Raw genomic sequence first — 43903 nt, forward strand, 5'->3', positions numbered from 1 at the left:
CCCAGACAGAGATAAAAAAAGAGGTAGATTGCAATATGGTTTGCACGCGGTTACCTCTTAATGTCCAACCTATGAATTAATATTAGTTAAATCAACATTAATAAAGTATATAATAGATAATTAATTTATACTTTAACTTAGTATTTAGGTTGACCCATTTTAACGTTAGATCGTTAATATTATTGACCTGTAGAGCTTTTATTTAACGTTTATTTGTTTGTTAACAAATTAATGAAACTTTTTAGTGAAAAATAAGTCAATTAGTTAATGATAAATGGTTGTTGTTAATTCGAGAGAGAAAATGAAAATATTTAATGTTTTATTAGTGAGTTTTTTGTTTGTTGCTACACCATGGCTAAGTGCGAATAATTTACCAGACAAAGCACATGTATCAGTTTCAGGTACTGCAAAAATTCAAGTAAAACCAGACACGGTGAGAATAGAGTTCCAATCAATTGCTGTAGAAAACGACAGTGATGATGCAAAGCGAGAAGTTGATAAACAAGTACAACAAATTCTTTCTAAGTTACAAAAGGGTGGCTTTGACCAAGCATTATTAAAGCGATCTGATCTTCAAATGCGTCCTGAATATGAATATATTGAGAAAAAACGTACACCGGTCGGTGTTAAAGCAACCCGTAATTTAAGTTATCAATTGGGTGATGTGACTAAGGTAAATGAATTCTTACAAATTTTGGTTAAGAGTGATATTTCGAATATTGGTCAAATTAACTATGCATTAAAAGAGCCTGTTCAATGGCAATTAAAAGCCCGTGATTTAGCAGTAAAAGACTCTATCAATAAAGCAAAAGGACTAGCTAAAAGTTATCATGCCTCTTTAGGTGAGGTGTATTCTATTCATTATCAAACTAATAATGCACAGCCTGTTTTAATGCGTATGGTTGAGAGTGACCAGATGGTGCCAAACTATCAAAATAATGAAATAACGATTACTGAAAAAGTGGACGCAGTATTTCTATTAGGCCATTAAAAAACACTGATATTTAACTGTTTATTATCGGACTTGAAATGTAATTGCTTAAGATCATTAGGTAAAAAAAGCTGTTTTAAATAGCCAATGAAATCAGCACACTGCTCTATAGAAAAGCTGGTTTCAATACTTAAATAAGTACTTAGCTGTTCAGGCGTTAGATGAATAGCTAAGTAATCTTCACCGCAAATCGCATTTAATGAATAGCCTTTTGGTTCAAAGCTAAAATGGTCGATTATTAAATCGTCAAAAAAGGCGTTTAGCTTTAACTTTTCTAGGATTTCGTGTTTATCTAACGTCTCCGTTTGTAACTGCGTCGCTAGCTGACCATTTAATCCATGCAGCATATAAATACTTTGTGTTGTAATATTCTTTTCTGATATTTCTCCAAACACAAACAAATCACCTTGGTAACCATCTCTCCAGTGCTGCTGTTGCCCTTTAAACTGTTTTTCTAGCAGTGAGCTGTCTTGCTGAAAGTTAGAGCTCTGTAGTTGTGGTTTAAGCGCTTGATGGCGTTGGAAAATAAGTGTGCTTATTTGTTGCTTAGTCAATTGTTGTTGAAGAAACAAAGCGGCTTTCACTAATTGCGTATTACCACAGGTGATCAATAACAATTTATCTTGCCAAACAAACAAGCTCGATTCTGATAACAAGTAAGCTTTGAGCTGGGTATTTTGAATGCTTGATAATATTTCAGCGCCGCAGTTTACAACTAACTGTTGCCAAAACTGATCATCAAAATCAAATAAGTTAAGGCTGTGAGTGCAGATTAATAAACGTTTTTCAGTTCCTTCGTAAAACATCTAATTAACCTTTTTTGCTGCGTTAACCATAGGGTTAAATTGAAATTGGTAAGCCATTGTTTATCTGCATAAGAAAATGATGAGACGCGCAGTCTAACGTATTCTATGGCTTTGTTAAAATAGTTAAAGCACACGAGTTATTGCCTGCGTTTTATCTTGTTTATAAAATACTTTTAGGCACCACTATGCGAGACTTAACTTTTAAGCGTTTAGTTAAATCCACTTGATGGTCAGGGTTCCAATCTAGTGTCACTTCCCAAGCATTCTCTGGCTGCATTTCAACGACCATCGCCCCTTTCACTTTCTTCGCAATCGCTATTGAAGGGATAACGACGACACTTTCTGTATTTAAATTAGCGCTACGGGGATCTAAGTTAAAGGTGCCAATCACCGTTAAATTATCATCAATCACCATTGATTTAGCATGTAAACCAAATATAGGCGCCTGTTCTAATTGTATGGACATCTCTTGCGACATTACTTTTTGTCTTATTTGGGCATCAGGTTTAAATTCATAAATGTTAACGCCTGTTTTCAATAATGCATCACGATCTCTTTGGTAGCCACTAAACGCCTCTAAGTTATCGTTTGAAGCGAGGCTATTGGTTAGTATTTTTATCTCAACACCGTTGTCGACCAATGTCTTGAAAATATCTCTACTTAAGTCTGTCGTTATTAAGTAAGGTGTCTGAATGACGACCGATTTCTTTGCTTGTTTAAGTAGAGTAATTAAACGCTCGGTCGTAATACCGCTCCCGCCTAAAAACACTGTTCCATCGTTCTTGCCTGGCGCATCTGAAACGTATTCAATATTATCTAACCAATGCACATCACCATCATCAACTGCTTTTTTAAAGGCGACTGGCATTGCTTCTATTTGTGCTCTAACTTCAGGTAGAAAGTTTTTGGGGTTACAAGCGTACTGATGGAGCTTTTGAAAGTTAGGGGCTTGTTTTTGGAGTGTTTCTTCAGTTGCTTTATCTGCTAATAAATTGGTAACAGGGACACTTAAACTATGTTGCCAAAATTCATTAAATGATTGCTCAATATTATTAGCTGTTGGGCCTATTAATAATGTGTCTCTGTCCCTGAAATTATATTCATGGTCATAACCAAAATACTCATCTGCAACATTCCGTCCGCCTGTTATGGAAACGGCACTATCAACAGTGAAGGTTTTATTATGCATACGTTGGTTAAAAGCATGAAAATCAGTCACTAAGTTAGTGAGTTTTTGTACAATATTTTTACCCGTGTTGACGAGGGGATTATAGATTTTAATCGCAATGTTTGGATGCGCATTAAGTGTTAACAGTTCATCACCTTTAGCATCTAGCATTATGTCATCCACTAAAATTCGTACTTTAACACCTCGGTCGGCAGCTCTAACTAAATAATCAATCGCCAATAAACCAATGTTGTCCGTAGAAAATATAAAATATTGCACATCAATTTTTTTCTCTGCATGTTCACTTAACCAAGCTCGTGTGAACATCGCCTCTGTACCTTGTTCTAAGACATAAACGCCGGTTTTTCCATCTTTGATATAGTGAGAGTAGGGCGCGAGCTGCTCAGTTATTGTAGTGCTCTTCTGGAAGCTAATATCTTTACAGTAATCTTGGTTATCATCAGAAAACCTTTCTGGCGCAGGCGTACATGCGGAAAGTAATAATAGACAGAGTGTTAAACTGACTATTTTAAGAGTATTAATATTGCAATGTTGTGTTAACTGATTCAATTGCTTTCCTTGCTCGATGATAATCATAATGTATTTGATAAGGCTGATATAAATCTCGTTAGTTGCCAATATAAATGACAAATAAATACACTAACCGTTTCTTATTCAGAATTGAAATAATAACAAAACTAACGCCTGGCGATCGACTTTTATTCATGAACTCAAATTATCTATTGTTATCACTTTAATTTTTAATCATTTCACTGCTTTGTTGATGTCGCAGGGGAAACCCATTATAGGCGATTCACCTGCGATTTTAAGTGACAAGGGAGATCAAAAGCTTTTCATTTAGAGACAAAAAATCTTAGTAGAAAATGAATAAAGCTTTAAATGATGGCGTTTCGTCTCGCTGGTTTTCAATAAAGAGCTAACCAATAACATTTCCGTATGGATACAAAAAAGCCACAATTAAATTAATAATTGTGACTTGAATGATGGTGCTTGGTCTCGCTGACTTTCAACAAAGAGTTAAACCAAGGACATTTCTGTATGGATACAAAAAAGCCACAACTAAATTAATCATTGTGCCTTAAATGATGGTGCTTGGTCTCGCTTACTTTCAACAAAAAGTTAAACCAAGGACTTTCCGTGCAGATACAAAAAAGCCGCTAAAGTTTTCACTTTAACGGCTTGAATGATAGTGCTTGGTCTCGCTGACTTTCAACAAAGAGTTAAACCAAGGACTTTCCGTGCAGATACAAAAAAGCCCATAGTAATAAATTACTATGGGCTTGAATGATGGAGTTTCGTCTCGCTGATTTTAAACAAAGAGTTAAACCAAGGACTTTCCGTGCAGATACAAAAAAGCCACAATTAAATTAATAATTGTGGCTTGAATGATGGTGCTTCGTCTCGGAATTGAACCAAGGACACGAGGATTTTCAATCCTCTGCTCTACCGACTGAGCTAACGAAGCAAAACTTCTTATTTATCAACTTAGTTAATAAATTTTATCATCTTACGATGATTTGTAAATGGTGCCGACTACCGGAGTCGAACTGGTGACCTACTGATTACAAGTCAGTTGCTCTACCTACTGAGCTAAGTCGGCACATAAACCGTTCTGAGCTTTCGCTCTTGTTTTACCGAATAATCAGTAAAAACTAAATAATGGTGCTTCGTCTCGGAATTGAACCAAGGACACGAGGATTTTCAATCCTCTGCTCTACCGACTGAGCTAACGAAGCATTTTGTTTTTGCTTTTAAATTCAGACTGAAACTAATCAACTGAGCTAACTAAGCAGGAACGAGGCGTATTAAATAGATTTTAGAGTCTATCGTCAACCTATTTTTACAGATTTATTCAGTTTTTAACGTGTTTGCTTGTGCTTTGAACGTTAAATGCTTTAAATCTGAACACCTCGTTTAAATTTAGTTAATCTTTAGGTGTGAAGCCTTCAATCTCTACATTTTTATCTTCAAACAAATAACCGATCATAGCTTCTTGAATAAGCGTACGATCTTCAGCTTTCATTAGATTTAATTTCTTCTCATTAATCAGCATTGTTTGTTTATGCTGCCATTTTGTCCATGCTTCTTGGCTAATGTTATCAAAAATACGTTTGCCCGTTTCACCTGGAATTAATTGAAATGCTAAACCTGGCGCTTCTTTTTTTAAATAAGTACAAAATACAGTACGAGACATTATTTATTCCTTGTGGGTGATTTTAGTAACGGTGTTTAATATTTTTTTCGTCGCCGCCGCTAATCCAACTTTTTGTGGTTGTTGTAAGTTATACCAAAGCTGACCATTATGTTCCATAATTTGTTCAGTTTCTTGTTGGCTAAATTCAACTAATATTGGCGATATATCAAAATGATAGTGGCTAAATGTATGACGGAAAGTCGCAAGCTCTGTTGCTTGATAATCAGTAATTCCGATTGCTTCTAAGCTCTTTAAGGCTGACTCATTATCGATAAATTCAGGGAAGCACCAAAGGCCACCCCAAATCCCTGTCGGAGGACGTTGAATAAGCTGTATAGACTGCTGTTTATTTCTTAATACCAACATCACTGCCGTTTTTGTAGGGATTTTTTTCTTAGACTTAGGGGTTGGATATGCCGTCATGCAATCATCAGCTAATGCTAAACAATCAGTGGAGACAGGGCACTGGTCGCATTTAGGTTTACTGCGAGTGCAAATCATTGCCCCCATATCCATCATCGCTTGGTTAAATATTTTTGTGTCTTTTTTAGGCGTGAGTTTATCGGCTAATGTCCACAGTTGATTTTCAACTTTCTTTTCACCTGTCCAACCTTCAATTTTTTGATGGCGAGTTAATACACGTTTAACGTTACCATCTAAAATTGAAAAGTGTTTATTAAGCGTTAACGATAATACCGCGCCAGCAGTAGAGCGGCCGATACCTGGCAAGGCAATCACATCATCAAATTCTTCAGGGAACTTTCCATCAAACTGATCGCGAACAATTTGCGCTGCTTTATGTAAGTTACGAGCGCGAGCGTAATAACCTAAACCTGTCCAATGATGTAATACTTCATCGATAGGGGCATTCGCTAAATATGAAATAGAAGGAAATGAGCGCATGAATTTATTAAAATAAGGGATCACGGTCGCCACTTGAGTCTGTTGTAACATGACTTCACTAACCCATGTTTTGTACAAACTTTTATCTAACTGCCATGGTAAGGTTTTACGGCCATGTTGTTGGTGCCAATCATTGATTCTTTGGCTAAAATGCAACTCACTCACTAGAAACTCTTCTATAATAAAAGGGCTGGACAGTTTAGCAGAGTTGCACAATTAATATAACATTGCATAATGCACTGCTAATTAGCCCAATTACAGTTATAGCCGATCAATTTAAAGGTAAAAAAATGACAGAGCATGACCAGTCTGCGACAGATAATGGAACAGAAGAAAACAACATTGAAAACACGAAAGAGAAATATATTCGTAGAATTCGTTCTTTTGTTAAACGTGAAGGGCGCATGACTAAACGTCAGCAAACTGCAATTGATGATCTATGGCCAACAATGGGCGTTGATTACCAAGAAAAACAAATCGATTTTAGTGAGTTATTTGGTAATGATAACCCTGTGGTATTAGAAATTGGTTTTGGTATGGGCAAGTCATTAATTGAAATGGCACAAAGTGCACCAGAGAAAAATTTCTTAGGCATTGAAGTACATGGTCCAGGTGTTGGTGCTTGTTTAGCGGATGCTGGTGAAGCCGGCGTAACTAACTTACGTGTAATGAACCATGATGCGGTTGAAGTATTAGAATTCATGATCCCAGATAAAAGCTTATCTACATTCCAATTATATTTCCCGGATCCGTGGCATAAAGCGCGTCATCATAAACGTCGTATTGTACAACCAGCTTTTATTGAAAATATGCGTCCTAAATTAGCGATTGGTGGTGTTATCCACATGGCGACAGATTGGGAAAACTACGCAGAACACATGTTAGAAGTGTTAAAAGCAGCAACAAACTTTAAAAATGCCAGCTCTGAAGGTGACTATGCACCTCGTCCTGATTGGCGCCCACTGACTAAATTCGAGTCTCGTGGCCACCGTTTAGGTCATGGCGTATGGGATTTACTGTTTGAGCGTGTTAGCTAAGCTATACATTAAAGTAATACCTATTTTAATTCAGCGTCTACCTAAAAGTTGACAAGTTAAGCGAGTATTGTTCATTATCAATGCTCGCTTTTTTTATTGTTTACTTTTAGGTTGTTGAAAATGACGATGAATCATCATATTGAAAACCCGTTAATTTGGCCCTTGTTAACGTTAATTAAAGAGGCTCAAGAACGTTGTCAAATTCATCATTTAGCAACCGAGTTACAAAAGAAAGGGTTACTAAACGATTTAGATAATGACCCGAATAAAAACTTATTCAAAAGAAATTTCTTGTTGATGAATGCTTTATATCAACTGCAAGAAATGCTATTACCTGCACAATGGTTGCAAGTTGAAATAATGAACATCCAGCTACTTGATCATCCCCCTACTAATATCGCTATTGTATTAGATAAAGAAAGTGCATTACGTCATTATTATTTAGATTGGCAGAATTTTGAAACAAACACTGATGAGATAGAAGCTATGTTGACTGGCTTTTGGGAGCGTTATCATCAAACCATTACTCCCTCTATCAACTCAATTGATAAAGCGAATGCATTTAAGATATTTGGATTAAATCATGATGCCTCATCGCAACAGATACGCCAACAATGGCGACGATTAGCGCTTGAATTACATCCTGATAGAACGAGCGGAAACAAAGAAAAGTTCCTGAAAGCTTGTGAAGCATGGCAAGTGTTAAAAGAATAGTTTAGTTAGGCATTGCCGTAAGTAATCACTTAGCTTAAGAAGCTGTGCTTGAGATATCGTTAACTGCTAATTTTTTGAAATAACGAGTTCCATTCCACATACTGGATAAGTGAAAGGGTGAACATCGTTGTTGTGTAAAGCTCTATTTAACCATAACAAGCGTATTGATTGTTTGTAACTAATTTTATTGCTGCTCTTTTTATTACTACTTTTTATCAAAAGGTAGCTGCTTAATATTTTTCACTTATTTTTAAAACTTCCTTTTTTTTTGCACAATTTGGGGTTTTCTTAGTGCTATGCTTTGCGTCTGTATAATTCGAGCTAATAAGTTTTAATCGTTAGCATTTCCATAGAATGCTTCATATCAAACTATCTATACAATAAGCAAAATGACAATGAGTTTCATCACCAAAACTTATTCACTTATTACGATTGCGATGACCGTATATGAGCATAAGCTTTTCCTTTTATTATTAGATTAGTGGTTTACTCGATATGGTAAAGGTATCTGTATTACCTGAGCGAGAGAAACATTTTATTTAATAAAGATTCAGTTAAGCTCAAAGAATATGCATAAAGAAGTAAACAATAGCAATCAGCTATTAACCGAGAGGAGGATTAAACTTAATAAGTTCGTTTTTACTAACATAAGCTTTATTAATAACGACTTATTGATTGATTAAAGGTAATTAAATGTGTCATTTGTCATGATGAGTTAGACTCTTTTATCATCCTTATATTAAACATCACATACAACGAGTAATACTACTATGACGTTACCCACTAAAATATATTCGTTTTTTACCTGTTTATTCAGTTTGTTCTTCATATTTTCATCTCCATCTTTTGCTGAAGATGATTATCAGAGTTATTCATTAAGGTTTTCTACTGAAGTTGATAGTACAGCAGATACTGATAGCAGTAGTTATTCAACGAGTATCTCCACTTATATCGTTGGCGGTGATGATGCTCAACGAGAATACCCTTGGATGGTAGCGCTTTATAAATCGGGTGATTTTATTTGTGGTGGCGTGTTAATTAGCTCCGACTGGGTGGCGACAGCTGCACATTGTGTTTATGAAAGTGATGATGAAAATGGCGATGCTACTGCTTACGACGCATCTTATTATAGCCTTATTATTGGCGAGTCAACGCATTACTCATCAACAAGTTTAGCGGAGTCTGCGGGTGTTACCGTTCATAGTTTGAGTCGTGTAGTGATTCAACCTAATTACGATGAAGATACGGTTGATTATGATGTGGCATTACTTGAATTAGATACTTCTTATTACCAACCTGGGCCAGCGCTTACGATAGCATCTCAATTTGATGAGATGGAAGAAGGAGATTTACTGACTACGATTGGTTACGGTGTTTTGTCGGCAGATGATGATGCATCGCCAGCAGAAAAAATTCCAACTACTTTACAAGAAGCAGATTTGCCTTATGTACCTGAAAATCAATGTTATTGGAGTGGTTATGGCAAAACGACTGATAATATGTTTTGTGCCGGTTATTCAGACGGTACGAATATTGATAGCTGTTCTGGTGATAGTGGTGGCCCTGTTTTTAGAACGCTTGATGGGCAATTAAGTTTAGTGGGGTTAGTTAGCTGGGGGGCATCAACTTGTTCAGATTATCCTGGTGTTTATACCAATATTAGTAATTTACGTAGTTGGATTTTAGAGAATATTGACGGCCTGCAAGTCGTTGAGGAAGGTGTTGCTAGCTACGATAGTGAGCAAGGTAGTTTTTCTGAAGGTTTGATCAGCGTTTATCAATATGGTTCAGACTTAGATAGTTACCTCGCTATTGGTGATTTAACATTTGATGATGAAACTTATAGTGATAGTTTAAGCGTTAGCGACCACTGTAGTAATACCTACTTATATTCCACTGCGGATAATGAAGCAAGCTGCAAAATGACATTCGATTTAACAGATGTGATTGATGAAGATACCTTGTTTACAGCAACTTTACTCGTGAACGACGATAGTGAAATAATAGTAGAAGATGATTCAAGTGATGATGAGATTATCGTTGTAGACGACAGTTCAGACGACAGTTCAGACGACAGTTCAGACGACAGTTCAGACGACAGTTCAGACGACAGTTCAGACGACAATTCAGATGATAGTTCAGACGACAGTTCAGATGATAGTTCAGATGACAGTTCAGATGATAGTTCAGATGACAGTTCAGATGACAGTTCAGACGACAATTCAGATGACAGTTCAGATGACAGTTCAGATGACAGTTCAGGTGATAGTTCAGATGACAGCTCAGATGATAGTTCAGACGAAGGTTCAACTGATATTGACGAGTCCGATGATACAGCTGACAGTGATGCAACGGAAGAGGTAACTACAACGTCATCGAGTAGTTCTAGTGGTGGTAGCTTAGGTTTTATCTCTTTATTTATATTGGGTCTTATAAGTTGTCTACGCAGAAAAACTTATCGTTTTTCTATTTAGATCTGTCATTAAATAATAGGCAAATATAAAAAATGACAATACAAACCATATTGTCATTCTTCAAGGATTTTCCTGATTAAATATATTTATTCTATTAATACCATTAATGGATAATATCCACATTTTATTTTCTTTCCTCAGTACTTTTATCTTTTTTTGTTGCTATTTATAAGTGTTTTTTAGCAAAAAATAATGTTGAAACTGTATCTATTTAACTCCTAATGCCATTCGTTTGATTTATTACGACGATCTTTGTTGTTGCTTACTTTTGCTTAATTAAAAACGTAATAATTTGGTCATGTTTATGTAAAGAATATTCATTAGCATCCTTGTTATCACATCACTTTTAGGGAAGCATTATTATGGAAAATATCGAAACAATGCATGAAAAAAGAAGTAAATCTCAAAATACAAATTATGTGCAATGGATAGTAGTTGCGCTATTAGTTTATTTATTAATTTGTGCAGTTGGCATGATTGGTGGTGGCTTTAAAATGTCAGTGGGAGAGCACGCCAAAGAATTGTTTGCGTTTGCGAGTAATCCTTTTGCCGGGCTTGTTGTCGGTATTGTTGCAACAGCATTAATTCAATCCTCTTCTACTGTAACGTCAATTATCGTTGGGCTAGTGGCTGGTGGATTACCGGTAGAGTTAGCCGTACCCATGGTGATGGGAGCTAACGTTGGCACTTCAATTACTAACACTATTGTATCTCTAGGGCATGTTCGTGCGAAAGAAGAGTTTAAACGTGCATTTTCTGCTGCAACGGTGCATGATTTTTTCAACTTATTATCCGTTGTTATTTTCTTGCCGTTAGAAATTACATTTGGTTTCTTAGAAAAAATAGGAGGGTCATTATCTAGTTTATTTTATGGTGCTGGAGATACATCGATTAAAGGTCTTAACTTTGTAAAAGCAGCGACTGCCCCAGTGGTAAATACTGTTAAAGATGCTGCCAATACATTAGGTAATGAAGTCGGTGGTGTCGCGCTTATTATTTTTGGCATCGTGTTAATTTTTGTTTCTATCACTATGGTTGGTAAGTTATTGAAGAAGTTGATGGTGGGTAAAGCCAAAGATATTATGCATACCGCTATTGGACGTGGTCCAATGTCTGGTATTGCTTCTGGTACGTTAGTGACGGTGTTAGTGCAATCTTCATCTACAACAACATCTTTAATGATCCCACTAGCGGGTTCTGGTGCCTTTAAATTAAAAGAAATTTACCCATTCACCTTAGGTGCAAATATCGGTACTTGTGTGACGGCAGTATTAGCCGCGACTGCGGTAACCGGTAATGCACAGGCTGCATTACAAATCGCTTTTATACATTTGGTTTATAACATTTTAGGTGTCGTAGTGATTTACGGTATTCCTGCATTACGTAACTTACCTGTGAAAGCGGCAGAAGCATTAGGTGCGAAAGCAGCGGAAAACAAGTTTGCTGCATTGGCTTACATTTTAGGTGTTTTCTTTATCATACCTGCAGTGTGTTTGACGGTAAGTAGCATACTTTAAACGCACCATCCCATTATAAAAATAGAATAATCAAAGAGATAACTAAGCACTAAGGAAATCTTATGAGTAATTTACAAGTACTAACAACTGAAAGATTAAATAAACTAATCGATGAAACACAGCAAACATTAATAGAATTAAAAGATGAAGTTGTTCGCAGAGAGCATCTAAAGCAAGAGCATGAAATCAGTGATTTAGACCATCATATGATGAGTGCAGAGCTTAATTTAACAAGTATTAAAAACTTTATTGCTTACCTTCGCGAACAGTCTAAAAAGAAGTCATAGTGAATAATGTCTGCGGTTAGTTTAAAAGAAGCGAACGTAATACGTTCGCTTCTTTGATCTTATTGGTGCTTTTATTTTTTAGTTTTATTTTACAGTTAAATCAATGTTATAAACTGCAAAGCCTAACGCATCTTTTTCATTACGTTTAGTTAATGTACGTTGTGCATTTTCGGTAATAAAGCGGCTTGCCATTTCACTATCTTGCGTTTCAAAGCGTATATCCAATACCGTCGACGTATTAATATCTAAGAAACCCCAGTTATTATCAGCAGAGGGATCAACCGCACCTTTAGCTTTGGTTTGAGCTGTAATATAAGCAGCTAAGACATCACGGTTAGTATCTGGTTGCTCCATCACAACATACTCAGAACCTGTTCCTGCGAACTTGCCCCCAAATGCTCTGTAGTTATTAGTAGCAACAATAAAGTCTTGTTTCATTAACGCATCACCAGTAAGAGTGATATTTTTACCATCAGTATAAGTTAATTTAACAATGCGCTGTGCATCTGGGTTAACCGCCACGCAGTCGCTATTAAACTTACTTGGTTGTGTTACATCCACCTTATAACTAACACCATCAATCACATCAAAATTATAAGTGCGATGATCTTGCCAATTAATTAAATATTGTGGTTCAGAAGCGTTTTTATCAATTTGGTTAAACTGATTGGCGCTACATTCTAACCAATCTTTTAACTGTGCTCCTGTAACTTTTAATGCAACAACCGTGTTGGGGTAAAGATATAAATCAGCCGCATTCTTATACGTTAAATCACCTTTGGCTACTTGCACATAAGCGTCTACGTCAGATGCCGTACTATGACGTCCACCTGCTTTAAAAGGCGCAGCTGCAGACAATATAGGTAATCCTTTTAAGGTGGGATTATCAGACGCGGCGACTTGATATTTGATATATTGCAATTGCGCATTCGATACAATCTGTACGGTAGGATCGTCCTGTACTAAGGTTAAAAAGCTATACATATCATGGTTTGCTTTGCCGATCGGTGCGTTTACAAAATCCAATGTGCCTTTGTGGTCTTCAGCCACTGCTTTATGAATACGTTCATCTGTAGCAACTAAAGCTACTTTGCTGCCTTCTGTATCGCGTTCGAATATTTGACGAGATTCAGATTTAGCGCTTTTAACGGTCCACTTTTGCTCGTTATATTCTAATTCAAAATCAATCACGCCTAAGTTATCACCCCATCGACCAGGCATAACGGCAGGAACACCATTGATTAATCCTTTTTCGATATCAACATTAGGGATACTGGCAAATTGGGCGCTTGGGAACACTGAATGACTATGGCCAAACATAATGGCATCAATCCCTTCGACAGTGGTTAATGCATAAGTCGCGTTCTCTGCATGCACATCATTTGGGTTTTCACTTGAGCCTATCCCCGAATGAGGGATAGCAATAATAATATCAGCACCTGCTTGTTTCATTTCAGGTATAAATTTCTTAGCCGTTTCGACAATTCCTTTAACAGTTACTTTTCCCGTTAGGTTTTGTTTATCCCATTGTAAAATTTGTGGAGGAACAAAGCCGATATAACCAATGTTAATCACTCGTTCTACACCTTCACTATCAATAATATTGGTTTTTTTAATCAAGTAAGGAGTAAAGAGATTATCGCCTTGCTTCTTATCTTCCCAACAGTCTGATTGGCAATATACATTGGCATTAATATAGGGAAAGTTAGCACTACTAATCGCTTTTTTCAGGAAATCTAAACCATAATTAAATTCATGATTTCCTATATTACCCACTTCATAATTAAGCAAGTTCATTGCCTTGTAACTAGGGTGAATCGAAAACTCACGACCTTCCTTAAATGCATTGGCAATATAATCGCCCATCGGACTACCTTGCAACAGATCTCCGTTATCAACCAATAATGTATTACCGACTTCAGTGCGCGCGATATTAATAAGGCTAGCCGTGCGAGCAAGGCCGATAGTGATATCTTCTTTCGTTTGGTAATAATCATAATCTATTACGTTGGCATGAATATCAGATGTTTCCAATACGCGTAATGTTGCGGAGTAACTATCATTGGCTGTATCACAACCGACTATGCTGAATGTAGAGGATATTAATGCGGCAAGAAGCAATTTATTCACAGAATGTTCCTTTTCTATTGATTTTAAAGAGAATATTTAATGGTCTTTAAGGAGGCGTTAAAAAATAATTACTTTACGCTATATCACTAATTTATCAAATTGAAATAAAACGTTATTTTTTAACAATATATTCAATAAAAATAGTACTTAAGAACCGTTAACAATCTAGGGGGTAAAAGGTGATGCATGATTAATGTGCTTGCGATGGGATCTTTAAGGAAGCTGCTTCAAGTGAAAATACATCACGTAACAGTTGCTCTGTAAATACTTTGTCTGGCTCACTATCAGCGACCCCCTACCTTCTTTCATTACCCGTAAATAATCACTATATTGGTAAGCTTGGCTATGGGGGGCTTAATTATCGAATCGATTATTGATTTAGATCATCCAACCCTTAAAAATCGCTAAATTCATCAATAAATGTGCTCTGTGTACAAAGTTAAAGTTATCTTTAGGACTAATATAATGAAGGGCAAGTTAACTGAGGAGAATACTGATGAGTTATGGTCATATTTTAGTTGCTGTTGATTTTGAAGAAGATAACCAACAGGTTATTGATAGGGCTGTTAAATTAGCCAAACCTTTAAATGCAGACCTGTCGCTAGTGCATGTGAATGAAGTGATTAATGAAATGGGATTCACCGGATTGATGGACTTGGATGTCGCTAATCTCTCATCTCATTCTAGTATCGATGAATTAAGCGCAAGGCTAAATGATTTAGCAAAGAGCATCGATTATAAAGTGAAACATAAATACGTCGTTAATGGTGATATAAAACATAGTTTAGAAGGGCCTGTACAAGAGGCGGGCATCGATTTAATCATATGTGGGCATCATCATCACTTTTGGAGTCGTTTAAGTCCAACAGTGGGTGGACTTGTTAATACGTCACCTGTTGATCTATTGATTGTCGCATTGATTGAGTGATCTAAACATTGCGTTAATTGATTGTTCTAAAGTCATGGATATAGCGTGAACAGATTAAAGGCATTAATAGGGAGCTATTAATGCCTTTTTGTTAGCTCTTTTTTATAAGCTTTTTAGCTCGCTTTAACTGCCCACTATACCGCCGTCATCTTTTGTGATGGCTACAATCGTTGAACGAGGCTTATTATCGCCACCAGCAGGAAAGTGACCGCTAGGGTGTTGAATGCCCACAAACATGGTTTTTTGATCTTCTGAGAAAGTTAACCCTGTTACTTCAGAACCTATTGGCCCCGTTAAGAAACGACGTACTTCACCAGTTTCAGGGTCACCACATAACATTTGGTTGTTACCTTGGCCTGCGAAATCACCTTCGTTTGAATAGTTACCATCAGTTTGAATCCATAAACGACCTGCTTTATCAAAGCCAATACCGTCAGGGCTGTTAAACATATTATCTGCATTGATGTTGGCGCTACCTGCGTATAAATCACCTTTGTGAACCGTTGGGTTACCAGCAATTAAGTATAAATCCCATTTGAAGGTATTGTCTGCATGGTTACCATTAGTTGGTATCCAACGTATTATTTGCCCATAGTGATTTTCAGCACGCGGGTTTGGTCCATCTACGTCTTGACCTTCTTTAACACCACGGTTTTTATTGTTAGTTAAGGTACAGAAAACATGTTTATTATCTGGATGAACAGCAACCCATTCTGGTCTATCCATGGTGGTTGCGGATACTTGTGTTGCTGCTTTACGTGCAAAAATCATTACTTCAGCTTGGCTATTAAATCCATTTTCTTTGGTTAAGCCATTTTTACCGTAAGTTAACTCAATCCACTCACCATCACCCTCTAGCTTGTCGGCGTGCATGCTAAACTTAGCAACGTATAGCGTACCTTCTTCTAGTAGCTGACGATTAGCCTTGTCATTACCTGCTTGGTATTTATGTTTAGAAACAAACTTATAGATGTGCTCTCCACGTTCATCATCGCCTAAATAAACGATAGCGTGACCATCATCATTGATAACAAAAGCTGCATTTTCATGTTTGAAACGACCTAATGCCGTACGTTTTAATGGCGTTGATGTTGGATCTTTAGGATCAATCTCAACGATCCAACCAAAACGGTTTGGTTCATTTGGATTTTTAGCGAGATCAAAGCGTTCATCAAAATTATGCCATTGGTATTTGCTTTGAGTTGCTTCGATACCGTAACGCTCATAGTTGTCGTCAAGTGCAACGTTTTCTTCTGCGCCAAAGAAACCGTTAAAGTTTTCTTCACATGTTAAATAAGTACCCCATGGCGTGTGGCCATTTGAACAGTTATTAATCGTCCCTAGTACTTTCTTACCCGTTGGATCTGCTTTAGTTTTTAATAAGTCATGACCTGCGGCTGGCCCTGTTACATGCATTTCTGTATTCGCTGTAATACGACGGTTCATTTTACCTTTAGGATCCATTGTCCATTTGCCGTCTTTTCTGACTAGTTCTACAACCGTTACACCTAATGCTGCTTGTGCTTTTTTAACATCATCAGCGGTCATTGCTTTACCTTGATGATCAAATAGGTATTCGTAGTTAGTGTATTCGTTATTCACAGCAAGAATGGCATGGTCTTTCGATAGAGGAAATACGCTCATCCCATCGGTGTTGTCACCAAATTGCATCGTTTGTGCTGTTGAATCTTGTTTACCATTAGCGTTGAATGCAGGTGCGTTAGCAAAGATTGGATCGCCCCATGACATTAAGTTACTCGTGCTGTAACCCTTTGGAACGATGACGGTGTCACTAGTAGACGCTGGCACTTGCATGAAGTTTAATAACTTACTGTCCATACCTGCAGCGATTGCTTTAGCGACAGGATTTAATGCTAAAAATGCACCTGCACCAACGGCTGCGGTTCCCATTAGGAAGCTACGGCGTGATAAGCGTGCATCAATCATATTACTAAAATCAGTTTCTTTATCTAATAAATTCGTCATCGTATAGCCTTATTTATTTTGGGGAGTCAGTAAAACGTGCTTTAGACTAAAGTAGAGATATGACAATTTTATTACGTTTCATTATTTTGAACTGATTAAACGTCGCTGGTGGCTTTACTTATACTTTCATTCTCTTTTTAAAGTGAGCTGATATCAATTAACCAATACCAAGTAACCGATACTAAGTAACTAAACGAGACCAATTAAGTAATTCAGTAACTAATCCAATAAACAATCAAGTAAGCAATCAATATAATTTAAACAAGTAAACTCTAATCTTGTTAGCAACGTATTGGCTTTTTAGTGAAAAGTTAAATTAAATTGGATGTTAACAATGATATTGAGTGAGAGCGAAGAATCTAGAGTGATTGAAATGGCGTGGGAAGATAGAACCCCTTTTGAAGCGATTGAAGACCAATTTGGTCTGGATGAAAAAGCGTTGATTAGCTTCATGCGTACTAAGTTGAAATCGGGAAGCTTCAAGTTATGGCGAAGTCGAGTGACGGGCAGAAAAACCAAACACTTAAAATTAAGATCACCCGAGATAGACAGAGCTTATTGCGCGACTCAATACAAACACAGGTAGTGATCGAGTCATCGCTTAGCTGCCCGTGTCTTATAAGTGTATTTTGTAAGTGTGCTTTATAAGTGAGCCTTAGTAAGTGTACTTTGTAAATGTGCTTTGTAAGCCATTTCTAATGTATTTTAAATTGCTGCGCTGATTGGCTTTCTAAAAACGCAGTACCCATTTCATAACCCATCTTATAATCGGCAATTAAAGCTTGGTCGCTACTGCCTAATAAGCTGCTGGCTAACTTTTGTGGTGGTGCAATCTCAATAATTTTCGCATCCTCGGGTGGGGTATGAATAAACTTAATGGCATCATTGTAAGCATTTTCATGGCCAGTAATAATATCTAACACCTTAGGGCATGAATTGGTTTTACATACCCAAGATTTCAATTTGTGTGCCCAAGGTGATCGAATATTTTGATTAGCAGGGGCGGTACGCAATACAATGATATTCTTTGCACCGCGATCATAAGCCTCTTGAATAGGAATAGGGATCGCAACGCCACCGTCTACGTAATTAGCATCACCAATCGCGACCCCTTTTTTATATAAATAAGGTAGGGCGCTTGATGCTTTCAACATAGTCAGCCAACTGTCAGCCGTTGGTTCAAGAAAAGCTGGACGAAAGCCTTCCATATTAGTGGCAGAAAAAAGCAGTTGGCGACCCTGTAATTGGTTTTGTGCACAATTCATATTCAGTTGGTATTCAGGGTCGGCAACGCGATCAAAATACCAATCTAAATCCATCGCATTACGTTTTGAAAAAGAGCGTTTCATACTAAAGAAATCAGGATGTCTCGATAACTGCATGATAGATCGTTTAGCGTATCCTGCTTGTCGTGTCATATAAGTTGACAGGTTCTGAGCACCAGCCGAAGTGCCAATGAGTAATGAAAAAGGGTTAAAGTCTTGTGCTAACCAACTATCCAATACACCTGCTGTAAAAATACCACGTTGCCCGCCACCTTCGACTACTAATGCAGTGCCTTTAATGGGTGCAGTTGCAGGGCAATTTGGCATATTAAGTGATGTATTTTCTAGTATTGGTTTCATGATATTTCCCTATTCGATTACGTACAATATACTCAAATTTTATAAATAGGTTAAATCGTTTTATTTTTACAAACTAATAGCATTTAGCTATTGAAAGGTAGTGGCATGTTTTTATATGCCATCGATTGTTAAAATGATTGTCAGTTGCTTATCAGAAATTAGGTAAAATCAATACAAAAGGGAATGGGTGTTGTAATATCTATCAATAACTTATTTGCATATCAAAATTAGTTTATTGTTATTAACGCTTATTACACAATATTTTTTGAAAAAATTTATTGAGCAACAAAAACAATTGCTTAGCGAGTTTAGGCTCAGTTTATAATTTTACTTATGAAAGAAGAACAACATGACCCAATCTAAATTATTACCATACCGACTACCGTTTTCTATTTTTATTTTCTTTATCGCTTATATGGCATTAAGCCATACACCATTAGGTTATATCTCTTCTTTGACGAGTCAATTAATCGGTTCTTTGTATAGTGCGTTTGATGTCGTGAAAGAAACAGAGCAAGTCACGTTAATTTATGCACTGTTAGCTGGCGTAATAGGGCACTTTGGGTTTAATAAATTATGTAAAATAGACGCTAAAGAAAACAAGAAAAGTTTATTAAAAGGGTTAGGCGTATTGGTATTAATTATCCTCGCTTATGGTTATAGCTTGGTGCAACAAGCTTAAAAAGCTATATTTAAAAGTCATACTAAAAAGTCATACTAAAAAATAGGCTTTGTCATATTAAAGGGTTCATTACGCTACGTAATGAACCTAGTTTTTCCTCATATAATCACTTATTTTTATCCTCTTAATTTTTGATCCACTTAATGCCTATCCTCATCGTTTCTTTGAATAAAAGATTTAAACAATAGATTTAAAAATAACTTGAAGAATAGATTTAAAGGATTGCTGTAAATATTTTTCAAATAAAAGTGTCCTATTTTATTGCCAACGAATAAAGTATTTACAGCATAATGTTTATGTCTTTCACTTCTCGCTAATTTACTTTTAACTTGTTGTTAATGAATGAGTAATTTAAATTATTTATTCATTAATAAAATTTATTCTCATCAATGAATATTTGCTTTTCTTTCACATTTTTTAATCATTCTCTTTAATACCGGCAGTTAATCTTAATAATTTATTGCCAAATAAATATTGACTATCTATCGGTAGGTATGTAAATTTATATCCACTTAGTAAGCAAAGCATGTCGTCACGAAGTGCTATTTTTACTTACATTACTTTCTGACATGATTTTCTGGCATTGCTTACATTGTTCACAGGCGAAACATCAACTTTAAAATGCTAAAAAAGGGATTACGATAATGATTGGATATACAACGATTGGTTCAAAAGACTTAGATAAAGCCGTTTCATTTTACGATTCACTACTTGAATTAGTTGGTGGTAAAAGAGTCATGGAAATGGACCGTATTAAATTTTACAGAACAGATGCTGGTGGCGCGATGCTAGCTGTGTGTACACCGCACGATAATAAAGAACAAAGTTGTGGTAATGGCCAACAAATCGCTATCCCTGGTGGGTCAATTGAAGGTGCACAAGCGCTTTACAATAAAGCTATCGAATTAGGTGCTACCGATGCGGGTGAACCTGGTCAACGTTTTGACTTCTTCTATGGTTCGTATGTTTTTGACCTAGATGGAAACAAACTTTGTTTCTTCCATATGACATAAAGCTGCTTAAAGTAGCTGATATAAAGTAATTTGAGTCACTTTACATCACCTTGCGCAAGGACGGTCACTGATAGTAGTTTATGTAACTTACTATAGGTCATCGTCCTTGTTCTTTTTCTGTCTTTTAGCCCCGTTTCATTTGATCTATAAATCTCTATTTTCAAATCAATATCTACTTAGCTTCGATGCTTATTCAATGCTGATGATAGGTTTTTTCTAGCGAACAAAGTACCTGATACTGAATCATTGAGCCTGCTGTTCATTGCTAACATAAACATAGCTAATCTAAATATAGCCATTCTAAACAATACCCCTCTTTATAAACCTAAGCTTGTCCGAATCTACCTCAAAGCCTATTGTTTTTAAAACCTGTTTGATGACTTGAAATAAGCTTTATCAACGAACTAACGTAGTTTAAAGGACGTTTATTCAATAGAGGAAGTCATGTGCATGAGGTATAGTAGAGATTAAGTGAGCTTGGATTAGCTTGATAACCAGTTACTTAAGTTACCTAAGTTAAGTTGCCTAAGTTGTATCACGAAAACGAAGTTGCATAGAGGATCTGATTAATACGATCCTCTGGTGTTAATAGAAAAGGAGTTGTTCTATTAATGTCGCTTACTCGCACTATCACAAACAACGAGTAAGCGATTTTAATTAAAAGAACAACTATTCATGCAGATTAATATCAGTATTTACCTAATCCACATACAGTGATGTTAAGCATTTTGTACGCGTGAAATTTGATTTTCAACATCCGTAATATGACCCGATTTCACCCATACTTTAGCCCCATTTTTACCTGCTTTGATAGTTAACGTGGTGTTTACTGGCGTACGTAACCAGCTGTTTTTAAATAAAATATCATCACCTTCTTGGATCGAACCTTCAAGTATAAATAACTCAGCGCCGCTTGGTGCTTCTACTATGTATTGCGACGTAGCGTCAAAGTGCAATAAAGTCACTTCTTCAAACTCGTCTTTATACAAAGGTGTTATCGACACGCCTTTATTATTGGGTGAGGGTACTTGTCCCATCTTATTCATTTGTAATCGCACGTGGGTTCTATCTTCAGGTTGAAATTGCCAAAGTTTTACCAACATAACGCAACCTTGTTCAGAGCCAGGCTGATGTTTTGATTGTGGCGGGTTTCTTATGTAAGAGCCTGCTGGAAAACTGCCATGCTCATCTTGAAATACACCCTCTAGTACAATAAATTCTTCTCCACCAGTATGTACATGGGCACTAAACTCACTGCCAGGATCGTAACTTACTATAGTAGTTGCTCGTGCTACTTCGCCACCGACTCTATCAAGAGGTTTTCGGTTAACACCAGCCATTGGAGAGGCTATCCACTCTAGTGATTGACTGTGCACAACAGCACGTTTACTAAAATCTGCCGCTATTTTCATTTTATTCCCCTGAAGTATTCTCTCATTTTTTCAATATATGACTTTTTCAATACATTACTTTTTTCAACATATAACTTTAAAGTATCTATCAGTAGATAGTTATATTCTCTAGCGTATAATAAGTCAATGTTGAGTGACGATTATTATTGCTTCAGGTATTCCTCAATGTGTAATAATACTTGTAAATAACAATGCACTGCTTGATAATTTCAGGTTCATTGATAGGAAATATAATCATGTCCAAAAAAGAAGCATTACTAAAAGCTGCTGAAGATAAAGTTCGTCTTGGAGGCTACAATAATTTTAGTTTTCGAGAAATTGCTAATGAAGTCGGTATTAAAAGTGCCAGTGTTCATTACCATTTTCCTACTAAAGCAGATTTAGGCGCAGAACTGGCTCATCAATACACTAATGCCTTTTTAAACGCGCTAGGTGATGTCGATGAAATAAAAGCGAATAATGAAAATCCTATTGACGTTTACACCCAATTATTTAGAAACGCGTTATTAACCGATAACAAAATGTGTTTATGTGGTTTATTAGGTGCACAAAATGAAAGCTTACCGGATAAAGTACGCTTAGAAGTAAAACGATTCTTTGACTTAAACCTAGCATGGTTAGAGCAAGCACATAGTGCCAACGGTGAAAGCGAGCCATCACATGCCGCTATCTTGACGGTTAGTTTATTAGAAGGCGCAATGATGATCAGCAAAGCGCTGAATGATCATAGTTACTTTAAACTAGCGACTAAATAACCTATCAACATCTCTTTGTTTGCACTTAATGATGGTTAGATTCCAATGCGTTAAGTGCAACGTCCTTCTTTGTATAACGTCTTTATTTCGCTTCTTACTTTACACCATTCTTTTTTAGTCAAATGTCGTTATCTATGCTATATCTTTCACTATAAAAAAGCCTGCTATTAAGCAGACTCAGTTATCGTCGTTAAGTCATTGGTCAAGTAACTGGTTAAGCCATTCGCTAAATGATTAACTCGCGCTATTCATTTGTTTAATAAACTTGTTGGATTCAGCAATCGATTCATTCATGTCATTCATTAGCTGTTGAATATCACGTTTTAGGTTGGTGAATTCACCTTTGATTTCTGACACTGCTCGCGCGTTTAAATTGTGTTTTAAGTACAATACATTATCGTTTAAAGAAGATAACACCGGCTCCATCTTGCTTTCAGCGTTACGCATCGAGCGTAAAAGTGTATTAAATTGACTCTTTGTTTCTGATAATTTTTGGCTGCTTTGGCGTTTTAAAGATGCACTTTTATATTGCTCAAGCTCTTCATTCCATTCATTAAATAAAGCATCCGCAACATCTTCCACTTTATCGATGTTAGTTGATACTTCGTTTGCTGCTTTTAGGCTTGACTGGTAATCATCGTTTAATGCGTCGTAAGTCTCTTGTAATTCCCCACCTTTAAAATCGATCAGAGTAGTTAGGCCTTCAAGCGCGGACTGAAACTCTTCTTGTGAGTCTTGCTGTGACTCTTTTGTTTCTTCTACGCGGTCAATAAGAATATCGCGTTTGTGAAGACCCACTTTTTCCATTGCAGAGTAATAAACTGATTCACAGCCTGATAATGTAAATGTTAGTGCAAGCAATGAAGCACATAATAGTGTCTTTTTTTTCATTTCAAATCCCTGTTTATAAACATCAATGCTATAAATGACGATAATAATCAAAGCACGATAATGACACGAATAATATGCTCTCTCCTTATAAACCGCAAGCTAAGCCCCGTCGACTCAAGACATCAAACTGAGTTTTCAATGTTTGTGCACCCGAACTTTCATAGGCTGTATTTTGATTGGGAAAGTTCGATTTTTATTTTGGTTCGTCTGCGCTCATCGTGACAGTTAGCTATTTATTGGCAGTGTTTTCGCCCTGTCGGTGACATCCTTTCTTTTACCAGAAAAGAAAGGATGCAAATAAACTGGCCACCGGATCGCTTTCTTACCCAAACGCTAATTGCCTTTCTTAAAACACCAGTCCATACAGCACATCCATGTGCTGAATGAACTTACAGCAAACGTCCTGTTTGCTATTGCTGAAAGTCATTTATCGCTTGGGAAAGCCCAACGGTAGGGGAGTTGTAGCCACATTGAGTATCGTTTTTCTTGGAGTTTTGTAGAAAGTGTTTTTAAAAAGCAAAAAAGAAGAACTAACCCTATTATACTTGATTGTAGTGTTGATTCGTCTGCGCTCATCCTGACAGCTGGCTATTTATTTACAGTGTTTTCGCCCTGTCGGCGACACCCTTTCTTTTACCAGAAAAGAAAGGATGCAAAGAAACTGGCCACCGGATCGCTTTCTTATCCAACCGCTAATTGCCTTTCTTAACGCACCAGTTCATACAGCACATCCATGTGCTGAATGAACTTACAGCAAACGTCCTGTTTGCTGTTGCTGAAAGCCATTTATCGTTTGGGAAAGCTCAACGGTAGGGGAGTTGTAGCCACATTGAGTATCATTTTTCTTGGAGTTTTGTAGAAAGAGTTTTTAAAATTAAAAATACCTAACTCTATTCTTTTTTAGCCGTTTTTAGTTTTTACTTCGTCTGCCCTCATCCTGACAGCTGGCTATTTATTGTCAGTGTTTTCGCCCTGTCGGCGACATCCTTTCTTTTACCAGAAAAGAAAGGATGCAAATAAACTGGCCACCGGATCGCTTTCTTACCCAAACGCTAATTGCCTTTCTTAAAACACCAGTTCATACAGCACATCCATGTGCTGAATGAACTTACAGCAAACGTCCTGTTTGCTATTGCTGAAAGTCATTTATCGCTTGGGAAAGCCCAACGGTAGGGGAGTGGCAGCCACATTGAGCATCGTTTTTCTTGAGGTTTTGTAGAAAGTTTTTTTAAAAAGCAAAAAAGAAGAGCTAACCCTATTATACTTGATTGTAGTATTGATTCGTCTGCGCTCATCCTGACAGCTAGTTATTCATTTGCAGTATTTTCGCCCTGTCGGCGACACCCTTTCTTTTACCAGAAAAGAAAGGGTGCAAAGAAACTGGCCACCGGATCGCTTTCTTATCCAAACGCTAATTGCCTTTCCTAACGCACCAGTTCATACAGCACATCCATGTGCTGAATGAACTTACAGCAAACGTCCTGTTTGCTGTTGCTGAAAGCCATTTATCGTTTGGGAAAGCTCAACGGTAGGGGAGTGGCAGCCACATTGAGTATCGTTTTTCTTGGAGTTTTGTAGAAAGTGTTTTTAAAAGATAAAAAGCAATAGCTGACCCTATTCTCATAGTCACATTGAGTGAATATTTATCATTAGATCTCAATGTCGGCTCCTGTATTTTGGGGACCACTTGGTTTGATTCTGAATATTGGTCAAAGTTAATAGTTGTCGCATAGTTACCTCAGCGTATGATATCTCTTTTTTAATTGATACTGATAATTAAACCTCATCATTTCATTTTGTATAATATATTCTTTAAACAAATTGCCTCTTCAGAAAAGGAAGTTATCTTGATTAATACTAATACCCCTTTATCTCGATCATATCTTTTTAGATTGATATTTGTGATTGGTTTAACAATGACAGTTATATCACTTTACTATTGTGTGGATTGGAAGGTAATTGCAAAAAACTGTGAAATATTTGATTCATTTGAATGCTCAAAATCATTGGCATCATCTTTTTTTATATCGAAGTTAATCGCCACAGCAACATTAACCTCACTTGGCTTCTGGGCTTTGATCTTTAGAAGTGAACAAACCACTCATCAAATAAAAATAACTTTAGATAACAATACATTTAATAATTTTGTATCGCATAAAAAGGAATTTATTGAATTGTTAGTTACATTTGAAGACATAAATAAATGCTCAATTAATAACAAGTCTATGTTGTACGAAAAATTTTTTGCTCAAAATAACCCTACAAATATGAATTTTTCATGTGATGCTCAAGAAGCAACAAGGTTAATTGAGCTTAATACCTCAGAGCAAAAAAAGTTTATAAAAAGAATCTCTCAAATAAAAGGTAAAAAAGGTATTCAATATGCTTTATCAAGGTTTAATAATGCTCTGATGCTACATTATGGTATTTCGATGAATGAATGGCTTGAGTACACTACAGAAGAAGGGGAACAGAAGGTGATGCCTGAAGCTCCATATCATGCTCTAAGAGTATGTAATGAGCTATTTGGATTGATTGCACTTTATAGTGAAAAAAATGAGATATCAGTACAATTATTAGAAGCCTCACAAGAAAATTTTTTAGAGAATCAACATAAAATATCTTCCAGAATTCACGAGTTGTATTTCCGTAAATGGACTAAAAGTTATAGGAAATGTGAAAAGCCTAATTTTCCATATGGATAATAAATTAATAAATTAATAAATTAATTTATTAATTTATTATCGCTGGGTCTTAATCATTTAATCTTGCTTTAGTATGACTATCGTAAGCAACTTTTTGTATTTCACGTTATACATAAATTATTAATTATTCAGACTACGAAAAATGTCGATTCTTCAAAAAATATTGGATAGATACTTATGAATAATTCGTCAATGGGCTTAATACCAAGACGAAGCCAAAGTTAATAAGCATAAAATTGCCACAATGAGCGATACGTTAAGAAGGTAGCCATCTACTCAGATTAAAAAAAATTTGGTGTGGCTTTTTCTGTGGTTACTTTCTTTTGGCCAGCTAGACTGGCACTATCCTCACTTATAGATTTATAAAAGTATCAGTAAAGGGCCTTATCGTAGTTCGAAAACCAAAGGGATCAATATAGCGATTTGCAATGCGTTATTAGCCAGACAAGGTTTGATGTCATTAAAGGATTTGTGGATTAACATTCACTATTCATCATAAGATGAAGTGCCCTGTACGGATGCTCATGCAGGGGACTGGAGATTAGATACCTCCGCTCCCAAATTATGTTTAAATTACTGAAAAAATTGAAGTAACATCTTTTTGTGCTACACATTGAAAATGTCCAGTCGCATCATTTACATTTTTTCTGAGCTTCAATTTCAATTCATGTCCATTTGGGCTATTGAACATAGCAATTTCATTTACGGCGTTCATTAAGTTAAATGCACTAACTCTTACTTCATTACCCGAGATAATTTGGACTTCATTATAAATACGCAGTAAATCAGTGTAATCTGACTCTTGACCGGAACAATGAGAAAACAGATATTTCTGAACTATTACTTGAGACTGAGCTAAAAACTCTGAAAATTTAGCTTTTCGTTCATCTTGTTGCTTATAAAAAATGTGTCGGGCTTCTTTTTTATCATCATGAGTGTGGGTTTTACTTAAAACGAAATAACCAGAAACGGCAGTGATTAGTGATCCCAACCCAATTTTAACGGCAGTGTCTGCTACATCAACCCAATTTACGCTCATAGTTACTCCATAATGTTTGATGCCTCGGTACATAAATGCACCGAGGACTTTTTATAATAAGCCTATTTTATGCAAAATAATTAACAATTCTGAGACTGCTAAAATTACCTTTGCAAGATCAAAGTTTATTTTAAGAGTAGTTTAAATTTTCATGGCAATGGAGCCTTAAAAATAGCTACTTAAGCGCTGAGCAACTTGTTATTTTTTTATATTAGCAACAGGCCAATCTTTATGAGCTAAATAAAGTAGCGCAATAAAATTAACTACAGGGATTAAAAATAAAAAACCCATAGAGCCTTCAAAACCAGCTCTAGAAAATATACGCCAACCAGCAAAAGCGACTAGTGTCCACAAAGCAATAAGAATAATTAAAGACATTATGATTCTTCCTTGTATTGTGGCCACTCTGCAAAAGCTAAGTACAGCAAGAATGCAAGATTTAAAGCAGGAATCCAAAATACAAATTTTGGTGTATCTTTGAAACCAGCTTTAGAATATATCTTTTCTATCGCATGACCTGTTGTAAACCAAATTGCCAATGCAATTATTATTTCTACTACTACCACACAGTTCTCCTTTATTAATTGGTGGTGAAAAAACTAACAGTTTATTAAACCGAAAAATTCCATATTTCTGGTGGAAATACGGAATAGTTTAATTTGTTAAAAATCAATTAATAATAGGCTAAATTAACAGTAAATCAAATGTTTAGAATAAAACATCAAAATTTAATGATGTGGAAAGGAGGGATAATTCTTTATGAGCAACGGAAAGGAAGAATAGTGTTAGTTTATTTACAGCCAGCCTAGTTTTAAGCCCTGATTATTCGTAATGCGACAGTCACTATGGGTACAACTCCCCGCCGTTGAACTTTCCCAAGCAATTAACTCATTTTAGTAAAGCCAAACAGGATGTTTGGTTTAGTTGAGGCTTTAAGATGCATCGGCTTACTAGGACGCTCAATACGGCTACATCAATTTCCCATTTTGTTTTTCTGAATCAATCACTGCCTTTAGCAAGGTTAGGCATGGATGCCGTTGCTAGTTCAGAGCGCCACAGGGATGTGGCGTATGAACGGTGCGTTAAGAAGGTAGTTATTTATTCAGATTAAAAAAACGATATGGGCGAGTTTCTTTTGGCTTTTCATCGACATAGCTTTTCTTTGTTCGTATAAAGAATCTTGTTTATTTAGACTGTTAAACATCAAGCAAAGAATAATCAACCTGTTTCAATGAGCGTAGACGAACCAATACTCATCATGGCTACAACTTCCCGCCGTTGAGCTTTCCCAAGCAATTAACTCATTTTAGTAAAGCCAAACAGGATGTTTGGATTAGTTGAGGCTAGTGCATGGATGCACGTCCGAAACGGTACGTTTAAAATGCGTTTATTGTTTGGATAAGAAAGCGACTCGGTGACAGTCTTTTTGCTTACTTTTTCTGCTGTTCAGAAAAAGTAAAGTCGCCGACAGGGCGAAATCCAAGCTAATAAATATCAAATAGCCTTCATGAGCGCAGACGAATCTTACTTTATTCAAATATAAATTAAACCCCAAAAGCATAGTTGTTGCGACAACAAAAAAGGCCATCTATATCACTATAGACAGCCCACTCATTCATCACCTATTTCAGCTTTAGATGTTTTAGCTAACTAAACCTTAGCTAATCCAAAACCAAAACTAAGCTACCTGTTCTGCTTGAAGATAATTCACCAAATCATCAATACTCATGACTGGAATATCATGCTGCTGTGCAAACTTCACCACTTCTGGCAAACGCGCCATCGAGCCATCTTCATTACTTAACTCACAAATCACACCTGCGGGAGCAAACCCTGCCAATGTCGCTAAATCAACGGCTGCTTCTGTATGTCCTCTTCGCACTAATACGCCACCTGCTACTGCCTGTAGTGGGAAAACATGACCTGGTCGAGACAGGTCATCTGCCGTTGCATTGGGTGCGACTGCAGTTTTAATCGTGGTAACACGGTCTGCTGCTGAAACACCTGTTGTTACGCCGTGCTTTGCTTCAATACTGACAGTATAAGCAGTGGTATTTTGGCTGGTGTTGTTGCTGACCATTTGTGGAAGTTCTAGCTTTTGCGTGGTTTTGGTCGGTAAGCATAAACACACTATGCCACTGCCTTCACGGATCATCATCGCCATTTGTGGGGTTGTTAATGTTTCAGCAGCAAAAATAAAGTCACCTTCATTTTCTCTGTCTTCATCATCGACGACTAACACGCCTGAACCGTTTTTGATTGATTGAATGGCATTTAACACACGAGAGTGTGAATCACCGAATAAACTTAATAGAGACTGACTCATGGTATTTTCCTTTGAATAGTTACCAGAATCAGGGCATTGAGAATGGCATCATCCAACAATTAGATGATGTCAATTAGCACTACACATGCAGTACTTTGGTTTCTCTTTCATCCGGACTTTAACCGTCGGCTCTGGAATTAAACCAGATCTGCTGACCTTTATTGCTACTATTATTACGTTTATTACTACGTTAAATAATCAATAAAGCGCTCGCGGGCTCACCTAATAGGTTTACCGCCGGTGGGGAATTTCGCCCCGCCCTGAGAATTGCTAAGTTAAATTAGCGTGCGGATTTTAACGCTTACTGAATAAGGAAGATAGTTGAATGAGCAAGATAATTGAAAAATAGGGCAATTGAAAAACCAAGGTAATTGAAAAAATAAGATAATTGATAAAGAGGTTCGTTAAAAAGGGATCAAAGAAATGGTCGACAATAAAAACCCTCAGAGCAGGTAAATATAGAAGCCGAGATTACTGACCAAGCAAGCTAAATCGATGATGAAGAAGACGTCTCTATGGCTAGCGTTTAAGGGGGAATCACAGCGGCAATGTTATGATCATAAAAGTTATGAGCGTAAAAGGTAAGGGTATAAATGTTAGAATAATAAGAAGTTATGATAATAAAAAGGCTATCTATATCACTATAAACAGCCTTTCTTGTTGAGTTGGAGGTTAATTCAACATGCTTGTTTTTTGCTCATTTTCATTATTGTGTGAGATTAGCTTAACGTTAACTCTATCCAGTTAAGGTTCCAATCATCATCAGTCGCGGTTAAGCGTAATGTGATATCGCCAGCGGGTAACGTGATGCTGTCTGACTGAGTTTCCCAATTATCCCAACTGCCTGTTGATTGAAGAGCTGTTGAGGTTTCTGTTACGCCATCGACTTGAACATTGACTGCACTGTCATCAATACTCGCGATACGATATTCAATAGTGTACGTGCCTGCTGTTGCTACGGTTATTTGATATTCCATATAATCGCCGCTATCAATCCAACCTACATTTAGGTCTCCATCACTATCAATCGTTGTTTCTGTTTGAATGCCTGACATTGCGCTGTAATCTTCAGCTTGAATACGTGCATAACCTTGTTCGTCAAAACTACTTTCAGTACTGCTCGTCGTTTGATCTAAGGTAAGATCTATCCAGTTAATGTTCCAGTTATCATCTGTTGCAAGTAAACGAAGGGTGATATCACCTGCAGGTAAAGTAAGTGTGTCTAATTGTGTTGTCCAAGCATCCCAGCTGCCTGTCGATTCGAAGGTTGTAGTGAGTACTGTTTCACCATCTACTTGAACTTCTACCGCTCCTTCCGCATCAATACTCGCGATACGGTAGGCAATGGTGTAATCACCTGCTGTGTCTATCGTCAGGTTGTATTCCATGTAGTCGCCAGCGTCAATCCACCCAACATTTAGGTCGCCACTGCTATCGGTTGTCGTTTGTGTTTGAATACCTGACATTGCACTATAATCTTCAGCTTCAACACGTACCGTTGTATCGTTACTGTAATCACCATCATTAACTTCAACGGTAATACTTGCTGAAACGGTTTCATCATAACTACTTACGGTAATCGTTGATGACCCTGTTGTTAGTGCTGTCACAAGACCATCTACGACTGTCGCGACGGCTGTGTCACTTGACTCCCAAACTACAGCATCATTATCTACATCAGTCGGTAGTAAAGTGAATGCTAGTTGTGATGTTTCGTCACTACTCAAGCTTAAACCCGTTTCTGATAAGGTCATTGATTCAGGTGCAACATAAGGGTCATCAACAAATCCACCAATGGTGATCTTTACTGTTTCAGGCGTTGTGCTTTGTATTGTTGATGAGTAATCAAACACATCATCATATGCAAACGCATAGGTTTCACCTTCAAAGCTAATATCTTCAGAGTGGAAGAAGGCAACATATTCGTTGTGTGTGGTTGTGCTGCCAAAGTAAGTGCTAAGGTCAGACCATTCTAATAATTCACCACTTTCAGCATCAAGATCGATGGCGCCACGATTGAACGCTGCACTAAAGTGTTTTTGAATATTTAAATCGGCATCAACATCTCCAGTACTTTCTACATCTTCAGCCAATACGCCGCTCGCTTCTAAAATTTCTAGCGTATCTGGTTTTGCAGAGATCATACCGATAGTACCGTCACTCTGATTAGTAAATATGAATTGGTCATCAACAACAATACCCGTCCAAACGCCTGCATCACCAATGCTTAAGTACATAGATTCGTCTGTATAACGAGCCCATACAGCATCAACATAGTCTGAGAAATAGTCGCTGTCGCTTTCACCATCTTGGAAAGAGGTGCTTTTTGATGGGTTTAAAATAATGCCTAGGTCTTCGTCAAGCGAACCTTGAAAAGCTTCTCCGACACGTGAAGTCCATTCTTTAAGAATATCTTCATGGGCTAATACTTCACCAACACGTTTATAAAAACCGTCAGTCCCCCAAACTTCAAGACCCATCGGGTATTGATAAGCATCAACACGTGTTGTATTTGTCCAAAGGCCATTATCGCCATAGGTTAATTCAACTAATTCATATCTGAGGTTTAGGTTCGGATCTGAGTCATTAGATAATGAAGGTGCTGAGTAACCGCCTCCGTCACCGAAAAAGTAGAGGTAAAGTGGTGATTCAAATGAGATGAAGATGCGCACTGAAGAAATAAGCGGCATGTTAATGGTTTTATCTGGGATCTCGCTGAGTAAAGTGAAAACATCTGCATACATTGCGTTGCCGCCTGGACCATTATTACCATTATAAACAGGCCCTTGTAATGTATTATCTTCTACTGACATTTCATTCACTTCGCCAGTGGTCATATCTATCCAAACATCGGTATCATCTATTTTACCGACAAGTGCAACATAGACTTTTTCATCGCTAAATTCTGAAATATTATTGATGACGTAGGGAAGGGGTAATGTTTGTGCCGTTATGCTACTAGTAAAAAAGCTACACAGCAGAACAAGTAATGTGGGTATCACTATTTGCATTTTCTTTTTGACTATCATGTCATTTATATCCTTAGATTATGAGTAGTTCTATCTTGAGTTTGTAGGACTAGTTAGTTCCATTCAGTGGGATAATTCATGCTTAATAACCATTGTAATGAGAAAAAATAGGTGACTGATTCACTTAGTTTTTAACCCTATCTATACCACTCCAACGGCATAGAAAACCGTATTATTAAGGTTTATTAATAAACGAATGATGGTCTAAAAATGTCATGTTTTTAATAATAAAAGCTTTAATAATAACGTTATTCATAATAAAAAAGGCTACTTATATGACTATAAGCAGCCTTTTAATACTTAGAAGCTAAGCTGTATTGAAATTAAGAACCATAATTTTATTGTCTTAAAAATCAATCACTACTAATTCTCTATCAATTGCTAACGCTAAAAAATTACCCACTAATTGATGTGACACTTCAGTTTTAGGCTCGTTCATTTTACTTGACGCTATTAAGGTCAAAATTTTATATTTTATTGTGTAATCGAAAAAAAATTTACTACATTAATATAAGTCTATGGCGGTATTCATTACTATAAAAAAGGCCGTCTATATTAACTCGTTCCCACGCTCTGCGTGGTAATGAATATGCGTTATGCAAAGTCTTTTATTAACTCGTTCCCACGCTCTGCGTGGTAATGAATATGCGTTATGTAAAGTCTTTTATTAACTCGTTTCTAAGCTAACTCTTTCCCACGCTCTGCGTGGTAATGTATATGCGTTATGCAGAGTCTTTTATTAACTCGTTTCTAAGCTAACTCGTTCCCACGCTCTGCGTGGTAATGTATAGGCATAATGAACAAGTCATAAAAATTCTCTCATCATCATTAAAAGAATAAAAAATATAAGGAGCAGATCATGGGACGTAGCCGTTATAAAATCACCCAAACCGATGCGCCACATTTTGTTACCTTAACCGTCCTGCACTGGATCCCTGTATTTACACGCCCACAGACCGTTGATATTTTGTTGGAATCATTACGATTTTTAATGAAAGAAGGGTTGAAAGTGCATGCCTATGTGATCTTGGAAAACCATTGACATCTTATTGTACAAAGCCCTCAGCTTAATAAAGATATGACACGATTTAAATCATTTACGGCAAAAAAATTATTAGATTATCTTAAATAGAATCGTGTCCAAACGATTTTAGAACAATTAGTATTTTATAAAAAAGCACACAAAACTGATCGTCAATATCAGTTTTGGCAGAGGGAATTCATCCTGAGCTGATTCAAAATGAGACGATGATGTTGCAGAAAATTGAGTATATTCATTATAACCCAGTAAAACGGGGCTATGTTGAGCAAGCTTTGCATTGGCGCTACTCTAGTGCGCGAAATTATGAAGATGAAGTTGGGTTACTTGAGATAAATAGGTGTTGGTAGTAAGGAATCGAGCTAACTAGATACATTCTCACGCGGAGCATGGGAGCTAGGTATGAACTAGATACATTCCCACGCGGAGCATGGGAACGAGGTAACACCGTTAAGCTGCATCGATGAGCACAAACTAACCGATACTCATCATGGCTACGACTCCCGCCGTTGAGCTTTCCCAAGCAATTAACTTATTTTAGTAAAGCCAAACAGGATGTTTGGATTAGTTGAGGCTTTAAGGATCATATGCTAACTAGGTCGCTCAATACGGCTACATAAATTTCCCCGTCATATTTTTCTGAATCAATGATTACCTTCAGCAAGGTTAGGCATGGATGCCGTTGCTAGCGAACTTCGCGGCATGGACGCCGCGTATGAGCGGTGCGTTAAGAAGGTACTCATTTATTAAGGTTAAAAAATATTCGGTGTGGCTTTTTCTTTGGTTACTTTCTTTTGGCCACTCAAAAGAAAGTAACACGCCGATAGGGCGGAACACCAAGCAACAATTATTTATTAAGCTACGTTGAGCGCAGACGACTTTTGATGCTAATTAAATAGGACTTTAATTTGAAAAAGCTTCTGTTGTTGCGACAACAAAAAAGGCCACCTATATTGCTATAGACGGCCTTTTTAATTTTTGACTAAGTCAGTATGAACTACAAAACTTAAAGCTCGATAGTCACTACTTCACCATCAATTGTTAGCTCTAATGTATTGCCAACTAATTTATGTGACACTTCAGTTTTAGGGCCGTTGATTTTACTTGGCACTAATAGCGTTAGAATGTTGTGTTCTTTTTTCGCTTTGAATTTAGCTTCAACATGACGATGCACTTCAAGGTCAGCATATTCAGCAGGGTCAACTTCACCAAAACCTTCTACGTTCTCAATTGAAAGTAGGTCGTTTTTGCTGTCGTTAATGAATGACACGTCTAATGTTGCGTTATCACCAATGATGTTGAATGAATCTGTCGCAGTTTCAGTTTTGAATGTGGTGTGTAATAACCAAGTCAGATCTTGCTCTGATTTTAGTGTTGCGGTATCACGCATTACAAACACTTTACCTTTAGCAAACCAGATTTTACGTTTGTAAGATTCAAGATCTGGGTTGTGGAATTGGTATGATGTAGATGCATCACCTTCCACAAATAATACGTCAGATTCTGTATCGTAATCACTTATTTTACCGCCAGCTTCAATACAGTAACGATCTTGATGTTCGCCTTCAAACTTAGTGGTTGTGTTCTCTGCATACTGACCTTTTCCATTAAATAATGGTAAGTTTTTAGAGAAGGTACGACGACGCCATTTGATGTGCATATCAACACCAAAACCACCGTAGTAACCTGTGATAGACGCTAGCGTATCGCCAAATGCATGGAGTGTGTAAGCATTTTGGTCACCGTGTGAATGGCTGATTGAACCGAATGGGCTACATTTGTAAACCATGTGGATGTGCTCTTCACGGTTTGTCATGTTGCTGTGGAATGCTGCCCAACCTGTGATTGGGAATACTTTTAGTAGCGGCTTGTTTGAAGGCGCAACTTCAGGCATATCGTTCCATAGGTAATCAAAACGTAAGTCATCGTAACCAAAGTCCCACCAACCGAAGTTGTAGAATTTTGTATGGGCTTCAGTATCACGCGCTTTTAATTGGTTGTAGTACCAAATATATTCTGGCTTGTTGTTCACACCAGCAAAGTGCTTGATGTTGTAAGCGAGTTTAAGACCTGGGAAATCACCAATACTTGATTGGTCACAGAAACTAGCGCGCTTAGAATGTACTGGCATACAGTACATGATGAAGTCGCCGGTGTTTTTGTAGAATTCTTTGTTGAACATGTTGATAGACGTGTAGCTTTTCAGTAAGTCAAAAGACTCACCTAGGAACGCCATTTGTGTGTTCCAGTAATCTGGACCTTCAGCCCATGCACCGTCTTTACCGCCCCATGGTGGGTAATGCGTTGCATAGTATTCGATACCGTATTCGATGTATTCACGTGCTTTCGGGTATTCATTGTAAAGTGCGATACACGTCGGAATAACCGCTGAACTGATACTACGAACACCGTGACTGTTTAGCGGGTTCGCTAATAAATCGACCGTTACTTTAAGGTGATGCATGATCTCTTCTAAACGTACGATCAGTGCTTTTTTAACGATTTCACGTTCTTCATCTGAGAAGTAAGCGTGTAACCAGTCAAAACCCCATGCCATTGCTGCAATAACACGGAAAGCCGCTTCATCGTTGTAACCACGAGATGTAACGCCTTCTGGATCGTAAGACGCTAATTCTAATGTCCATGCTTTAGCTTTAGCGATGATTGCGTCATCTTCTAACACCACACCAGCGATAGACAGATTACGTGTTGCATTGAATGCCTCTTGGCAACTCACGTACATTTGACGCCAGTAAGGGCGCCATAAAGAGGCTTTACCGACTGTTTCTTCTGGATAAGCTTTTGGTTCTGCGTAAGGGGCAACGTCTAAAAACTTGTTTGTAGAGTTGTTCATGAACGCATCAAATTTGCAGTAACCTGCATCGCTTTTAAGATTTGCTTTGAATGCTGGAAGATCTTTACTTTGAACTAATAGGCGAGGGTGCTCAACGCTTAAGTTATCAAGGAAAGAAAGATCAATTGTAGCTTTTTCGACTTTAACTGGCATCACATCAATCAGATTACCTGCAGACTTGTCGTTTTCTAATTTGATCGCTTTGATGGCGTCAAAAGACTTGTTAGACATTTAAGACCTCTACTTATGAAATTAATAAACTTTTACGTGCCTTCAAATACCGATCGTTAAAAAGAGGTACTCAAAGGAATTTAAATAAAATATACAGTCTAAATACGCGTTGAAAAGCAGGTTTTATGTGTTAAAACACGCTCTATTGTAGAGCAACAAGCTTTAGCTGTAATGATAAGACCTGTAGCAATTACGGTCTTAGCGATAATTAATTTATATCATTTGTATTACTTAATTACAATAATGTGGCGATTGTTCAATTACGATTTTAGGGGTCGATCACAAGGACGCAATAGAGATGTAAAAAGTCGTTAATTACGCGTGGGTATTTGAGGTTTATTGTGAGGTTATTTGAACGCAATAAGCGGTCATTGAGAAGGTCGTCATTACTGTAAAAAAACAAAAAAGACCGTAAAAAGCAAAAAAGCGAACTATGTTGTTCGCTTTTTGTTATTAAGAAACCATCATGTTTTAGCGGACTTATTAAAGTTTATCTAATTTATGTTCTATCTCTTGGATCTTATTGTCTACTACCAATTGTAGATGCTTTAAGTCTGATAATATTTGCTGTTTTAGTTCTTTTTCACTACTTACATGCAAGCTTAAGCTATCTAGCTCTTTAATGATTTTATGTAGTGTCGGATTGATTTCTGATAATTCAGTCGTGCCTTGAATATGTTGGTTGTGTTGACCGCCACTGACTGTTTTTATTTGGCGTTGAAATTTATATTTACTGCTACGGCCTATCAACATGCCCGCGCCTTTACGGAAATATACTTTTAAAATATCTTTATCGCCTTCTTTACGTAATGAATAGCGTTTAATATTTTCTGGATTGCGGATCCCGATGTCTCTAAGATTTGGATACATGACTTCTCCTTAAGTATATTGTCGATAATAGTTTATTGGTCTTTAGTGTGAACTATCACGAAAAAAGATCAATTCTTATTCTCTTAAATTAGCTTTTTATAGTGATATTTCTTACCTATCTTTGTCATTTATCAATATCTAAGCTTGGGTTTGGAAAGGATAGAATAAGGATAAATAGAAGGCAGATAATATTGTATTGGAAAGGTGAGGGAGTGGTTGAAAGGGGAGTTTAAAGTCGTTTATTTAATTTTAATAAAAGCCGTCTTGATTAACTAAAACCAGATAATCCTTTACTCTGGTTTTAGTTATATTGAGCATGAAATAAAAGCTACTTTTTAGCTTCCCATATTCCAGGCTCTATCTTTTTATCTAACGCGGGTATTTTAGTACGGTCAAAGGTTGGAACTTTACCCGCGCTAAGTTGTTGGTTGTAATCCTTAGCTAATTTAATCACTTCATTAGACAGTAATAAAATAGCGATAAGGTTAACGATAGCCATTAAGCCCATCGATACATCAGCTAAAGACCAAATAACATTGTTGCTTTGTGTTGCACCAAACAAAATCATACCCAGTACCGCGATACGTAGAACGATTAGACCACGTGTATTTTTATGCTGTAAAAATACAAGATTTGTTTCTGCGTAAGAGTAGTTTGCAATGATTGATGTAAAAGCAAAGAACAGCAAGGCAATTGCAACAAAAGAACCACCCCAATCGCCAACTTGGATATCCAGTGCGCGTTGGGTTATTTCAACACCGCCCATTCCAGAGAATGACTCTAAGCCGCCTGATAACAAGATAATCGATGCTGTTGCTGTACAGATAATAATAGTATCGATGAAAACACCCAGCATTTGTACATAACCTTGTGAAGCAGGATGTGGCGGATAAGGAGAAGCCGTTGCTGCTGCATTAGCGGCACTACCCATACCTGCTTCATTCGAGAACAATCCACGTTGAACACCGGTCATGATCATTGCACCAAATGCTCCACCGGTCGCTTCTTGCCAACCAAAGGCTGAGTCAAAAATAAGACCAAAAATACCAGGCAGTTCAGTGATGTTAATTAGCACAACGTAAGCAGCGATAAGTAAGTAAACTAATGCCATTGCTGGCACAATTTTTTCAGCTACTTTTGCAATACCACGAATACCAGTAAAAATAACGGCTGCCGAAATAAGCGCTAAAATAATACCGACAGTTAATTTATCAAATTGGAATGACTCATGTAATGCGGCTGTAATTGAGTTTGCTTGCACAGCATTAAATACTAAGCCAAATGCGATAATCAGGAAGATAGCGAATAAGCTACCCATCCAACGTGCATTTAAACCACGTTCCATATAATAAGCTGGGCCGCCTCGGAAGTTACCTTCTTCGTCGTGTACTTTATAGGCTTGAGCCAATGTGCTTTCTGCGAAACTTGTTGCCATCCCTAATAATGCAATTAACCACATCCAGAAAATAGCACCGGGGCCGCCTACGGTAATAGCGATTGCGACACCTGCTAAGTTACCTGTACCTACTCGTGCTGCTAAACTGGTGGATAATGCTTGGAAAGAAGAGATACCTTCTTTGTCGGACTTGCGGCTTCCTTTCATAACAGTAAAAGTATGAAAGAAGTGTCGGAATTGAATAAAACCTAATCTTATTGTGAAATAAATCCCTGTTCCGATTAATAAATAAACGAGGATTTGCCCCCATAATAAACCATTCAACGTATTGAGAAGCGATAACATAAGGATACCTTTTTATTATATTGCGCGAGTCCCTTTAAATTATTAAAACGCAATTGGATAATGAATAAGCGCGCGATATTAGCAAATATGATGCTGTTTTGCTGATTTTTATAATTCAAAGGTAAATTGCTCTTGAATTCAAGTAATAAGTGCGTGTTATTTATTCATTTTGATAAGGCGAGTTAATATCGAAGCTCGTTTGGGTTAAAAATAGAACGCGGATAGTAAGGAATACAATTAATTAATTGAGCGAATGGCTATTAATAGCGGAGCTGTAATTATTATTATAATTATTTGATTTAATTAATTTTGTAAACTATTAAATATTATTTAAACAATAAAAATATTTTAAAATAAACATTAATATTTTATTTTAATTTATGTTGTTGATTTTTATTGTTTTATTTGGGGTTTCTTTATTTTCGGATTTTATTTTTTATCTCTATTTTTTTAAGTGGAATACAATTTTTACCTTTGTGTTCTTTTTTATATTGTTTAAAATTGAATCAATTAATTTGATATTTAATGTATAATGTCTATTTGTCTCATTTAATTAGCCTCTACTAATGATTTATAAGCTTTGCAGGCAAAGAAGCCAATAAGCAATTAAGCTCAAGGACGATATGCCCCGATTACGACATAGATTAAGTTTCAGAGTGGTTACGCTCACGATTATATTAGCTGCCATGATTACTATCGTAGGGATCTCTGGCATCTTGTCATTAAAAGAATTTCAAGAAGATTATGGGAAAATCAAAGGTAATAATTTTGAAATGCTACTGAATATGACCAAACTAAAAGTTCAGAGTAATGAAGTGCTGACGGCGACTACCGATATGTTTTTAGCAGAAAATAAAAGTGATTTGAAAGACATTAATCTATACATCAAAGACAGGATGGCTTGGATAGATCAATTATCAGAAGAACTGGCTAATCGGGTTGATAACGTTCAAGAATTATTTATTTTAAAATCCCGTTTATATGCACAAGTTCAAGTTATTTCTGATGAAATGTTAAAAAAATTGGCGTTATTAGATGCATTAATGATCGAATATAAAAAAGTAGAGGAATATAAACACGCTCAAATAAAGGCAGGGAATTCAAATATTGCCCTCATGGTTGATAATGTGATGTCACTATTAAATTCACTGGATCAAAACAGTCTTTTGAGTCAGAAAAAACCTAATGCGGAGGAAGTTAAGCGACTTATTAATTCAATGAGATTTTCAACGTCAGAACAGCAATATAACCGCCTCACTGCCTTATTTCTCGAAAAACCATCTTTAACGTCTGCTTACCAAAATTATTTATCACAGATTCAAGCACTTAAAATACTTAAATCTGAAAGTATCGAACTTAGCCAAGCGGTCACCTCTGTGACGGGCGAGGTTATTTTGACAACACAGAAAAATTTCTTGGATAATTTAAATAAAATAGAAGAAAAAATCACGTCACGCCAATCTGATTTGTACCTGTTGATGTTTGTGTCTTTTCTCATCACTTCATTATTAGTCTTTTTACAAATAGATTTTTTGCGTCGAGTACATCTTATACGTCAAGTTATCGAGGCGGGCGACGCTAAAAGCCAATTCCAAATACCTATAAAAGGAAGAGATGAAATCAGTGAAATGGCTAAATCAGTTAAAAAATACATTGATGAAATATTAGAAAAAGAACAGCAAGTCTCTGAAACTAATAAAAAGCTTGAGCATTTAGCGATGCATGATGGGTTAACTAATATTTATAACCGTCGCTATTTTGATGCCAAACTAGAACAGGAACATCTTCGTTATTTACGTTATAAAGAATCTTATTGTTTAGCGATGTTAGATTTAGATCTCTTTAAAAATATTAATGATACTTATGGTCATGATATAGGCGATAAAGTCTTAGTTGAATTTACCACCCGAGTAACGAAACAACTGAGAGAAACTGACCTCTTTGCCCGTTTAGGTGGTGAAGAATTTGGCTTATTAATGCCACAAACTTGTGAGCATAATGCGATGAAACTGATGGAGCGTATCAGAAGCAATGTTGACTCTTTTCCATTTTTAATCAATGACTTCAGTATTAATTTTTCTGTTAGCATTGGATTGGTTGAAGTGCAGGAACTTGATGATATGCATGATGTATTAAAACAACTCAGTTTGGCTGATAAAGCATTATATGAAGCAAAAAATACAGGACGTAATAGGATTGAAATATATCAAGGTGAGCCGTTGATTGCTCACCAAAGAGCGTAGTTAAGTAATATTGCTATATTTCGTTAGATAGCTATCTATTTACCTCACTGTCTACCTAGCTAACGACTTAATGAGGGCATTAAGTCGTTTTTGAATAGTTATTTTTCTTTTAGATTTTCTTTAAAAGCGTTAAGCATTTTAAATAGTAATTCAATTTTAACGACGATAGCAGGCAGTTGCTTCATGTAGTGCTCTTCTGTATCCGTTTGAATTGCTTGTAAATCTGCTGCTAATTCTTCTACATACGGTAAAAACGTATCGGCATGTTTTGTAAATGGCGTATCATCTGCAAAAATATGAGCGAAACCTGCCGTTTTTTGTTTGCGTAATTCACTTAAGGCTTGGTCAGCATCTACCGCTCGGTGGTAAATTATTTTAATATTTTCTTGAAGCTGTGCTTGCACGCTTTCTTTGCTCATCATTGTCTCCTGTGCAACTTAGTCTTTTAACTTAGTTATTTAACTGGTTATTTGGCTTAGCTATTTAACTTGGTCATATTAGCCTAGTCATTTAACCCTGCCATATTAATAATATCGGGCATTATAACGAATGTATTAAGGTTTTGCTTTGTTGTCCTGCGATTTCTCTACTTAAGCGTGGAACCAAATAGCCGGGTAATTCGCTTTGCATTTGTTTATGTAATGTTTGTGCGTGTTTTTCAGCGATATCAAAATGCGCTGCACCTTGAACTTTATCAAGTAAAAACAGGTAGTAAGGCAGAATGTTAACTGAAAATAAGGCTTCACTGAGTGCGACAAGCGATTCAACATCATCGTTCACACCTTTTAATAATACGCTTTGATTCAATAGCTGAATGCCAGCTTGGTGACAGCGTTGCATTGCTTGTGCAAAGTCATGGTCAATTTCTTGATGATGGTTAATATGTAGCACTAATACGATTTTAAAGCGGCTTTGTTGCAAACGATCGGCGAGTGCTTGAGTAATACGAGACGGGATCACGACGGGTAAGCGTGTATGAATACGTAAACGTGTTAATTGTGGCAATGCTTCCAGTTGTGTTAATAATTCAAATAACTGTTTATCTTTGCTCATTAACGGATCGCCACCACTGAGGATCACTTCATTGACGTCAGGATGTGCTTGTATGTAATTAATGATCTCGATTATCTGAGATTTGTTAATGTTGTTCTCAGCGTAAGGAAAGTGACGTCTAAAACAATAGCGACAATTCACCGCACATCCTGTTTTTAAAATAAGTAAAACCCGGCTTTTATATTTGTGTAATAAACCTTGTTGATTGTTATTTTGTTCAACGAGCGGATCCGTTGTATAACCCGATACGAGCAATTCTTCGTCGTTAATCGGCAGGACTTGTTTTAATAAAGGATCGTTAATATTGCCTTTCTTCATTTTCTTGATGAAGGGTAAAGGTACCAACATTGGGAATTGTTTTCTCGCAAGTTGACTAATTAGGTCGTTTTCTTGCTCAATCTCCAATATTTCCAATAGTTGTAGTGGATTTTTAACCGCATTAGCGAGTTCCTTTTGCCAAGTTGGCAAGTCAGCGGTATTATTCACGGTAATTATTTCAGGCATTTTTTATCAGTTTAGTAATAGAGGTTATAATGGCAACATATAGTACCAGTGATTTTAAAGGCGGGCTAAAGTTCATGCTCGATAATGAGCCATGTGTGATCATGGAAAACGAGTATGTTAAACCTGGTAAAGGCCAAGCCTTTAGCCGTGTTAAATATCGTAAGCTAATATCTGGCAAAGTGGTAGATAAAACATTCAAATCAAATGAAACAGTAGAGTCTGCTGATGTAATGGATTTTGACTTAGCTTATCTTTACAACGATGGCGAGTTCTTCCATTTTATGGATAACGATACATTTGAACAAATTGCTGCAGATGCAAATGCTGTAGGCGATATGGACAAATGGTTAGTAGAGCAAAACATTTGTACTATCACGACTTGGAACGATGCACCGATTGCTGTAATGCCTCCTAACTTCGTTGAATTAGAAGTGACTGAAACAGACCCAGGTCTTAAAGGTGATACTGCCGGTACTGGTGGTAAACCTGCGACATTATCAACAGGCGCGACGGTACGTGTTCCTTTATTCATCCAAATTGGTGAAACGATTAAAGTTGATACACGCAGTGGCGAATACGTTGGTCGTGTAAAAAAATAATCGATTCAATTCATTAATAATTGTTAATGGATTATCGAAATAGAAAACCAGCATTGAGCTTAATGCCGATCAGTTAAGAAAATTAGTTGATTTTTAGCTGAAGAAGATCAAAATCCTATGACTCAAAAGGTCATGG

At 36.8% G+C, this 43903-nt stretch carries 34 protein-coding genes, 3 tRNA genes and 1 riboswitch; of the genes, 15 read left to right on the top strand and 22 right to left on the bottom strand.

Going from position 1 to position 43903, the window contains the following annotated elements; translation table 11 throughout:
• Nucleotides 1-301 precede the first annotated feature (301 nt).
• Nucleotides 302-991, top strand: a complete 690-nt coding sequence (locus Q0794_RS14815) for an SIMPL domain-containing protein (RefSeq protein WP_298943163.1) — start codon at nucleotides 302-304, stop codon at nucleotides 989-991.
• Here the strand turns inward: Q0794_RS14815 and Q0794_RS14820 are convergent.
• The 7 genes from Q0794_RS14820 to mutY form a co-directional block, all read right to left on the bottom strand.
• Nucleotides 988-1797: an S-adenosylmethionine decarboxylase gene (locus Q0794_RS14820; protein WP_298943165.1), complete on the bottom strand. Its 810-nt coding sequence runs from the start codon at nucleotides 1795-1797 to the stop codon at nucleotides 988-990. The two genes, Q0794_RS14815 and Q0794_RS14820, sit on opposite strands and share 4 nt — an antisense overlap.
• 160 nt (nucleotides 1798-1957) lie before the next feature.
• On the bottom strand, nucleotides 1958-3535 hold the full coding sequence (locus tag Q0794_RS14825) for a phospholipase D family protein (RefSeq protein ID WP_298943167.1): 1578 nt from the start codon (nucleotides 3533-3535) through the stop codon (nucleotides 1958-1960).
• An 840-nt stretch (nucleotides 3536-4375) separates the two neighbouring features.
• A tRNA-Phe gene (locus tag Q0794_RS14830) sits at nucleotides 4376-4451 on the bottom strand.
• Between the two features lie 59 nt (nucleotides 4452-4510).
• Nucleotides 4511-4586, bottom strand: a tRNA-Thr gene (locus tag Q0794_RS14835).
• A 60-nt stretch (nucleotides 4587-4646) separates the two neighbouring features.
• Nucleotides 4647-4722, bottom strand: a tRNA-Phe gene (locus Q0794_RS14840).
• Nucleotides 4723-4910: 188 nt separating this feature from the next.
• Entirely contained in the window at nucleotides 4911-5180 is a 270-nt protein-coding gene (locus tag Q0794_RS14845) for an oxidative damage protection protein (protein WP_298943168.1), read from the bottom strand.
• Nucleotides 5181-5183: 3 nt separating this feature from the next.
• Nucleotides 5184-6248 (bottom strand): A/G-specific adenine glycosylase, encoded by a 1065-nt coding sequence (gene mutY, locus Q0794_RS14850; protein ID WP_298943169.1) that lies wholly within the window; start codon nucleotides 6246-6248, stop codon nucleotides 5184-5186.
• Nucleotides 6249-6373: 125 nt separating this feature from the next.
• Between mutY and trmB the strand changes: the two genes are divergently transcribed.
• The 5 genes from trmB to Q0794_RS14875 all read left to right on the top strand — a co-directional run bounded on the left by trmB (nucleotide 6374) and on the right by Q0794_RS14875 (nucleotide 12112).
• Complete coding sequence (gene trmB, locus Q0794_RS14855; RefSeq protein WP_298943171.1) at nucleotides 6374-7120, top strand: tRNA (guanosine(46)-N7)-methyltransferase TrmB; 747 nt, start codon at nucleotides 6374-6376, stop codon at nucleotides 7118-7120.
• A 120-nt stretch (nucleotides 7121-7240) separates the two neighbouring features.
• Nucleotides 7241-7834 (top strand): DNA-J related domain-containing protein, encoded by a 594-nt coding sequence (locus Q0794_RS14860; RefSeq protein ID WP_298943173.1) that lies wholly within the window; start codon nucleotides 7241-7243, stop codon nucleotides 7832-7834.
• Nucleotides 7835-8604: 770 nt separating this feature from the next.
• Entirely contained in the window at nucleotides 8605-10308 is a 1704-nt protein-coding gene (locus Q0794_RS14865) for a serine protease (protein WP_298943175.1), read from the top strand.
• A 380-nt stretch (nucleotides 10309-10688) separates the two neighbouring features.
• Nucleotides 10689-11825, top strand: a complete 1137-nt coding sequence (locus Q0794_RS14870; RefSeq protein WP_298943225.1) for a Na/Pi symporter — start codon at nucleotides 10689-10691, stop codon at nucleotides 11823-11825.
• A gap of 62 nt (nucleotides 11826-11887) precedes the next feature.
• Nucleotides 11888-12112: a hypothetical protein gene (locus tag Q0794_RS14875; protein ID WP_298943177.1), complete on the top strand. Its 225-nt coding sequence runs from the start codon at nucleotides 11888-11890 to the stop codon at nucleotides 12110-12112.
• Nucleotides 12113-12196: 84 nt separating this feature from the next.
• Here Q0794_RS14875 and Q0794_RS14880 read toward each other — a convergent pair whose 3' ends face one another.
• Complete coding sequence (locus Q0794_RS14880) at nucleotides 12197-14242, bottom strand: bifunctional 2',3'-cyclic-nucleotide 2'-phosphodiesterase/3'-nucleotidase (RefSeq protein ID WP_298943179.1); 2046 nt, start codon at nucleotides 14240-14242, stop codon at nucleotides 12197-12199.
• Nucleotides 14243-14738: 496 nt separating this feature from the next.
• Here Q0794_RS14880 and Q0794_RS14885 point away from each other — a divergent pair, with 496 nt between their 5' ends.
• Nucleotides 14739-15170 (top strand): universal stress protein, encoded by a 432-nt coding sequence (locus Q0794_RS14885; RefSeq protein WP_298943181.1) that lies wholly within the window; start codon nucleotides 14739-14741, stop codon nucleotides 15168-15170.
• Between the two features lie 123 nt (nucleotides 15171-15293).
• On the opposite strand, the gene Q0794_RS14890 is transcribed toward Q0794_RS14885, so the two are convergent.
• On the bottom strand, nucleotides 15294-17156 hold the full coding sequence (locus Q0794_RS14890) for a PhoX family phosphatase (RefSeq protein WP_298943183.1): 1863 nt from the start codon (nucleotides 17154-17156) through the stop codon (nucleotides 15294-15296).
• Nucleotides 17157-17490: 334 nt separating this feature from the next.
• On the opposite strand from Q0794_RS14890, the gene Q0794_RS14895 reads away from it, so the two are divergent.
• Nucleotides 17491-17742, top strand: coding sequence for a TIGR03643 family protein (locus tag Q0794_RS14895; RefSeq protein ID WP_298943185.1), 252 nt, complete (start codon nucleotides 17491-17493; stop codon nucleotides 17740-17742).
• A 109-nt stretch (nucleotides 17743-17851) separates the two neighbouring features.
• Here the strand turns inward: Q0794_RS14895 and Q0794_RS14900 are convergent, their stop codons facing one another.
• The gene (locus Q0794_RS14900) at nucleotides 17852-18781 is read right to left on the bottom strand and encodes a patatin family protein (protein WP_298943186.1); all 930 of its coding nucleotides are present in this window, start codon (nucleotides 18779-18781) and stop codon (nucleotides 17852-17854) included.
• 349 nt (nucleotides 18782-19130) lie between these two features.
• Here Q0794_RS14900 and Q0794_RS14905 point away from each other — a divergent pair, with 349 nt between their 5' ends.
• Both Q0794_RS14905 and Q0794_RS14910 read left to right on the top strand, forming a co-directional pair.
• Nucleotides 19131-19463: a hypothetical protein gene (locus tag Q0794_RS14905; protein WP_298943188.1), complete on the top strand. Its 333-nt coding sequence runs from the start codon at nucleotides 19131-19133 to the stop codon at nucleotides 19461-19463.
• Between the two features lie 644 nt (nucleotides 19464-20107).
• Complete coding sequence (locus tag Q0794_RS14910; RefSeq protein WP_298943190.1) at nucleotides 20108-20476, top strand: VOC family protein; 369 nt, start codon at nucleotides 20108-20110, stop codon at nucleotides 20474-20476.
• Nucleotides 20477-21195: 719 nt separating this feature from the next.
• Here Q0794_RS14910 and Q0794_RS14915 read toward each other — a convergent pair.
• Entirely contained in the window at nucleotides 21196-21888 is a 693-nt protein-coding gene (locus Q0794_RS14915; RefSeq protein WP_298943192.1) for a cupin domain-containing protein, read from the bottom strand.
• Nucleotides 21889-22124: 236 nt separating this feature from the next.
• Between Q0794_RS14915 and Q0794_RS14920 the strand changes: the two genes are divergently transcribed.
• Nucleotides 22125-22643, top strand: a complete 519-nt coding sequence (locus tag Q0794_RS14920; RefSeq protein ID WP_298943194.1) for a TetR/AcrR family transcriptional regulator — start codon at nucleotides 22125-22127, stop codon at nucleotides 22641-22643.
• 234 nt (nucleotides 22644-22877) lie between these two features.
• Here Q0794_RS14920 and Q0794_RS14925 read toward each other — a convergent pair whose 3' ends face one another.
• Nucleotides 22878-23534: a DUF2959 domain-containing protein gene (locus Q0794_RS14925; protein WP_298943196.1), complete on the bottom strand. Its 657-nt coding sequence runs from the start codon at nucleotides 23532-23534 to the stop codon at nucleotides 22878-22880.
• Between the two features lie 1847 nt (nucleotides 23535-25381).
• Between Q0794_RS14925 and Q0794_RS14930 the strand changes: the two genes are divergently transcribed.
• Nucleotides 25382-26239, top strand: coding sequence for a hypothetical protein (locus Q0794_RS14930; RefSeq protein WP_298943198.1), 858 nt, complete (start codon nucleotides 25382-25384; stop codon nucleotides 26237-26239).
• A 568-nt stretch (nucleotides 26240-26807) separates the two neighbouring features.
• Here Q0794_RS14930 and Q0794_RS14935 read toward each other — a convergent pair.
• From Q0794_RS14935 to Q0794_RS14955, 5 genes are all read right to left on the bottom strand, one after another.
• Entirely contained in the window at nucleotides 26808-27278 is a 471-nt protein-coding gene (locus tag Q0794_RS14935) for a hypothetical protein (RefSeq protein WP_298943200.1), read from the bottom strand.
• A 198-nt stretch (nucleotides 27279-27476) separates the two neighbouring features.
• A complete protein-coding gene (locus Q0794_RS14940; protein WP_298943202.1) occupies nucleotides 27477-27656 on the bottom strand; it encodes a hypothetical protein in 180 nt (59 codons plus the stop codon).
• On the bottom strand, nucleotides 27656-27844 hold the full coding sequence (locus Q0794_RS14945) for a hypothetical protein (protein ID WP_298943204.1): 189 nt from the start codon (nucleotides 27842-27844) through the stop codon (nucleotides 27656-27658). Before Q0794_RS14945 ends, Q0794_RS14940 begins: the two co-directional genes overlap by 1 nt.
• A gap of 1112 nt (nucleotides 27845-28956) precedes the next feature.
• A complete protein-coding gene (gene ribB / locus Q0794_RS14950; protein ID WP_298943206.1) occupies nucleotides 28957-29604 on the bottom strand; it encodes a 3,4-dihydroxy-2-butanone-4-phosphate synthase in 648 nt (215 codons plus the stop codon).
• Nucleotides 29605-29699: 95 nt separating this feature from the next.
• A riboswitch (FMN riboswitch) is annotated at nucleotides 29700-29876 on the bottom strand.
• 447 nt (nucleotides 29877-30323) lie between these two features.
• On the bottom strand, nucleotides 30324-32633 hold the full coding sequence (locus tag Q0794_RS14955) for a beta-1,3-glucanase family protein (protein ID WP_298943208.1): 2310 nt from the start codon (nucleotides 32631-32633) through the stop codon (nucleotides 30324-30326).
• 859 nt (nucleotides 32634-33492) lie between these two features.
• On the opposite strand from Q0794_RS14955, the gene Q0794_RS14960 reads away from it, so the two are divergent.
• On the top strand, nucleotides 33493-33675 hold the full coding sequence (locus Q0794_RS14960) for a hypothetical protein (protein ID WP_298943210.1): 183 nt from the start codon (nucleotides 33493-33495) through the stop codon (nucleotides 33673-33675).
• 1003 nt (nucleotides 33676-34678) lie between these two features.
• On the opposite strand, the gene Q0794_RS14965 is transcribed toward Q0794_RS14960, so the two are convergent.
• The 3 genes from Q0794_RS14965 to Q0794_RS14975 form a co-directional block, all read right to left on the bottom strand.
• Complete coding sequence (locus tag Q0794_RS14965) at nucleotides 34679-36757, bottom strand: DUF4962 domain-containing protein (RefSeq protein WP_298943212.1); 2079 nt, start codon at nucleotides 36755-36757, stop codon at nucleotides 34679-34681.
• A gap of 483 nt (nucleotides 36758-37240) precedes the next feature.
• A complete protein-coding gene (locus tag Q0794_RS14970; protein ID WP_298943214.1) occupies nucleotides 37241-37627 on the bottom strand; it encodes a DUF3461 family protein in 387 nt (128 codons plus the stop codon).
• Between the two features lie 328 nt (nucleotides 37628-37955).
• Nucleotides 37956-39368 (bottom strand): alanine/glycine:cation symporter family protein, encoded by a 1413-nt coding sequence (locus tag Q0794_RS14975; protein WP_298943216.1) that lies wholly within the window; start codon nucleotides 39366-39368, stop codon nucleotides 37956-37958.
• 623 nt (nucleotides 39369-39991) lie between these two features.
• On the opposite strand from Q0794_RS14975, the gene Q0794_RS14980 reads away from it, so the two are divergent.
• Nucleotides 39992-41611, top strand: coding sequence for a GGDEF domain-containing protein (locus Q0794_RS14980; RefSeq protein WP_298943218.1), 1620 nt, complete (start codon nucleotides 39992-39994; stop codon nucleotides 41609-41611).
• A 98-nt stretch (nucleotides 41612-41709) separates the two neighbouring features.
• Here Q0794_RS14980 and Q0794_RS14985 read toward each other — a convergent pair whose 3' ends face one another.
• Both Q0794_RS14985 and epmB read right to left on the bottom strand, forming a co-directional pair.
• A complete protein-coding gene (locus tag Q0794_RS14985; protein WP_298943220.1) occupies nucleotides 41710-42030 on the bottom strand; it encodes a hypothetical protein in 321 nt (106 codons plus the stop codon).
• Nucleotides 42031-42151: 121 nt separating this feature from the next.
• Entirely contained in the window at nucleotides 42152-43168 is a 1017-nt protein-coding gene (gene epmB / locus Q0794_RS14990; RefSeq protein WP_298943221.1) for an EF-P beta-lysylation protein EpmB, read from the bottom strand.
• 29 nt (nucleotides 43169-43197) lie between these two features.
• Here epmB and efp point away from each other — a divergent pair, with 29 nt between their 5' ends.
• Nucleotides 43198-43767 (top strand): elongation factor P, encoded by a 570-nt coding sequence (gene efp, locus Q0794_RS14995; protein WP_298943223.1) that lies wholly within the window; start codon nucleotides 43198-43200, stop codon nucleotides 43765-43767.
• Nucleotides 43768-43903: the final 136 nt, after the last annotated feature.

It is taken from the genome of uncultured Psychromonas sp., from assembly GCF_947489755.1.
GTDB lineage: Bacteria > Pseudomonadota > Gammaproteobacteria > Enterobacterales > Psychromonadaceae > Psychromonas.

What these genes read in the sequence shown, in the direction of transcription:
- Q0794_RS14815 (WP_298943163.1), top strand. Translation starts at nt 302, where the DNA reads ATGAAAATATTTAATGTTTTATTAGTGAGTTTTTTGTTTGTTGCTACA.
- Q0794_RS14820 (WP_298943165.1), bottom strand. Translation starts at nt 1,797, where the DNA reads ATGTTTTACGAAGGAACTGAAAAACGTTTATTAATCTGCACTCACAGC.
- Q0794_RS14845 (WP_298943168.1), bottom strand. Translation starts at nt 5,180, where the DNA reads ATGTCTCGTACTGTATTTTGTACTTATTTAAAAAAAGAAGCGCCAGGT.
- trmB (WP_298943171.1), top strand. Translation starts at nt 6,374, where the DNA reads ATGACAGAGCATGACCAGTCTGCGACAGATAATGGAACAGAAGAAAAC.
- Q0794_RS14860 (WP_298943173.1), top strand. Translation starts at nt 7,241, where the DNA reads ATGACGATGAATCATCATATTGAAAACCCGTTAATTTGGCCCTTGTTA.
- Q0794_RS14865 (WP_298943175.1), top strand. Translation starts at nt 8,605, where the DNA reads ATGACGTTACCCACTAAAATATATTCGTTTTTTACCTGTTTATTCAGT.
- Q0794_RS14870 (WP_298943225.1), top strand. Translation starts at nt 10,689, where the DNA reads ATGCATGAAAAAAGAAGTAAATCTCAAAATACAAATTATGTGCAATGG.
- Q0794_RS14875 (WP_298943177.1), top strand. Translation starts at nt 11,888, where the DNA reads ATGAGTAATTTACAAGTACTAACAACTGAAAGATTAAATAAACTAATC.
- Q0794_RS14885 (WP_298943181.1), top strand. Translation starts at nt 14,739, where the DNA reads ATGAGTTATGGTCATATTTTAGTTGCTGTTGATTTTGAAGAAGATAAC.
- Q0794_RS14890 (WP_298943183.1), bottom strand. Translation starts at nt 17,156, where the DNA reads ATGACGAATTTATTAGATAAAGAAACTGATTTTAGTAATATGATTGAT.
- Q0794_RS14895 (WP_298943185.1), top strand. Translation starts at nt 17,491, where the DNA reads ATGATATTGAGTGAGAGCGAAGAATCTAGAGTGATTGAAATGGCGTGG.
- Q0794_RS14900 (WP_298943186.1), bottom strand. Translation starts at nt 18,781, where the DNA reads ATGAAACCAATACTAGAAAATACATCACTTAATATGCCAAATTGCCCT.
- Q0794_RS14905 (WP_298943188.1), top strand. Translation starts at nt 19,131, where the DNA reads ATGACCCAATCTAAATTATTACCATACCGACTACCGTTTTCTATTTTT.
- Q0794_RS14910 (WP_298943190.1), top strand. Translation starts at nt 20,108, where the DNA reads ATGATTGGATATACAACGATTGGTTCAAAAGACTTAGATAAAGCCGTT.
- Q0794_RS14915 (WP_298943192.1), bottom strand. Translation starts at nt 21,888, where the DNA reads ATGAAAATAGCGGCAGATTTTAGTAAACGTGCTGTTGTGCACAGTCAA.
- Q0794_RS14920 (WP_298943194.1), top strand. Translation starts at nt 22,125, where the DNA reads ATGTCCAAAAAAGAAGCATTACTAAAAGCTGCTGAAGATAAAGTTCGT.
- Q0794_RS14925 (WP_298943196.1), bottom strand. Translation starts at nt 23,534, where the DNA reads ATGAAAAAAAAGACACTATTATGTGCTTCATTGCTTGCACTAACATTT.
- Q0794_RS14935 (WP_298943200.1), bottom strand. Translation starts at nt 27,278, where the DNA reads ATGAGCGTAAATTGGGTTGATGTAGCAGACACTGCCGTTAAAATTGGG.
- Q0794_RS14940 (WP_298943202.1), bottom strand. Translation starts at nt 27,656, where the DNA reads ATGTCTTTAATTATTCTTATTGCTTTGTGGACACTAGTCGCTTTTGCT.
- ribB (WP_298943206.1), bottom strand. Translation starts at nt 29,604, where the DNA reads ATGAGTCAGTCTCTATTAAGTTTATTCGGTGATTCACACTCTCGTGTG.
- Q0794_RS14955 (WP_298943208.1), bottom strand. Translation starts at nt 32,633, where the DNA reads ATGATAGTCAAAAAGAAAATGCAAATAGTGATACCCACATTACTTGTT.
- Q0794_RS14960 (WP_298943210.1), top strand. Translation starts at nt 33,493, where the DNA reads ATGGGACGTAGCCGTTATAAAATCACCCAAACCGATGCGCCACATTTT.
- Q0794_RS14965 (WP_298943212.1), bottom strand. Translation starts at nt 36,757, where the DNA reads ATGTCTAACAAGTCTTTTGACGCCATCAAAGCGATCAAATTAGAAAAC.
- Q0794_RS14970 (WP_298943214.1), bottom strand. Translation starts at nt 37,627, where the DNA reads ATGTATCCAAATCTTAGAGACATCGGGATCCGCAATCCAGAAAATATT.
- Q0794_RS14975 (WP_298943216.1), bottom strand. Translation starts at nt 39,368, where the DNA reads ATGTTATCGCTTCTCAATACGTTGAATGGTTTATTATGGGGGCAAATC.
- Q0794_RS14980 (WP_298943218.1), top strand. Translation starts at nt 39,992, where the DNA reads ATGCCCCGATTACGACATAGATTAAGTTTCAGAGTGGTTACGCTCACG.
- Q0794_RS14985 (WP_298943220.1), bottom strand. Translation starts at nt 42,030, where the DNA reads ATGAGCAAAGAAAGCGTGCAAGCACAGCTTCAAGAAAATATTAAAATA.
- epmB (WP_298943221.1), bottom strand. Translation starts at nt 43,168, where the DNA reads ATGCCTGAAATAATTACCGTGAATAATACCGCTGACTTGCCAACTTGG.
- efp (WP_298943223.1), top strand. Translation starts at nt 43,198, where the DNA reads ATGGCAACATATAGTACCAGTGATTTTAAAGGCGGGCTAAAGTTCATG.